Below are 55,759 nucleotides of genomic sequence, written 5' to 3'. Positions count from 1 at the left end.
CTTGATATTCGTAGTACATTTCGAACACTTTCTTCTCATCCAATTCCGTGTTCTTACCATCTGTTTTGATCTCACCTTTTGAAAATGTGTCTTCCCGAATCCATTTTCGCATATCAGCATCGTCAGACAGCATTTCAGCGATGATATCTTTGGCACCTGTCAATGCATCATCAGCAGAATGCACTTCTTTTTCTTCATTTATGTATGCCGCGGCTTCAGTTAGTGGGTCATCATTTCTTTGCTCTAACAGCCATAAAGCTAGCGGTTCGAGACCTTTTTCTTTCGCTACAGTCGCTTTCGTTCTTCTCTTTTGTTTATATGGACGATAGATATCTTCTAGATCTTGAAGCTTTTGGGCTTTTGCAATTGCTGCTGTTAATTCTTCAGTCAGTTTTCCTTGTTCTTCTATTAAACGAAGGATTTCCTCTTTACGTGCAGCTAAGTTTTGCAGATATGTCCATCGGTCCATAATGTCTTTGATCTGTACTTCATCTAAACCACCCGTTAATTCTTTTCGATAACGCGCGATAAACGGGACCGTGTTCCCTTCTTCTAAAAGAGCAATAACCTGGTTGATTTGTTTTCCTTTTACGTTCAATTCTGTTTCCATTGTTTTCAACGCTTGTTCACTAATAGGTTGTCCCAATAAGAACACTCCTTTTTCAATCAATTAGTACTATTATAAACCAAGGAAGTGGTGGCGTAAAAATTGCATTGGTTATTTCTGAGTTTGTAGACCATTTTCTTGTAAGTCGTTGATTTCCATTTCAGGTTGCTCGCTTTCTGCGGGGCAGGCGGTGAGCCACATTTGTACGTTTCACTCTTAAGTGTCTCACCTGGCTAGTTGCAGTGGCTAGCCCCTCGAGGTCAAAAGGTGAACGGTCAATAAGGCAAAATGCGCCTTCCTAGCCCATTCACCTTTTGCTTGTCGAGGCTGGACGAGCCACATCCACTTTAAGGGCAGCCCACCTTTAGAAGTTCCTTGCTCCTGCGTCTAAAAGTTAATACTCCGTAGTAAGCTTCCTCGTCGCATGCCTTGCAAGAAGTATCTCATGTGGCTGGCACGCACCTTCCATTCCAATCAACTGTCAAAGTAGACGAGGAATTAAAAGAAATAATCTTTTAGAAATTCAAAACAAAAAACACCACCCTACAAACTAATGAAGGTGATGTTTTACGAAATCAAATTTATTTGTCCGACGAGACAAGTTGCATCGTCATTGATGTCTTGAGGCAATCCACTAATATAGAGGACCGACTCTTTTGGTGATATCATTTTCGTTAACAACGAACGGCTTTGTGTATGAATATCCATACCATCGGAATAAAGCATCAGAGTTAACTCTTTCTCGAATTTAAAGTCTTGTACTTTAAACTTTTCAGGCTTTCCTGCAAGAAACCCGACTTTCGGTAAAGGGTGTATCGCTCTTTGTCTTTCAGCAGAGATCATAAAACGGATGTTACCAACTCCTGAATAAGTAGCTGTATGATTATGATAATCGACTTTAACGATGGCAATCACGGCCCCACGAGTATGTCTAAGCCCTTCATTACAAAGATGCATTAATCCCTCGACAGTTTCATGATGATTTTGATCGATAATATCAGTAGCGGCCCCAGAAGCTTCTTTCGCCATCTTACCGCTCCCTAGACCATCTGCTACTGCACAAATCAAATAATCTTCCGTTTCTTTCACATAAAAACTATCTCCGCAAAGATCATTTCCCTTTTTCGGTTTTTGATAAGAGGAAACAGATGCCTTGCTAAACTGATAGTGTTCGATCATCTAAGAGCCTCCGAAGGTGATACACGCAACGCTTCTTTTAGCTTTTCAAGTGCTCGTCGTTGAAGTCGTGACACATGCATTTGAGAGATATCTAAACGTTCTCCCGTTTCCTTTTGGCTTAAATTCTCGAAATACGTACATTGAAGAATTTCGCGTTCGCGTTCAGAAAGAACAGCAAAAGCTTTCTCCAAAAGCATCCTTTTATCAATCTGATCAAAACCAACATCATTGGAACCAACTAGATCGAGTAATGTAACCGTACTTCCTTCTTGATCAGCTTCAATAGAACTATCCACGGATAGAGCTTGATAACTTTTGCCCATCTCCATCGTCTCTAGAACTTCTTCTTCAGAAACTTCTAGGTACTCTGCAATTTCAAAGATTTTCGGTGATCTCTGTAAACGCGTAGTTAGTTCTTCCACTGCTTTCTTGATTCTTGGTCCTAGTTCCTTAATTCGACGAGGTACGTGGACACTCCATGTTTTATCACGGATAAAACGTTTGATCTCCCCAACGATTGTTGGAACAGCAAATGATTCAAATGATCTTCCGAACGTTTTGTCGTACCTTCTAAAAGCGGCAAGCAATCCAATCATACCGACTTGTACTAAATCGTCATGGATACTTTTGCCTTTAGAAAACTTCCGAGCTAGTGAATGAACTAAGTCTTGATACTGCAACACAAGGTTAGTCTGAATCTCTTCATTCTTCGGGTCTTGCTGCAGTTCATCAATCCAAGCATAGACTTGTTCTTTACTGTGAAGGCGCTGGTGAGATTCTGTCGACATGTTCCTCCACCTCATCTCTGTGAAGATACTTCGTCATCATTACAACGACACCGGCTTCACTGCTTATTTCTACCTTGTCCATTAATGTGTCTATCAGAAAGAGGCCTAAACCTCCCTCATGCAGTTGATCAACTGATTTACCATCTACAGGGCCAAGATTTTTTGAGATAGATTCGACGTCAAAGCTTTTTCCTTGGTCGACAACCGTAATTTCCATGCGGTCATCATATATATTACAGCCAATACGAACTTGGCCTTTGTCTTCATCGGTATCAGTATAGGCATGATTTACAACGTTAGTCACAGCTTCTGATACTGCAATCTTGATATCTTCAATTTCGTCAAACGCAAAACCCATGCGGTTTGCCAAGCCTGAAATCGTTAGCCTGACGACGCCCACATAATCCGGTTTTGCAGGGACCTTCATTTCAATATAGTCGGACGCTGTTCTCATAGCGCCTCCCCCTTTACTCCACTTTCAATATCCATTACTTCTGTTAATCCAGTAATTTCAAAAATGCGCTTAACGCGTTCTGTCATGCCTCTTAATTTTAAAGAGCTGCTATTTGCTTTGGAAGATTTTAAAGCTCCCACGAAAATACCTAGCCCTGTGCTGTCCATATATTCAATTCCAGAAAGATCTACAATTACGATGTTTCCTTTTGTCTCTGTTAACGGAAGCATCACTTCTTTTAACTTAGGAGCCGTATAAGCATCGACTTCTCCTGTTAGCTTTAATTCGTATGTTTCATTTATTTGATCTTGATTTATTTGCAAATTCATTTTATTTCCCCCCAAGCTTTGTATGGAACCATATAAGGTACCTTTACCCTAATCAAATACTGATTAAACCAGTCGTTTTAAAATAATTAAAGTAAAATCATCTCTGAGCTCAAAACCTTGAAGGCGATCAAGCTCCTGAAATACATTCTCAACAATCTTTTGAGAGGGCAGATTCATATATTTACGAATAAGAGAAACAACTTCTTCTCTTTCGATGAATCCTTTGCTCGTTCTGCACTCAGTCACTCCGTCTGACAGAAGGATCACCATGTCTCCCACTTCTATCATCTTTTCGTAAGGATGGTAGGTGGTTGTTCTGGATACGCCGAGTACAAGACCTTTTGCGATCAAGTCCTGAAACTCGTCTTCCTTTGCGTGATAGAAAAAGCCTGGTTCATGACCAGCACCCGCATAGTAAAACTTATGACTTTCTGGTTCATATACCCCATGAAACATGGTGATGAACATGTTGCTATGAACGTTTTGTTCCACAACACGGTTTAAGTTCTCTAAAAGCAGATGAGGCTTCATCTGTTCTTCAGGCAAACTGTCCATCGCGTATTTAATCATAGACATACACAGTGCAGCGGGTATGCCTTTACCAATGATGTCTGCTACCGCGACACTTAAACTGTTGCCGCTCTTAACAAAATTATAATAATCACCATTCATTTTTTTCGCTGGAACACTGACAACCCCTATGTCCAACTGGTCAAATCCTGGGACATCACTGAGCAGTAACGTTTGCTGCATACTTGCGGCAACTTCAATCTCTGATTCAAGCTGTTGTTGCTTATCACGTAAGCTTTGATGCTCGCGATAAGCAAATCCGTAGCCGATCATCGCTTCGAGCAGAAAGTCAAAAGAATCTCTCATTTCTTCAGACATATCCGGAAACAGCTGATCCATCACTTGAATGTGTAAACTGACAAGATCTTCTGGTGATATCTGCTGTTCTAATAACTTCCTGCTGAATTGTTGCCCTTTATAGAGGGTCGTCTCTGTTTTAGCTTTTAGATAGACCGATAATAAATCTTGGTAACGTTCCGTTAGTGCGTCTTTTGCGGTCAAGAGCTCTCCTCCTAACGAAGCCATTTAGTAGCTGATATCTCCGTTCCCACATCAACTGTGGATTCGATTGAGAATTCATCCATTAAACGCTTCACGCCTGGTAACCCAGCTCCTAATCCGCCAGAAGTGGTATATCCATCTTCCATAACTTTTCGGATCTCTCGAATTCCAGGACCATTATCTAAGGCTACGATTCGCAGTCCTTTTCTTCCTAATTGATCGATTGGTTCAATGCAAATCTTACCTCGTCCCGCATATAAGTAGATATTACGGGCGAGTTCAGATATCGCTGTTGTTATTCTTGCTTGATCAACGTTTCCGAAACCTAACTCTTTCGCCATGTTTCTTCCAAGTTGACGGGCACTTACGATGTCCCACTCGTTGCGTACTTCCACACAGGATTGGATGTCCATAGTCACCCCTCCAGTTCCAGACGCAATTTATCAAGCCCCTGTTCTAAGTCAAGTGCTGTCGAAACTTCCCTCATTGAAATTCCAAGGTCAATTAAAGTAATAGCAACTGCCGGTTGTATTCCTGTTAATACAACTTGAGCTCCCATTAATTTTGACATCCTCACTACATCTCCAAGAACCTTAGCTATAAAGGAGTCGATCATGTCTACTGACGTTAGGTCAATAACAACTCCTTTCGCACCTGTATCGTGAATTTTATTTAGTAAGTCTTCTTGAAATTGAAGAGCTGTCTGATCATCCATCTCTACTTGAATGGTGATCAGTAAATATTCGTGCAATTTTAAAATAGGAATTCTCATTTTTTTACTCTCACTCCCTATTTATTGCTAATTAACTGCTGATTTGTGATTTCCAGAGCGTTTTCCATACCCTTTTGAAGCGTACTTTTCGTCGGGAACAGACTTAGATCAATTCCTAAGCTTACGATCGTTTGTGCAATTTCAGGACGTATTCCTACTAGGATACACGTAGAACCTAATAAACGCACAGCATCTGCTGCTTGAATAATATGATGAGCAACCATCGTATCAACGACCGGTACTCCCGTAATATCGATCAATACCACTTCCGAGCGATACTTGATCACTCCGTTTAAAAGGTTTTCCATAATCAGCTTCGCACGCTCTGTATCAATCGATCCGATAAGAGGCATAACACTGATATTTTTGAATACTGGGATTAATGGAGCAGAAAGCTCTAATAATGCCGTTTTTTGAACGGATACGGTTCTCTCCCAAATCTGAGAGGAGTTTTCAACAACGCGATTTAGAATCGGATCTAACCAGCGATCGATCTCACGGTATACAGCCGACACCTTCTCTTTGTCGTTTTCCGTTTCCACTAAAAGATTTAAAACGACACGACGTGCCGCTTGAAGTCCTTGTGTTAAATAACTTAATGGTAAACCTGTATGAAGAACTTGATCAAAAAAATCATCAAGTGTTCCGTCTTTAGAAATATCGTGAAAATTAATGTGCTTAATCAACATAGCAAAAAACTGTTGGTCCGTTTCTTCACTAAACTTTAAAGTTGTTCCAATCAGTTCTTTTTCTTTAAAAAGCTTAACTTCTTTAAGCCAATTATTTTTTAGGGTTTCTTGATTTTCATTGATCATCTGTACAATCAAGTTGTCCAATTTTTCTTGCACCCCCACTACATGTAGTCTCAATTCTATTATTTCACTTCTGAATATATTGTGCAATGTTTACTCTTTTACTAGCTTTGGATATATAACCCAAGATTCAAAAAGCTAAACATGTATTTTTTTACAAAAATATTTAAATAGTATTCGTATACTTGTTCCCATTAAAAGGGGTTCATTCCTTGCTGAGTCAGAGAATGAGTAATATGAACCTTAAAACTTAAAGTTTATCTTCTTTCATTAAAATACCTGATAACACTTTAAACACCTTATGAATCCTTTTTGCATAATAGGAAAATTGTACCTAGTGTTCCAACTATCCTTTTAACTTCCGTAAAAAAATAAAAAACCGCCAGACATCCCCGTCAGACAGTTTCCTAAATGATGTTATAAGTTAAAAATCAACCAGACCAGTACTGATCTGCAATGCGTCGTCTACCCTGCGCATCATGTCTTCATCCAGTTGTGTTATTTTATCTGTTAATCTTTGCTTGTCAATCGTCCTGATCTGTTCAAGCAAAATAACTGAATCCCGTTCAAAGCCGTATTTTTTTGAATCTATTTCAACGTGTGTTGGAAGTTTAGCTTTCTGAATTTGAGCTGTGATTGCTGCAACGATAACAGTAGGGCTAAAACGGTTCCCGATATCATTCTGTATAATCAGTACAGGACGAATTCCGCCTTGTTCTGATCCAACTACCGGTGAAAGATCTGCAAAGTAAACGTCTCCGCGTTTGACTATCAAGGACTACACCCCGCTAACTAAGCGGTCCAAGGTATGATCGGCTTCCTCCTCTAACATAAATGCTTCTGAAGCAATCGTTAGATTGATCTTAGCCATTTCCATGTAACCTTGTTTCATCTCATCACGAAACTGACGCTTATTCTTCCGCTCACGAAGAAACATCTCAGTAGCTTGATGGATAAATTCGCTGCGGTCCAAATTTTCTTTTTTTATGACGCGATCTACCTCACTTAGTAATTTCTGAGGAAGACTAATCACTATTCGTTTTGTGTTCAATTCGGACACAACATACACCTCCAGCGCAAAGCTATACTACGATCAAATTCCTTTTAACCACATTTAATCTTATCACTTCAATAATCCATTTGCAAAGCGATTTCAAAGTATTTATTCTACAAAATTTTTAATAGTCCTTCTAATATTCTGCTAAAAATTTAGAATTACATTCATATTTTCTAAAATTCGACCCTTTTTTGTATAAACTCTCGGCACTCGAGCAGAAATGAGGCACGGAATTTCATAATTTATCGTATTTGCGATACGCGCGATCTCATCCATTTCTATTCTCTCTGACTGCTGATTTCCTATTAAAGTAGCAACTTCACCAACATCTAGTCTCTTTGGCAGCCTAACCATACATTGATCCATACAGATTCTGCCGATGATCGGCATTCGTTCCCCCTTTATAAGCACCGAAGCTCCTGGGGAAAATCTTCTTTGCCAGCCGTCCGCATAGCCGATTGGAAGTGTACCTACCCACTCCTCTTTTGTTGCTGTATAAGTAGCTCCATAGCTTACAGTATCCCCAGGCATCAGTTTTTTAACATGAATGAGCTGAGAGTGCAGACTGAACGCCTCTTCTAGCGGAAAAGGCAAGTCTTGTTTTAATTCGTTAGATGGCGCCAATCCATACATACTGATTCCGAGTCGAACCAGATTGAACGGCCCTTCTACTTTTCTAAGAGCCGCAGCGCTATTGGCACTGTGAATGAGAGCCGGATTCAATCCCCATGTGTTAAGCAAGTCTATATATTTAATAAAGCTCTTTCTCTGTTTCTCAAAAAGTTCTGATTCCCATTCGTCTGCTGTTGCAAAATGGGTAAAGACACCTTCTGCTTCAAACGTAGATGATTGTTTGATGAAGTGCGCTACTTCTCGCAACTCACTTTCTTCCCTAAACCCTACTCGCCCCATACCGGTGTCGATCTTTAGATGAACCTTCACACGGTGATTTGTGTCTTTAATATGTGGTTCCGCATCAATCAGCCATTCTTTTTGAAAGACGGTAAGGCTTAATTCATTTTCTGCCGCAAGATTAGCATATTCGGGTCTTACCCGGTTCATAACTAAAATCGGTGCTGAGATTCCTTGTTTACGTAAAGCTAATCCTTCATCGAGCATCGCTACAGCAAGCCACTCTGCTCCAGACCTCAAAGCTTCTTCTGCAATTTGAAAAGCGCCATGGCCATAACCATTTGCTTTTACAACAGCCATAATCTTTTGATCAGGGAGATGTTTCTTAAATGATTCTACATTTTGACTGATCTTGTCTAAGTCAATTTCCGCCCACGTGTCTCGATAATAATGATGTTTATCCATGATGTTTGCCTCCCTGTTTAGATTGCTGCCTTCTATTTTACCCTCTTAGCGTGATTTATGTAAGCATCCTAACGCTTCAATCCACAAATATGTATGTACAATCAAAAAGTTTTGAGAGTTTATCAACGAGTTTTTGTTCTCAGTCCAAAAGTTTTGCTACTTTATCCACGAGTCTACAATCCTCGACAATGTAAACACTAGCCGCTACCTCTAATACCTTACAATCAAATAAAAACAGGCTAGCATCATCGCCAGCCTGTTTTCCTATTAGTATATATAATGTAGAAATTATTTAATCGCCTCTCCGCTCACTGAGCGGGCAATCGCCATCAACTCTTCTTCACCGAGGTTATTAGAGACAAGCAAGTAATCCACACCGTTAAAATTCCATGTAATCGATTGATCTGTCATCGCGCCAACAGTAAAACCTAGATCAACAGGTTCACCACTAGACATTGTGAGACGGGAAGCTGTTTCAACAGCTGTGTTTTTCTGCTGCATCAATGTAAAAGATTTGTCTTCATCAGCATAGTTTAATACCACTTTGGAATCATCTTCGCCTTCTGCGACTTCTCTTTCATTTACGATGTTCAAGTTAGCTGTATAAGTCGGATACAGCACCTCGAACTCTTCTCCAGCACCAGAGAATGTAGGTACTTCAAATTGAGCACTACTCATGTTTGATTCCATATCAAAAGCGTTCTTATCAAATTTTGCGTTAAACTTAACTTTTGAGAAATCCAGTCTTACAAGCTCTTTTTGGTCTTGATCCATAATTCGCACTTGTTGAGGATCAAGATCTTTATTTAGTGTAATCTCCTGCTGATATAGATTTTTGTTTTGATAATTAGTTTTTGTATGGAAAACATAGCTTTTCTCTTTTGATTTAAATCCTCTGTCCGTATCGTTCAAGATGTCCGAAATAAGTGATTGGAACAAATAGACTTGGCTGTTGTTCTCTGGCCAGTCACTTTGGAATCGGAAACTTTTATTCAGAGCTGGCGTAAGAACGAAAACTCCATCTTTGTTACGCAGTATCATCTGACTTTGATCTTTTTCAGCATTCTTTAAGCTGACTCGATAAAAATCGGGCTTCTTATGCCAAATTTCTAAATCGTAAGTCAGTGGCTTCTCTCCTGTGCTCAATGTCATCTTGGCTTCAGCTTTGTAGCCTGTCATGGATTCCATTCTTTCTTCCAAGGAATCTAAAACATCGTTCTGGCTTTGTGCACCACATGCCGACAGAACCAATACGATCATGAACGCCGTCAACATCATTGACAGTGTTTTCTTCATTTTTTGCCATCCCCTTTGTCCCAAAGTAATTTCGACATTGAAGGGGGACCAACTCTCTGCACCTTGCAAAGGACTACCCCTTCTACCGCATTACAATATATGAGACAACCCTGGACAATATGCAGACTAGCTTGACGAGCTTTCTAAAACCACTTGTGCAATCGCGTATTCTTTCGTATGAGAGATAGAGAGATGGCATAAATATGGGTAAGGAGATGTAAGAAATGGCTTACCTTTTTCATCTGATTTGATTTCCATGTCCTGCCACGAAAGTTCAGCGCCGATTCCAACACCGAGCGCTTTAGCCATTGCTTCTTTTGCTGCAAATCGTCCCGCAAGATATTCAAATCTTCTGTTCCCATTTAAAGACTGAAACCTTTTTTGTTCGAACGGCGTTAACACACGCTCCGGAAAACGAGGTTGATGGGAAACCACCTGTTTGATTCGTTTTAGTTCGATCATATCGATGCCTGTTCCTACAATCATTAAATAAAAGCTCCTTTACAGCTATATCCTTCGCCCTATCTACCATCACATGGTAAACTTAAGGAAGATGAATAAATATGTTTAAATTTGGGCTGTTTTTAAAAAGTTTGTTTTTCTTGCATGAAGATGATTTCGTTTCATGTGCTTCGCGTTCTTTCTGCGGGGCAGGCTTTAACTCCACTCAACGAAAAAACAGCCTACACTTTATATAAAAAGGGTGATACTATTTCCATGTTTATAAGAGATGAAAGCTTTCAGACCTTTATTAGGCGCTATCCTATTGTTACTTTTTTAGTTGCTGCACATATTATCGTGTTTCTTCTTATTAATTTTACCCCTTTTTCTACCTCTTTGTATCATTTTATGGTTGGATCTAACTATTACATTACCGCTGGAGAGTATTGGCGTTTATTTACCCCTATTGTTACACACGAAGCTGCTGGTCATCTGATCTTCAACTCGTTCTCACTTGTTTTGTTCGGTCCTGCACTTGAAGGAATCCTTGGAAAAGCACGATTTATTATCGGGTATGTAGGTGCTGGATTAATTGCAAATATTGCTACTCTACTGCTGCTTCCACTTTCTTACGCTCATATCGGTGCATCAGGAGCTATTTTCGGTTTGTTCGGTATTTACGTATACATGCTATATAACCACCGTCAATATATTGATCAAGCCAACACACAGATTCTTCTCGTTGTATTGGGAATTAGCTTAGTTACCACGTTTATGAATGCACGAATTAACGTCATGGGTCACCTGTTCGGTTTAATAGGCGGGGCTGCTCTCGCTCCAATCATTTTCGCTTCCCTTCATCGTAAGAAAAAAAGATGGTAACACAAAAAGCACCTCATCACGTTTGAGGTGCTTTTCCTATTTGAAGATGCTCGATCAAGACATCTTTTAAAGAAGTTTCAAAATAGACAGGCCAATCCACATCCAAAGCGTTCAACTGCCTAGCATGTTTAGGCTTTACTCCAATGATTTTTACTGGTTTCCCATTCATGTACTGAAGCATGCGGAAAAGCTCGCTTAATTTTTGCACGCCACCCTCATCAATTTCTCCTGTTGCCGATAGATCGAAGAAAATCTCTTCAAATTGACCTTCGTACGCGGCTTTCAAAGCATTACCTGTTACGGTGATCATCTTGCTCTCATTCACATCACCAAACAAGGGAACAAACGCCATCTTTTCTGAGATCGGAATGAACGGTCCAGACAATTCATCAAGACGTTTCATTGCATCTTCTAACGCTTCTTTCTTTTCGAATAACTCAAAATCTGTAGAAGATAACCTGAGTCTAAGTTCTAAAAGTTTTTCTTCAAGCCCTTGGACGTGTTTCCCGATTGGAATAAAAACAATGTGCGCGAATTCGCCTTCCCAACAAATAGAGATGTCGCAAAGCAAGAACGGTTGATTTCTCGCTTTTATGTTTGCTTCAAATGTCTTTTCGCCTTCAAACGGCATCATAAACTTCATTAGCTTGTTATGACTTTCTTCATCAAAACAATCCCGAATTGTTTCAGCCTGCAAGTCCAACATTTCAATGGCTTTGGAGGATCGATCGTGAATAACTCCATGCTTATCTATCTTTACGTACGGTACAGGTAAGACACTGCTCATTTGTAGGCATTGATCCTCTCTTGGGTATATTCATCCAGCCATTTTTCTGCCTGTTTAAGGTTTTTTATAATGATTCCCTGATTATTTACATATGGTTCTAAATCGTATTTTTCTGTTAGTCGTCCGCCTACTAAGATAACAGGCTTATTCGGCAGCGCGGCTAACGACCGAACATAATTCTTTAACACAGGGAGGTTGTATACGATGGAAACGGATAAACCGATAACTTCTGGCTTCCATTGCAGTGCAGATTTCAAAGCATATTCCAACGGCAAGCTTGCTCCATAGTATTTCGTTTCCCAGCCTTTTTCTTCAAAAATACTGTTGATCATTTTAATTCCAAGATAATGCTGTTCACCTTGCAAGCACAAAAACATGGCTTTCTTTTTACCTGGTGTTTCATCTGCTGATACTTGAAATAATCTGGAAAGAACAAAATCACAGACCCCCGTCGCTAAATGTTCATCAGCGACTGAAATCTCATTGTTTTCCCAGAGGTCTCCAATCATATACATTGCAGGAGTAAATAGGTCTCGAAACAAAACCATTCGATTTTGGTCAGGCTGCTGTTTAATAAAACGTAATGCCTCAACATGATTACCTTCTAAAAACAGACGAGCCAGTTTTTCAGCTTCTGAAATAGCCATGGATGGGACCTCTCCTTTAATTTAGTGTGATTCAACTTTACTACGCAAAATATCGTTTGCTTGTTTCAAATATCCGATATAAATACCGACACGGGTATTTTCTATTCTTTGCTTTTCCTTCTCTTCTAAAAGAACTTCTATAATAAAGTCGAAATTATCCATCAAAAGCTGTGTACTCATTCCAAACTTTTGCAGAATACCATCCAGCCAGATCGCATAATCCGTAAAGAATGCACTGTTATCAAGTTCGTATGCCGTTTCTAAGTGCTTAAAGTGATGGTGATTATCTTCGATGCACTTCACTCTCCCCTTGTCACCATATCTTTCGACAAGAGAAGGATCTTTTTGGTAAATTTTTTCTGTTATTCTTTCTACCATATCATTTATGTTAAATTCCGTCATTTGGCAACCACCTTATATTGCTTAACAGTGGGAATGACAGCTGCTAATTCTTGATCGGGATACTTCTTTTCTAAATCATGAATCTTCTTAAACTCCTCACTTCTTACCCATTTTAAATAAGCTTCCTTAGACGTAAATATGAGTTGAACGGTCAGCTCACCTGCGCGCTTATCGTTCTGAAGCAACAAGAAGTCAACAAAGCCATCGGCATTATCTACTGATCTAGAACGGTTCTTATATATATTTATTACTTCGTCTGCTTTTTCGTTTGGAACATCAAACGTAGAGAAAACGGTATACATGGAAACATCACCTCTTGGATGTATTTAAACGACACAAAATGTTTATCTCATAAAAGATTCAATAAACTCTATATTTTTCCTGCTAGCTATTTTAACTAGGAACACCTTTTAAATTTGAACCACTCATATTACAGGAAATATGCAAAGAAGTCGAATTTAAGTAAAAATGCACAAGGAGAATTAGGCCCTAAAACAGTAATTATTTTTCAAACTTCTGAACATAGAAAAAAGGATAGAACCACTCGATTATGAGCTGGTTCTATCCTTTGGTTTTTTACTTTAGTAAAGATCAAACATATTTACATCGTGATTGGTCTGTTTTAAATAAGTAAACAACTGACCACGATGATGATAGCTATGAGTGACAATTTCCACCAGCCATTTTGCCTGAGTAGCACCCTTCTCAGCATAAAAGGCCTTCGTTTCTTTCTTCAAAAAATCGTCTTCGGAAAGAGATAGGAAATATGACTTCGCCAGATGATAACCTTCTTCTAATACATGAGTTAATTCAGTAACATTTTCTGCAGATAACTTCTTTTCAAGCTGCCGAATGTCTTGCTCTGATTTTTCCTGTAAAATCGCTAAATCGATATGAGGAATCTGAACCAAATGATTAGCTAATTCTAAAAAAGAGCGCATGTTATCAACAGGGCGAAAATTGTAAACAGAAGGATCTGCTTTTTTTAATAATTGATTGGTCGTTCGAACCACAACATACAATTCTTCAAGTAATGTTTCTGTTAAGGAAGCCGTTGGATTCATATCTTCTTTCCTCCTGCTATGTAAAATAACTACTCGTATTAACTTCTTCGTCTCAAGCGTTTTTTCCTCCGTTTAATCCAGAAGCTATCTCATTATGTGCGGAGTTGCTCATCAAAATATTCTCAGAGTGGTCTTCACAGATCAAAAGCATATCGTAATAAGCGCGCATAAAGACTTCCACGATAAATGGATCGTACATTTTTCCTGATTGATTCTCGATCTCTTTCTTTGCTTCCCAAGGCGTCATACCTTGACGGTACGCACGGTTACTCGTCATCGCGTCAAAAGAATCAGCAACGGCTAAGATACGAGAATAGATCGGTATATCCTTCCCTTTTAAACGGTGTGGATAGCCTAGACCATCGTATCTTTCATGATGATGAAGAATTCCTGTTAAAACACGGTCCGAGTATCCGAAAGATTTTGCTAGCATCATCCCATCAACAGGATGCTTTTTCATAATTTCGTACTCTTCTTGTGTTAATTTTCCTTTCTTCAAAAGCACGGCATCTGGCGTTGAAATCTTTCCGATATCATGAATGAGAGCTGTCAACTCAAGCTCTTGCCATTCTACATTTTTAAATTGACCATGTTTGGCAAGAATCATGGCATAAAGCGCTACTCTCTTTGAATGACCTTGAGTATAAACATCTTTCGCTTCAACAGCTAACGAGAATGCTTTTACACCTTGCTGAATCGCTTCTTTTTCTGCAACGGACTGATAAACGATTCGTTGAGCCATGAACAGAAGTGAACAAAAAATTACATAGATCGAAATAAACGCCAGATAGTCTTTCAGTGGTTCGTTCGATAACAAGAGATATGAACTCAATCCACCTATACTTGAAACATAATATAGCCTCTTATCATTTAAAAGTAGCGCAGATACAGGCAAAAAGAAGTATGCGGCCTGCACGATCGGATATGTAACGAAAAAGTAGGAAATCGAAACGACATATATACTGCACAAAATAAAAGCCAATTTTGTGTATGGTTCTTGTATGCGGTTGACTCCCCAAGCAGGAAGAAACCCGATTAAAAATAAGAATAGAAATGGATAGAAATGATCGATTGGTTCTATAAAAAAATGATGGAGAGCCTGAATGAAGGCACTCCCCACAATAAATAGCTGAGCTAGCTTAATATTACGTATCATGAATGGAACTCCAATTGTCGAATTTTGTAATTTAATGTAATTATATACTATAAAGGCTTTTTATCCTATAGTTTGTTCGTATTTTAAACATGTTTGCTTCATCATGTCTATTTTTATGCAAGCAAAAAAACCGCCAAACGACGGTTTTATTTTACGTAACTGCGAGCAACTTGTCTCATTTTTTTATGTTTATGTTTTTGGCTTCTCATTCTTAAAATAACTAGAAATGCGAGTAATAGCAGTAATCCGCTGTATAAGAAAATTCCGGTCTTTACAACAGATTGCATAAACGTTGAATCTACTTCCTCTACAGATTTGTTATCGATCGTCGCCGTAGCTTCTTTTTCTCTCTCTTTAAACAAGGTATGCGTGAGTAGAACATTTCCGTTAGAATCTTTTAGTTGAAGCTCTCCATCTGAACTCACATCCTGAACCGGTTCTTCTCCTTTTGGCAAGGTAACGGACAGGTCCTCTTTTAACGGATACGTTTCTCCGTTTAACGCTTCAATCTTTGTACCATTAGCCAGAGTTTGTCTTTCGAAGTTTGCAAATCCATAATCACCAAGCGCCATCGTATCCCAATAAGCCGCTCGACTCGTAGGAGCTTTTAGTGTAACGATGATAACGTCTAGGTTATCGCGTGAAACAGCTGTAACTAAAGTGTGCTTGGATTCATCAACATAGCCGTTCTTAACACCAATCGTACCCGGGTAATCCCATAAAAGCTGATGGTGATTCCTTAACGTGGTTTCCCAGCCTTCTCCGACCCAAGGTAATTCTTTTGTTGATACGATCTCTCGAAATTCTTCATTTTTCATTGCGTATTGCGTAATCTTCGCCATATCTTCGGCTGTTGTATAGTGTTCCTCATCAAAAAGTCCGTTTGGATTAACAAAATGAGTGTTTTCAGCTCCCACTTTTTTCGCAAACGCGTTCATTTGGTCAGCGAATGAATCGACATCCCCTGCCAAGTATTCTGCAATCGCAACAGCTGCATCATTACCCGAGTTGATCAGAAGGCCTTGAACAAGCTTTTTCAAAGGTACTTGCTCGTCTTCCATCAAATACACACGTGTCCCCTCAGCTCTCACAGCATCACTGCTCACGACAACAGAATCATCCAACTTGCCTGATTCTATAGCCAGAATCCCTGTAATGATTTTCGTAATACTTGCTGGATACATTTGTTCTGAGCTATTTTTTTGATATAAAATATCCCCTGTTTTCGCATCGATCATTACAGCGCTTTCGCTTTTAATTTCTGGTGTGTTCTCCCCCGTTGCTTGTACAAACTGCGTATTTACAAGCATAACCAGTGAAAAAACAAGAATTAGGCTAAGTTTTTTCATTTATTTCCGCTCCCGTTAGTCATTTAATCTTCATATCTCTTCGTTGTTTGTTTCGTTTCTTTTATGGTTGAAATCAAAATGAAATCTAGTAATATTCGCCATAAAAAAACAGGCGTTTTATCAATTGATACCGTTCGACAAAATCCGCCTGTTTCCTTTTATATATCGTTCATATTTTTAGTTTATTTAGTCAAAATGTTTTCTACTTTTCTTTCCTTTTAATAAATCTCCTGTCCACCCCTTCATTCTTAGCCAGATATATATGCCTAATGTGGAGACAACGATTGAAATCATAGCGTAAAGGTAACCAAATTTCCAATCAAGTTCTGGCATATTCTTGAAGTTCATACCCCAGACTGCCCCTAGAACCATTCCAGGAGTGAAAATGACGGTAAAAACAGTTAATGTTTTCATTATTTCATTTCCTCGATGAGAAGAAAGAACTTCTTCAAGGTTTAACAAAGTATCGATGTCCTGTCTGTAATGAGAAAGAAGCGAAGTTGTTCGATCGATCCTAGTTTCAATTCGCTTATACGCTCGTGTTTCTGTAATGTCATCCAGAAATGCTTCCTTAATAGCCATCTGCGTTTCATGAACCGGAAGTGTTAAGTCACTCCAGTTAATAAGCTCGATTCGTCGATCATAGATGCTGTTCAATAGATTGGTATGATTGTTTCTTTGAACATCACGTTGCAGCTCCTTGAGCTTAATTTCCAGAGCGTCAATACCGTCCAAAAAGTGATTAATTAATTCACCCAGTAATATTAAAAAACCTTCCACAGGTGTCTTTTCTTCCAGAATCATATGATCACAAGAATCACGGTGATCCCCTTGGATACTTGAAAGGTCTAAGCCCACTGTTATTAAGGATTTGGGACGTATATAAAAATGAAAAACTTTAAAATCAGATTGATTCTCCGGATCCTGTTTATACGTAAGTGATCCACGAACAATTTGATCACCGTCACTGTCTCTTTCAATCCTTAAATAGTTGACCTTATCTTCTTTAATGTTACGCAGCCAATTTTTACAGCCTTTCGTATCTGCGATCAAGTCATGAATTGTTTCTTCATGACACACATGACGATGCCACTTCCAACTATAAACACTTGTTTCTTCCATAGAATGATCCATCCTTTATATAATGATCGCTTTTAGATAACGTTATATTCTTTAGCGCCTTGTTTTCTTAACCAGTTTAGTGAGAATTGCATGATATCAGGATGACTCTGCAAATTTTTATTCTTTGAATAAATCCAGATATAACCCTTCTTTTCGGTTTCCTGTACCTTTAACAATGCAATGGCTAATATTTCATGTTCTTCTACTATCACAACGCTTGTATCATCACGATCCTCTAAATATTGAGAAAGTTTCTTCTGATATTCTGGAGCGTCACTACACCATTCCAACAAACGGTTAAGGTCTTCCTTTTCTGCGAATATCGGTTTCACTGTCATCCTCCTCCATTAGAGTTCCCTTATAAAAATGTGAACAAACACTATATTATTTCTTTAGTTGGTGCCAGATAGCTTTGTAAAAGTTCTCGGTCTTCTGGAAAGGATAAGGTAAGCGTCTCTAACTCTTTCAAGGATACCCACCTTATATCGTGTATTAAACCATCCGGATCTTGAATGACCGAAGAACCGCTCACTAGATCTGTTAAAAAATAGTGAACGTTAAAATGGATGCTTTGAGAGATTCCTTCTTTAATATGTAGCTTTCTAACAACTTTTACGACATAACCCGTTTCTTCCCACACTTCACGAATGCCGCATTCCTCAAGACTCTCGTTGCCTTCTCTACCTCCAGAAGGAACACTCCACGTCTTCTCCTCATCTGCTGCTCCTTGTAAAACCATCAATAGCTTTCCATCATTCACACAAATACAACTTGCACCTTCCCACTTCATAGCCATTCCCCCTTATACAGCTATTTTCTGGACATGAAAAAAAAGTCCTGCGCTTGAATGCCAGGACTTTTCTACAATTATATGACGTTAAATTACTAAACTATATGACTTTAGTTTGTTCAGCTACTTTTTGAGTGTTCACAATGCAACATTTGCAATGATCCCACGTGTATAGCGTCTTGCTGTTTTGTTCTAACAAAGACAGAGAATCATCCGTACATTCGACTATCTTCGAATGTGGAATATCATGCTCCTTTTGTTCACCTGTCTTCATATCGATGTATACGATTCGCTCGCTCTTTCCCGTTGCAAGATCCAATTCGTAGACTAAAAGTTGATCATCTACTTGATATAGGGCACGTGGGGAAATGGATAGCTTGTATTCTGTAACCACTTTATCTTTGTCATTCAACACCATGATCTTCTTTGGGTCCCCGTTTAGAACGGGAGCACCTGAAACGTATACAAGATCTTCATGACATAAAATATCAGTAGGTGCCATGTTACTTCCTAGATTTATACGCTTTTTCTTCCCGTTGCGGATGATGTAAAGAACCGCTTGATCTTCTTCAACAATATAGGAAGAAATGTAGAGAACATCCTGGTTCATCTCTACTTCCCACAGGAAACCATTCACTTTCCACTCTTTTACTAACTCAGGGCCATCTTTAGAAAAGATTAAGACTGAGCCTTTTGAACCATCACCTTCACAAGCGACTACAACACTTGTTTCGAATTCATAAAAGTTGGGTTGTCCTTTAATAACTTGAGATTTCAAGCAGCCGTTTTTATGGTCAAAGATGAAGAGCTTGTGGTCCCTTGACTGATCATCTATCTTCTTGGAGAACCAGTAATTCTTCTGTTTGTCCATGAATACTTCGGAGTAGGCAAAAGCGCCTTCCTCATTTCTTACTATACTTCCGGCCACTTCAGGATCACGTGAGACATACAGCGATTGATTCTTCTCTGCAGTTCGTGATGATAATTGATACATTTTAGCCATAGTACTCTCTCCCTTCAAATTTGACGCCGGCTCGGTGCTGACATAGGATTTATGTAAATCGTTCTTTTCAAAATTATCAATTTCTAGCAAAAACTTTGTATTTTCTGTTATATTTATCTTATCAGACATTCCATTTATTCTGTATTGGGAAAAATGGTAGGATAGATACTTGTTTAGTGAGGGTTCTGCATGACAATTTTCCCAAGTTCTGAAAGGGGGATTTTATGGTCGGTCAACGAATAAGATATTATAGAAAAACCAAAGGCCTAACCCAGGAAGAGCTGGCACAGGGAATTTGCTCTGTCTCATACTTGAGTAAAATTGAGAAAGGGGACGCCAAATCAAGCGAAGAAGTCATTAATCTGCTTTGCGAACGTCTAGGTATTTCGCCTGAGGAAGTAGACGAAAGTAAGATCCTTGAGATGTTGAATGAGTGGAATATGATGATGGTTAATCGGCAGTTTGAAGATGCACAATCTGCATTCAAAGAAATAAATGAAAGTATGAAAGGTATTAGCCAACCTAACCTTTTACTAAGATATGAATTATTTCAAGCTCGTTACTACTTAGTTCAAAATACCCCTAACCTTGATCTTGCTAAAGAAAAACTGAATAAGGTTAATGAGTTATTTGAACAACTACCTAATGATTTAAAATTTTATTATTACACTTTTAACGGTATGTATTTTAATTATATAAGCGATTATCAAGAGGCTCTTGAGTATTTTGAAAATGCTGATAAACAATTTAACCAAACATCTAATCTATCTGATATAGAAGCGGCTACTGTCTATTATTTTCTTGGCCTTACTCATAACTACTTACTGCATATAAGCTCAGTAGCTAACTACGCTTATAAAGCTATAGGAATTTTTGATAGAGAGTACTGTTATTCTAGAAGCGCTGATTGTCAAATACTTCTAGGTCTTAGTTACAGAAGAGCTAGGAATTATGAAAAAGCAAAGTACCATTTAAATTTAGCATTAAAATACTCTACAGTCTTTAAAGATAAGTTTACTAGTGGGGTTATATTGCATAATTTAGGTTTTGTAGCTTCATGTCAAAATCAACATTATAAAGCTATAGATTATCTTAAACAAAGTCTTGAATATAAGCAAGATAGACAAACTATTCAAAATATTGCTGGTACAATCTATTTACTTGCAACTGAATACTATACTGTAGGTGAAATAGATAAAGCACGTGAATTAATTTGTAAAGGTTTAGATATAGTAACCTCAAACCATGAAGTATATTACCATTTAAAGCAACTTGAATTTCAAGTCTCAGGTAATGATAAAGATCCTGAATTCACAAAGTTTCTAAGTAGAGATTCAATTCCATTCTTCAAAGATAAAGGTATTTTAGAATACGAGGCAACTCATTCTGAATTGTTAGCTGATATATATTTTGAACTTGGCCAATACAAAAAGGCTAGTTTATACTACAGAATTGCTAACAATGCTAGAAAAAACATATATTAATTTTTTTAGGAGGTAAGAACAGTGAAGAAAACATCAATTTTACTTACTCTTTGTTCATTAATGTTAGTTCTGTTAACTAACCTACAGAATCCGGATTTAAATAACACTATAGAGGATAATCCTCAACCTAACTCTCCAAGATTAGCAATTGAAGATAACCCCCAACCTAATTCTTTTAAAAAACAATTTGTACATGAACAAAATCCTCGTTCTAAATCATATAAGTTGGCAATCGAAGACAATCCTCAACCTAATTCTTACAAGAAAATAAGAATATAATACTAAAAAAAAACTTGCAGACATTTTTTATGTCTACAAGTTTTTTTATGCCCTAATAACCACCTTCGTCCCAATAGGTACAATCTGCGATAATTCCAAAACATGATTATTATGCATCCGCACACATCCTTTGGATACGTTTTTGCCGATGGATGATGGTGTATCTGTGCCATGTATGCCGTAGTGAGGACGTGAGAGTCCCATCCACATGACTCCATACGGTCCTCCTGGGTTAGGTGCTTTATTAATTATCGTATAGGTTCCTGTAGGTGTAGGTGTCAGGATTTTGCCCACACCTATCGGGTAGCGTTTGATTACTTTCCCATCTTTTACGAGGGCTAGTCTTTTTCTTGTTGTTGAAATATAGATCTCATAAGGCATCATCATACCTCCCGCTTTAGCTTATGCAGGACAACTATGAAATGACTCTATTTGGTTACCATGAAGCATTGCTCACTATGTGAGGCTTGTATCCTCCCTGTAGCTTCTAAAAAGCTTTCTGCCGTTGTTAAGCCAACGTGCTTGAAGGTTTTTCTCAACACTTTTTGTTTTTCTGCTGTTTCATGTGGCAATTGTTTTAAAAACTCTTCAAAACTGCCAAACTCTTTTATTAGTGCATGAACTCTCTTCGCGTTTTCAATCGTCGCTTCGATTTTTTTTCTATGCCTGACGATCCCAGCATCATTTAGTAGTGCTTCAATCTCTTTCTCCCCAAACTGCATGACCTTTTCTACCTCAAACTGCGCAAAGGCTTGCCTGAAGTTCTCTCTTTTGTGAAGAATGGTCTTCCAGCTTAAGCCAGATTGAAACAGCTCTAGTGTTAAGCATTCGAATAAGGCATTGTCTCCAACTACATACTGACCCCATTCGTTATCATGATACTGTTGCAGCATCTCGCTTTCTTCACTCCACTTGCATCGGTTCATCTCACATACTCCTTTTATAAAAATAAAAAGCGCAGCCTGGCTGCACTTTTGTTATTGGGTTGCACGCATTTCTGAAAAAGGGTAGATGACGACTTCAGAACGACCTTCGATTGCTTTCGTTTCGATCAAACCTAGCCCGTTTCGTGAATCCATACTATTAAGACGGTTGTCGCCCATTACGAAAACTTTCCCTTTTGGGACTTTCAGTGGACCAAAATCCTCCGTTAGGTACACCCCTAAGCTTTTCGCTTCAGATTTATTTTCTTGAAGATAAGACTCTTTCACTTTTTTATTATTTACATAAAGGCTGTCACTCTTCATTTGAATAACGTCACCTTCTAAACCTATCACTCGTTTTACGTACCGCTTATCGTCACCTTTAATGATAACAATATCGCCTTTTTGGGGCTCAGAAAACGCATAAACAATTTTATTAACATACAGCTTTTCTTGATCGTGAAGAGTAGGTGACATAGATGCACCTTCTACCATATATGGAGCAAAGAAATAGGCTTTTGTGATAAATACAAAGACTAAAGCAAATCCAATCGCCTTTAACCAGCTAACCCATTCACTTTTTTGCTTTGTTTCTTTTTCTTGTTCTATCATATCTTCATTCACCTCGGCGCAACGATTTCAATTTTTAATCGATCTGGATCTTCAAAGAATAAAGCATAATGATTTTCTCCACCTGCAAAAGGAAACTTGTCCTCATATAAAAAGGAAATATTTTTCTTCTTCAATTGTACACGAAGGTGCTCTATTTGCGCACGTGATTTAGCCCAAAAGGCCAGGTGATTAAGTCCTGAACGCTTTCGGTGAAAAGGTATGTCCATATACATTTCTTCTGTTTGTACAAAAACAAGATAAGACGATTCTATCTTGAAGCTAAAACCATTTTCCCATTCCTGATATAGAGAAAAACCTAACTCTGGCATCAGCCATTCATAAAACTCGCTCGTTTTCTTCAGATTCTTCACATTAATTTCGATATGATGGAAGCCTTGTGGTAGTGTCATCGTTTCTCCTATTTCTTCCTATACTTAAAAAAAGGTCCTCTATCACTTTTAATCTTTCGAGAAATAGCCTACAATGGTAAAGATTTCCGTTTCACTACAGGAGGGTTATACTTATGAATCCTAAAACAAAACACGCAGCAATCTTCCTGGCTATTTCTTTGCTTTGGTTGAAAACCTATATTGTTTATAAAGTTTCATTTACGCTGCCTATCGATCATTTCCTGCAAGAAATTTTATTATTTTTAAATCCGCTCAGTTTTCTCGTACTCTATTTTTGTTTAGCTAACCTTGCTTCACCTGGTAAAAGAAGTCGAATCATTCTATGGCTGTCCTTCATTTATAGTTTTATCTTGTATGCGAACGTCGTCTATTATCGATTCTTTACGGACTTCCTTACAATCCCGGTACTGTTTCAAACCAAGAATGTTGGAGATATCGGAAACAGTGTTTATGAACTGGTCTATGTAACAGACATCTTCTTTTTTGTTGATTTGTTTCTATTAGCATATCTTTTAAAGCAGACAAGATGGAAGGCTGATCATCTATTAAAACCTGTAGATCGCAGAAAAATATTTTTATGTGGTGTGGCTGTATTTGCCGTTCATTTGATCCTTGCAGAAATAAACCGACCACAGCTTTTAACCCGTACATTTGACAGAGAAATACTTGTGAAAAGCTTAGGAACGTTCAATTATCATCTGTACGACATCATGCTTCAATCGAAGTCTTCTATGCAAAAAGCACTAGCGAGCAACATGGATGCAGAGGAGATTCTCTCAAATGTGAAAAAAGAAACAGCTAACGACCCCGAGCTCTATGGAATTGCAAAAGGGAAAAACGTAATCATGGTATCCCTAGAATCCACCCAAAATTTTGTACTGAATTACAAAATAAACGGTAAAGAAGTTACTCCCTTTTTAAATGAACTTGCTGAATCTAGCTATTATTTTAATAACTTCTATCATCAAACAGGACAGGGAAAGACATCTGATTCTGAGTTTTTAATCGATAATTCCCTATATCCACTGCCAAGAGGTGCTGTTTTTCAAACACACCCATTGAATGAATACAACGCTATGCCTGAGATTTTAAAATCAAGTGGCTATTATTCAGCTGTTTTTCACGGCAATAATAAAAGCTTTTGGAACCGAGACGTTATCTATAAAACGATGGGCTATGACAAGTTTTATAGTGAAGAATATTATCATGTAACGGACGATAACTCGATTAACTATGGACTTAAAGATATACCTTTCTTTAAACAATCCATGCCATACTTAAAGAAGCTGCCTCAGCCCTTTTATGCCCGTTTTATTACCCTAACCAATCATCATCCATATTTAATTCATGAAAAAGAACAGTGGATCGAGCCTTATCCTGTAGATGATGGAACGGTTAGCCGCTATTTTACAACCGTACGCTACGCGGACGAAGCACTGCGTCAGTTTTTTGAAGAACTGAAGAGCTCTGGATTATATGAGAATTCAGTCGTTGTCGTATATGGAGACCATTATGGCATATCAGAACGGCATCAAGAAGCGATGGCAGATGTATTGAACAAAGCAACGCTTACCGCTTACAATCAAGTGGAGCTGCAGCAAGTACCATTATTCATTCACGTTCCAGGAAAAAAAGGCAAGCAGTTAGATACAGTTGGCGGACAGATCGACCTCAAACCAACTCTATTACACTTGCTTGGAATTGAGTCGAAGGATGACGTTCATTTTGGGACCGATCTTTTTTCAAAAGATCATCATGAACTAACCGTGCTCCGTAACGGCTCGTTCATTACAGACAACTATATTTATACAAATGAGACTTGTTATGTAAAACCATTTGGAGCACCAGTAGAAGAAGATAAGTGCAAGTCATACATTGAGCAGGCAAAAGAGGAACTTGATCAGTCAGATCGGATCATATATGGTGATCTGCTGCGATTCTTAAAATAAATATAGCCCCTTGTGAGGGTCTATATTTTTTAGTGTCTATCAAGATTCATTTAAAACCTTCTTTTACTTCTTTTGATATGCTAATTATGGAGTTAAGACCTAGGATTAAACACGAAATAAAAAATATGGTACTCCACTCACCTATGAAGATTAAGTAAAAGATGCTTAACAGAGCAGCTAAAATAATAATACAATCTAAAATAAAGGCAAACTTCACTCTCATTTTCTTAACCTCCTAAGTCTTTTTATAAGGCTGTTTTCGAAAACTTTGTTGCTTTTGGAAGTGTTGATTTCCGTTCCAGGCTGCTCGCTTTCCACGGGGCAGAAGCTGAGCCACATTCGTACGTTTCACTCTTAAGTGTCTCAGCTGTCCGCCTGTCCCGTAGGAGTCTCGCACCTTCCACTCCAATCAAATGTCAAAGGTGGAAATGAGTTAAAAATCAACAATCTTTTAGAAAAGAGCGTTTTGCAAAGAAGCAGTCTTATTTTATTATAAAAGATAATTTGTTGAAGGTGGAAATATGTTGAAACCTCTTTTTGCTTATTTTACAGATATTCACGGTAATTTAGATGCTCTTCAAGCTGTTATTGATGACGCTACAAGAATGGGAATCTCTCGTTTTATTAGTGGCGGTGACATGATTGGGATCGGTCCGTTTACAAACGAGGTGCTTGAACGGTTATATAACTTGCCATCTATTAAGATGGTTACGGGAAATCATGATGAATCGATTTTGGCGTTAAAATATGGTCTGCCTCACCCTAAGAGTCACTGGCATGCGAAGCAACATCATCAATGGATTGCCGACCAGCTAACGGATACTTATGCTCATATTTTAAGCACTCTTCCCCGAGAGCTAATATTTGAGGAAGAAGGTTTTCGTTTTCTCATCACACACTATCCTTATAAACAAGGAAAAAAGGAATCTTCAATATCTGAAGATCCCTTTATGCCGATTGTAAGTAAACCTGATTCTTTAGCGATGAAAGAGCTCTTTAAAGGCTTATTTACCTATGATTTTATAGGATTTGGTCATCATCATATCCTTCACGACTTTAAGGTAAATCAAACGCTTTTAGTGAATCCTGGTGCACTAGGATGTAATAAAGTTGCCGAAGCACGCTATGCCATCATCTATATCGAAGATGAAAAGGAACTTAAGATTGAATTTAAATCTGTAGCCTACGACCAAACAAATCTGTTTAAGACTTACAGAGAACTTGAAGTTCCAGATGGTCCGTTTTTAATTAGAGCTTTTCATGGTTAGGAGGTAGCTCTTTTTTTGCGACTCATTTATTACTGTGCTTCTTTGTAGTTGAAATCATTTATTTGGTTAGATTCCATTCATCTAATGTCATCATATTAAATTCTTCTTTGACATCCAATCTTAAAGGAGCCATTAATTCGATGCTATTTCCATCTGGATCTTTAAAATAAATGGCTGCGTGAGCTTGTGGGTTATTAGGTAATACTAAAGGTTGTTTTTCAGGTGAAAATCCAAAATTAGTAGAGACTTCTATAGCCCTTTCTTCTAACCAACTCTTTATATTTAACATATCCTCTCTATCTATTTGAAAAGCGATATGTCTTAACGATGGGTGATAGGGTGTTTTAACCTTGTCTGTTTCCCATAACCCTAACCAACTTCTTCCTTTCTCAATCCAGAAAAAAACTAAATTTTCTTGTTGATACGCGATCTCTAAATCTAGTTTCTTATAAAAGTCTATGGACGTTTTAAGATTACTTACCGGTAAATGTGCTTCGTAAAGTCCTTTAATCATTTGATTACTCCTATTATCTTTTTCTATATATTATTTTCTAATTTTCTTTGGGATGAAGTACTAGAGGGTTGGTAGTTTGTATAAATTCAATCTCTTCTCCGTCTGGACCTTCATAAAAAACAGTTCTCCAACCGTTTGGAAGGTCAAAAGGTCCTTCTGTTAGAAAGATCTCCTTAAGAGATAGTTCCTTTATTTTTTCCGTTACAGAAGTCACGCTGAATGCGATATGGCTGGATGCCGTATGACTCCCTGAATTAGGCATCAATTCAAGCTGAAATCCTTCCCCTATTAAAAAACTTAGCTCTGTATCGTTCCACATGAAACTTTCTTTCTTTTCAATGGGTAGAATCTTTTCATAGAATTCACTAGACTTTTTCATATCACTTACGTAGAGACCGATATGATGCAGCATCATGATTTTCTCACTTACAGAATTAGATTCATATCGCCAAACTCGTGCCAGAGATATCGCTTTTGAATCGCATCATTGTAAGCTTTATATAACTTGGATCGGTCTACGAATGCAGAAAGCAATTGCAGATGACTCGCCTCCGGTTCATGCATCCCTGTAATTAATCCATCACATACGGCCAGTTTCGTATTTTCAGTAATATATAGATTCGTCCATCCACTAGCTGCCTGGACCCTTCCGTTTTGTTCCGCGACTGTCTCTAGCGTTCTTACAACTGTTGTACCAACTGCTATGACGCGACCTCCATTGTTTTTGGTTTCAGAAATAAGGTCTGCCGTTTCATTCGGGATATGATAGTTTTCGAAGTTTTTATCTGGTCCTTTATGCCACTTATCATCCAGCAAATAACTCAATCCCGTATGAAGCGTAATATAAGCGATCTTAACGCCTTTTTTCTGAAGTCGAAACAGAAGCTCCCAACTGAACGCCCTTCCAGCAGAAGGCATTTCTACAGACCCTGGAATGGTCGCGAAAACCGTTTGATAGTAATCTAGATTCCAAGGCTTCTGGATGTATTCGTACCTGACGGGTTCTCCTAAGTCATAGATTTGGTTGAACAGCGAAGAGCAGCATAGATTAAAGGCTAATGATACAAAAGGTGTGTCTTCTGACTGTTCAATAATAGCAGCCGTTAATGTTGGCGAAAAACGGATGATATCACCCTTTTTTACAGTTCCGCTAACGGGAAGTGCTTCCCATATTGATTCATTCTTCCTGTGAGCCAGTCGTATCTCTATCTCAGAGCCATCTGCTTCTATCCGACTTTTTAATACCGCTGGAACTGTTCGGCTCGCGTTAAGTACGAGCAGATCACCTTTTTTCAAATAACGGTCCAGTTGGTAGAATTGTGTATGATCTGTCTTTCCTGTGTTTTTGTCGAGCACCATCATTTTCACATAATCTCTGCGTAATCCTCTTCGTTCTGGTGGTTCTATTGCATTTAGTTCATCTGGAACGTCAAACTTCATCGCTGTTTCCATTAAAACTCACTCCCCTCAAGCTGAAACATCTGTGCTTCAAATCGCTTGCCGGTAATGAGGGAAGAGGCATCTGATGCTAAGTATCCAAAAACAGCCGTCAGATCTTCAGGCTTTGCAAGCTCATAATCACAATCTGGTACAGCACGTGCATGCATGTCTGTATCCATCTCACCAGGATCAACCATGTTCACACGTACACCAGATTCACTAACTTCGTCTGCCCATGTTTCGGTCAACCCTTCAAGTGCAAATTTTGAGATGCCATATGCCCCCCAACCTGCATAACCAGTTGCTCCCGCTTCTGATGTAATATTAATGATGCTTCCCTGTTGTTTTTGCAGCATGACCGGTAACACTCTTCTTGTTACTAAAAATGGTCCGATCGTATTTACGCGAAGAACTTCTTCAAAATCCTGTTCTGGATAATCAAGTAAATAAGGAATTGGGCTAGGACCTATGATGGATGCATTGTTAATTAAAACATCTATTACTCCAAAGCGCTCTTCTGTCAGAGCTACGAATCGTTCTACATCTTTTGACTTCGACATATCTGCTTCTATCGCTAGAACGTCTGCTCCAAGCTGAATCGCTTCACTCTTCACACTTTGAAGGGCATCTTCGTTTCTTGCGCATATCGCCAAGTTATAACCTTCCCGGGCAAAATATAGAGAAAGCGCTTTACCTAAACCTTTTGAAGCTCCTGTTATCATGATTACTTTTTTCATTTCGTGTTCCTCCTGAATTTATATTTTATACTTTTTATACATTTATGTTTACTAAGTATTTTTATTATAGTGACACTTCTTTTCATTCGTCAACGATTTAATTTACAAATTTTTCGACAAATTTCCCGGAAAATAAAAAAACCTCTGCCGTAGCAAAGGTTTTACTTTAGCCGAAACGATGCTCCATCTATGATTTCAACATCGTTTCTTTCTTTTATTTCCCTCATAAGCTGAAAAAGGGCTAAATCTTTTTTCTTGGATTCAATCATACAGTCTATTTCTTCCACACTACCTTTTACTTCTTTCAAAAAATCAAAAAACATATTCACATCCACATAGTCAGCATGATTTCTAAATTGCTTCTCGCTCTTTGGACTCGAGATATGCATCTTCAATGGCAACGGTGATGTTTTCCAAGAATCTACTACGCGTGGCCAATGCTGTATCCAGTTCTCGTCATGATGGTAAGCAAGATGATGGTGATAATCGAACACGAGGGGAATCTGTAATTTTTCACATAGGTATAGTGCATCCGCCACTGTAAAAGATGTATCGTCGTTCTCAAGCATGATCATTCTTTGAATCGATAACGGAACGCTTCCCCAATTCTGCACGAAGCGCTCAAGTGCTACATCGGTTTCTTTATAGTTTCCACCTACATGCATCACACAACGATGCTCTGTATCGATTCCCATGCTTTTAAGTATTTTGTAGTGCAGCTGTAGCGTCTTTAGAGAATTTTTAAGAATCTCTTTTTTCGGAGAATTGATCAGTACAAAATGGTCCGGGTGAAAATCTAGCCTCATATTATGTTGTTTTGCATATTGTCCCATCTCATGGAGTGCATCACGTAAAGGAGTGATATAATCCCAGTCTAAGAGCTCACTATGATTGGCTAGCGGAATGATTCTAGAGGTCATTCGATAAAACCGTACATCGTTAGCCACTGCATGCTTTAACACTCGTAGCGTATTGGTTATATTGGCTAGCGATATGCGCTCAAGTTTCCTCAACCCTGCTTCTCTATTCTGCAGCTGGCTGAATTGTTTATAGGTCATCGTTTTGGACGGAGAAGCATTTTTTAACTCCATGCTCATCGCCACAAAACCAAGCTTAATTATAGTCATCTGTCACACCTCTTTTTCATCACTAACAGTATGACCCTATTGCTTTTGTTTTTATCCAATATGATGAATAGAACAAGAATGCATATAAAAAAACTGCCCTCAACATCAAGGACAGTACACGCATCTACTCAGGTAAATATCTTTTAGAACCTACATACGTTCCCTTCCAGTACTTAGCATCGAGTGACTGTATCCGTACACCTTTTGAAGTAGCTGCGATAAACTCTTTATTCCCCATATAGATGCCTACAAATGAGACGCTTTTACCATTCGTTTTGAAAAATACGAGGTCACCTAATTTTTCTTTTCCTTTTGCAACGGGTGTGCCGCCTTTATACTGATCAGCGGCCGTTCTTGGCAAACTTTTGTTCACTACTGTTGTTTTGAATATATATGTGGTAAACCCCGATGCATCAAATCCTTTTGGTGTTGTGCCACCCCATTTAAATGGAGCTCCTTTGTAGAGTTTAGCCGTTTCTGTCACTTCTTGATCATATGATGGAGATGCTTTTGCTGCAGATACACCACCTAAGATCAACAGAGCTGCGAGTCCCAATGAAACTACTGCGACGAGTAAACGTTTCATGAATAACATCCTCTCTTTAATGAACTCTTTCACTCTATTAGTCGACGGCCACAGAATTTAAGTTACTTTCTTTTCATAGAAAAAAGACTGCAAATTGCAGCCTTTTTCGACATACTTATTTATATTTGGTTCTTTTCTAAAAGATTGTTGCATTCTCTTTTTAAATTACGTCTATGACAGTTGATTGGAGTGGAAGGTGCGAGACACTTATACGTGAAACGTACGAATGTGGCTCACTGTCTGCCCCGCGGAAAGCGAAGCACCTGAAGTGGAGATCAACTACTATCGGGAAGCAACATTGTATATCATTGATAGAAGTTTGCACCGGTCACTCCTTCAATCTCTTCATCAAGCTGATAAGGGCCGATTGAATCGAGTTTCGTGTTATTAAACTTCACAGACTCAAAACCGTAGCTCTCAGCTGTTAATAGAATAGCATCGATCATCATCAGGTCTTCCGTATCATCTGCTGATAATTTTATAGAATCAGGAAATGTAACCTCTACATCATCCTTGTTAATTATTTTCACACCTAATACTGTATCTTTGGGTAACAATGGCTTAAGTCCACGCTTTTGCTCATCATCCATCATCTCGAGCGCATCTGTAAACTCTTTTGGCATTGAATTAGCGTCTACCCCCGTTGAAAACAGACTTACGATAAACGAATCTGTTGATGGTGCGTCATAACGGAAATGCGGAGCTCCTGGAACCTGAAGATCCCATTCTGAAACTGTACCATATCGCGGAAATTCATAGCCATTTTCACCGTTCATGCGAAATTCAACCTTTGCCTTCTGCCCTTCATTGGCAAAAGTCATTGAAATGAGTGCTTGTAGCAATGGTTCTTCTGCTTCGTTAATCGTATCCTTTGGGAAATCAACAATGACCGTTTCTTCTTCTTCGGTTATTTTAGCCTTTTCTAATGGACTATTTGTTAATCCAACATCGCTTGGATTAAATGCTTTAAGTTCTTTATTTACTTTATTGACGTAATAATCTGCATCAGTTAAAAAACTTACAGGTATGACAAGCTGTGCTTGTTCATCCAAGTAACCTACAGTCACCCAGTCTTTGTTTTTTGCTTTAATATTTTTATCCAGATAAGGTGCGTGATAAGCAACGGAAGGTTCAGTTTTCATGATTCCAACTGAGTTTTGATCCTTATCCGCTGAGTCATCTAAAGACTTTCCTTCCATCTTATCGTTTTCAGCGACCTTGGAGTTTTCCATCTGCACACCGTTCTTGATCAGATCTGGGGCAAAAACACCAAATATGACGAGCGCGCAAGCTGTAGCTAGAGCCGGTAGACTCCATGAAGGAAGCCGCTTTCCTTTATTGTCCTTATAATTAATATTTGCCTGAACCTTTAAGAAGAGCTCCTGCTTGGATCGGCGGTCTCTTATCGGGGGCAAATGCTTAAGGTGCTGTTCAATTTTTTCTTCGTCCCACTTAATTGGTTCCATCTTTCAATTCCTCCTCCAGGCCCGGTTGCTGATCCAGCCATTTGCGCAATTCTTTTATAGCCCGGTGCTGGGTGGTCTTCACTTTACTTTCAGTCCAACTTAATATTTGCGCAGTTTCTGAGATCGATAATGACTGAATGTACCGAAGTACAAGCACTTGCTGCTGATCGAGTGAACAACGTTTCATTATTGTATATAAATCTCTGTAAGACTCTTTTTTTGCAACTAACTCTTCTGGAAGGGGATCCTGATCACGCAATAAACTCTCACTTTCTTTTATATCAAAAAATAGGAACCGTTTGTTGCGTCTTGATTGTTTTCTAAGCCAGTCAATGGCCACGTGCCTGGCAATGGAATACAACCATGTTTTCTCTGAACTTTTGCCTTCGAAACTTTCGTAAGCGTTTAACACTCGGATATAAACCTCTTGCACAAGATCTTCTGCCGATTCACGATTTCGTACCATATAGAAGATAAATTGAAATAATGCCGTATGGTACTCATCATACAGTCGGTCAAACGTTTCTTTCACTTCGGGTGGCCCCCTATCTCTATGTATTTATGTAGTCGAATATTCTTATAAAAAGTTACATTACAAATATGTTACTTCTAAGTCTACTCTTTTTTATATCATCTCGATAGGACCATTTGGTCGATAAATCCCAACAAAAGTGGAACTCCTTAGACAAAACTAGCCAGTAAATATGCCTCCAGCAAGATAGGTGGTATTTTGGGGTGAGAAAGCGAACCAGCATCGATACGTAGCGGGGTATTTTGAATGTTTATTCAAGAAATATTTATGAAAAACCATGGAGTTTTGAATTTAATCACGCGAGTTTTTGATATATTCACGAGTCAATGTATTATGACAACATTACTAAAGCATCTCTTAACACATATAAAAAAGACACCAAAAAATATGGTGCCTTCTCTTTATTTCGTTTTCACATAGCTTAAAAACATCTCTTCAATCGTATCCCAAGCAATTCGATACTGTTCTTCTTCTCCTAAAAATGAATAATGAAGTACATTACCATCACGAACAGCCCAAAAAATTCGTGATACATTTTGCGGATCCAGCTCTTTTTTGATTTCTCCCGATTCCTGACCCTCTACTATGATTTTTACAATATAATCGATAAACCGATTGTATCGTGCTGCAAGAATAGACCGTAGATCTTCTTGTCTTGATCCATAGAGCCAGAATTCAATATATACACGCATCGTCTGCTGATCATCTTCTTTTAACTCTTGCTTTTTCCAACGTTTGAATAGATTTTCAAGCTTTCTGCTAGCACTTTTAAGAGAGGCGTTCTCTTGTTCCATATCTTCAAAAAATTCATCTGTACGCTTTTTTAACAGCTGAAGATAGATCTCTTCTTTACTCGCAAAATAGTTATAGATCGCACCTTTACTAATGTTCGAATCTTTCACTATATCGTCAATAATCGTAGCTTGATATCCCTTTTCACTGAAGCATTTTAAGGCGCTCTCAAGAATGTGGTTGCGTTTCTCTTCTTTATACTCAGCTGAAACTTTAGGCATGATGCTTCCTCCATTTATGACACGTCTTCCTTGATAAGTATAACAGAGTTTTCAGTCTATTTCGGAAAAAGTTTTCACCGCTCGATAGTCGTTCGTTTGTCTGATCCCTCGTTCCATGTGTACTTGTTCAACATACGTCGAAAACCCTGTTTTACGCAGCAGTTGGTTTACGTGATCCTCTTTTTTAGGAATATTAATCGTCATCCTTTTTACTGACCCTTCAGCGGGTGCGAATACCGATTTTACTAGTTCTCTAACTGTGTCTTCTTGTAAGGCATGCTCATCGTCAATCACACATTGATAGAGTAGGATAGCAGATAGCTCTCCCGTTTCTTTATAGATTCTTTTATAAACGGCGTATCCGAGTGGTACTTCTTCCTTTACCCCAATCACACAGATAACATCTTTTAAACTTTGAAATTGCGTCTGCCATGCGGTAGTAGATTTAAAAAAAGGCAGTTGTTGTATATCATGCATGGATACTTCCTGCACCTTTACATCTGAACATGTATCGTTCCAAGTGGTAATAACTCCTTCATGCTGAAGATATGTCAGCTCTTCGAACGTCACATAACCCATACTTTCATATAGTTTAATAGCAGCTTCATTTTCTTTGATGGCTTCGAGCCTTGCGATTTCAACTTTCTCTTCTTCATATATCTTTAGGCAGACCGATATAAGCTTCTTACCTACACCCATCCCTCTAAAAGCTGGAGCAATCGCGGTTCCACCGTTCCATACGTATCGTTTGCCGTTGATCGTTCGAAAGCTGTTCAGCACAAACCCTGCTAACTTGCCATCGTAAACAGCCACGACTGACTTTTCTAAAGAAATCCCTTCACCAGCAATCTTTAGTATGAATCGATTAAGGTCCATGGTCATATCTGAGAAATAATGCTTCCACGATTCGTTCCATAACAAAATCGCTTCATTAAAAGTTAACTCACTAAATCGTTTAATGACTAACACCACAATCACTCCTCTATTCTCTTTTAAAACGACTGGTCGTTTTATTAAATTTTATAAAATAAAGGATGCAATGGCCAACATATTCGTTCGACAAAAACAGGATTGTTTCTAAAAGCTTAGTAAAATCAATAAAAAAGCTGATATCAAGTGGTTCATTCAAGATATCAGCTTCTTATACTTTTATGATTTTTCTTCAAACAGCATCTTAAAGTGATCATAATACTCTTCTACTTTTTGATCTTCTTGCTTCAAATAATCGTTTAGTTGTTGTTCTGATGATAACTGAAGAGCCTTCTCTCCAAATTCACTCATATCATCTAACACACCAGATGTTTTTTCTCCGATTTCAACATCTTCTTTTAAAAGTTGAGCAACTTCCGTTAGCTTATTGATTTGTTCTTCATTTATGTTTTTGTTTTGATGAATTTCTTCCAACATGGAGTAAATGATCTGAGCTCTTTCTTTTGTCTGTGTTTTCATAAAACCACTCCTCTATTTAACCTTTCCCCCATCGTGTGCCTTAATAAACTGTTTTATATTTACAAGTATTGGGTAAATCAGGAGTAGTAACTTAGAGAAAGGAAGAGTGCTGTGGCGAAAAGGTCTGTACTTCGTCAGAAAAGAAAACGTTCAGTCTGGATTCGGCGAACAGCTATTGTTACATTGATTCTTTTCTTATCCAGCGTGACATTTGGAGGCGCTTTAATCTATGCATACGTGAACGGTACTCCAAATCTTACAGCGGATGACTTAAAAGATCCTCAATCATCGATGATCTATGACATGAACAATGAGTTCATCACATATGTAACAGGCTCTGAACGACGAGAATATGTCAAGATCGATAACATTCCAGAACTCATACAACAAGCATTTATTTCGACAGAAGACGTTCGCTTTAAGGATCACATGGGAATTGATGTGAAGCGAATTGCCGGAGCTGCCGTTGCAAATGTACAAGACGGATTCGGTGCTGAAGGGGCAAGCACGATCACACAGCAAGTTGTTAAAAACTCTGTCCTGTCATCAGAAAAAACTCTTGAACGAAAAGTGCAAGAAGCCTACCTTGCTATTCAGTTAGAACAAAAATACTCTAAGGATCAAATCTTAGAGATGTACCTCAATAAGATTTACTTTGGAAGCGGTGCTTATGGAGTTGCAACAGCTTCAAAGACATATTTTAATAAACCGCTGAAAGAGCTATCACCTGCTGAAGCGGCTCTTTTAGCTGGTCTGCCTCAAAGACCGAGCAGTTATGACCCCTTTCTTCACCCTAAAGTGGCAGAAGAAAGACGCAACACCGTACTGCAGCTCATGTATAAAAATGGCGCAATCACAAAAGAACAAAAAGAAGAAGCTGTTAACACATCCGTAACAGACTCCCTCTCAAAGGAAAAAGCAAAGCGATTAAAATACGATGCCTTTATTCAACAAGTGATTAAAGAATTAAAAGAAAAAGGGGTATCTGAGACAGCGATTTATGAAGGCGGATTAAAAATTTATACAACACTTGATCCAAAAGCTCAAGCTCACACCGAAAAAGTGTTATCGACTGAAGAATATGTGAACTATCCAAATGAAAAATTTAAGGCCGGTGTCGCACTGCTCGATACAAAGACAGGTGTTATTCGTGCTATAGGCGGTAACCGAACAAGTGGTGACGAAAACATTGAAAAAGGCTTTAACTACGCCACTGATATTACACGCCAGCCTGGCTCGACCATTAAGCCAATCTTAGATTATGGTCCAGCTATAGAAAAGTTTAAATGGTCTACTTATAAACAGATTAAAGATGAGGAGCTAGAGATTGACGGTTGGGAAGCCGGAAACTGGGATGATGAATTTCATGGAGATGTTTCTATGAGAGAAGCACTCGTTCATTCCTACAACATTCCTGCGATCAAAACCTTTATGGAAGTTGGCTCAGAAGATGCTGTAAGCTTTGCCAAACAGCTAGGCATTCCCATTAAAACGGCTCATCCCGCCTATGCGATTGGCGGATTTGGCAAAGGACCCTCACCTTTAGAACTAGCAGGCGCTTATACAGCATTCGGAAACCAAGGCGTCTATCATAAACCGACCACTCTTCGTAGTGTGAAGTATCCGGATGGTTATGAAACGAAGTACGAATCTAAGCCTGTTGCAGCCATGCATGATTACACGGCATATATGATTACCGATATGCTAAAAGATGTTGTTAACCGAGGAACAGGAACGCTTGCCGCTATCCCTGGGTTAGAGGTTGCAGGAAAGACGGGAACGACGAATATGCCTGATGGTCTTGATCACATTGAGAAGGGCTCTAGTGACTCCTGGTTCGCAGGTTATACAACTAACTATACTGCAGCCGTATGGACGGGATATGACAAAACAACAGCTCAGAGCTACCTAACACCTGAAGACCAAAAGATCGCCAAATACATCTTTAAATCCATTGTCTCAGAAGTTTCAAAGGATAAAAAGACTGCAGGATTTTCTAAGCCAAAGTCGGTTGAGGAAGTCTATATTAATAAAGATACCGGCTATGTAACGAAAAGTAATAGTGGTTCTAACGTCACAAAAGAATTGATCGTAAAAGGTACATCACTAAAAGAGATGACTGCTCCGGTTAAGACCAAAAAAGCAGGTAAGAAAGAACGAGCGAAGAGTAACAAGAATGATGAAGATAAAAATAAAGACGAAAAGAAAGATTCAGACAAGGTTAAGGAAGAAGAGAAAAAGAAAGAAGACGAAAAACAAACAGAGCCTCCTCCAACAAAACCAGAAGATGAGGCCGATCCGCCACCACCACAAGATGACAACCCGGATGATCCTGGAACAGATCCTGAACCTGAGGATCCACCGACAGTGCCAGATCCACCTCCAACGGAACCGCCTCCTACAACAGACCCGCCACCAACCGATCCACCACCAGCGGACGATGGTGAAGGTACGGGAACAGGTACGGGAACAGGAGCTGGTGCTGGTACAACCGGCACAACAACTACACAGTAGTAAAAAAAGTAACCCGCTACTTTTAGCGGGTTACTTTTCTATAAACTCATACAAAAAGGATTCTCCGTTACGATAAAAACGAGGATCATAGATTCCGAGTTTTTCCTCTTCTTCAACCACGACAACGAATGGAGACCAATCATAAAGTGTTTTTGCTCGTGGATTCTCTTCAAACAGCGGCTCTAGATCCGCTTCATCGCTGGAAACCAATCGATGCTCGATCTCAGGCTCAATAAAAATGCTATCTTTTATAATTTCTACTTCACTATCTTTTTTCCCGATCACTTGAAACTGAGTAGGAACAAAGCCAGCTGCTAATGCTACCTCATCATACTTTTCTTTTGCTTCGTTATAGACCACATAGCCTTGGAGAGATTGGATCGCAACATGTGCAACCATCAAAATCCATACCACGCGAAAAACTTTGAAACGATCGGATGGCTCTTTTTTTCTTGAAACGATAAAACCAGCAAGCATCAAGAACCAATATACAAAATCAACGATTGGAATCGTACCAAATGTGACTCGATAGCTTGAAAAAGGCTCTAGATACCCTGTTCCCCACGTGTTAAAGAGATCGCTCGTATTATGAATAAACACGGCCAAAAGCGCCCAGTAGAAAAGCCTTCGATCCTTCACTTTAAATAAAAGCCTGCTAAGAAGATAGATGATAATACCCCAAACAGGAACGAGGAAAAAAGAGTGTGTTAATCCTCTATGCCACATTTGCTGCATGATGCGGCCCGTTTCTGTAAGGTTTACGACCACATCTATATCAGGGATCTGACTGCCGACCACTGTCGTAAACAACAAAGCCCTCTTGTGTGACTTGTCCATATTCATTTTATTCGCAGCGCCATACAACGTTAAACCAAACAATGTGTGAGTTACTGTATCCATAGGTCCTCTTTAATTCGTTTTTCTTTTATGTTAACGAAAAAAAGAACTTCTGTCTTGATAGAAGCTCTTTTAAAGTTTACCATTATTTCCTAAGATAATTTCCGGGGAAATTCGACTTTATTTCCTACTTGTTTACACTTCTTGTTTGGATAGTTCAATCCCTTTGTTCAAAAGGAATTTTTCAATCTGCTGTTTGTGATGATTGTCGTGTTCAACCAATCCCTTGATATATTCACATAATGTAACCCATGAATGACTCATTTGGATTTTCTCTTCCCATATAGCATTCGGCACTTCTTGAAGTTTCCTAGCTAAAACGAGTCTGCATTCAATCACTTCATCAATTAAAGCATTCTTAGAGATACCCGATTTAGCTTCATGGGCAACATTTCGGTTTATTTCTTCTACATCCCCTTTTTTTGGCGGAGTGTTCGATTTCTTTAAAAAATAAGAAAGTCTTTCATCCCAAACAAAGATATCCCACGCTTTTAGATGGGCGATGATTTCACCTGTAGACCACTTAACTTCATGAATAGGCTCTAACCAATATTCTTCAGGCATTCTTCTAAGTTCCTCGAGCCAATTCACTAAACTGCTATACTGCTTAATCACTTCACTCATTAACATGTCCTCCTAGCATTTCATTAAACTTTTTCACTTTAATAGGATTTTGTCCATGTCACTCCTTCTTCTGGGACATACACTAAGATGAAAGCATAAGGCACAAGAAAGAAGGAGGACTTACAGCATGTTTGGAAAAAGACAAAAACAACAACGTAACTGGGGCTACCCAGGTTACGGATATGGTTCCTGCACTCCATGTGGTTATGGCTATGGTGGTTACGGCGGCGGAAGCGGAGTTTTCGCTTTAATTGTCGTGCTATTTATCCTTCTCATCATCATCGGTGCGACGTTGAGATAGTAATTCGTTAAAAAGGCAAGAGTCTATGCTCTTTGCCTTTTTAATTTGGAATCATGTGCTGGTTCAACCTGTCTTCTTTCGTGATAAAAATATAAATGACTTTTTTTCTACTACCAAGCTAATGTTTGGCTTTCGTTCACCCTTGCTTTTTACCTTTTTGGGGATAGGCAGCTTGTTCACTGACCGTTTGATGCCCTCTCCCATAAAATTAAATGCTAATATGACAGCGGCAAAACTGAACACTGGAAAGAACACGAGCCATGGTGCTAAACGAAGCTGATAATAATACCCTCCTATCAGCCCTGACCATTCATTGGAGTCTGATACTGGTATTTCATATTCCGTTGTAAACTCCCTCATCGTTGTTCCTCCAAAGAATACGCCTAATATTCCTAGGTGAGCTAACAAAAGGAGGACAGCAATCACTTGTTGTACATAGATCAATAACAGCTTTGGCCATAGATGGGGCAGTATGTGTTTTGATAGAATTCTTACTCTTGAACCCCCCATTAATTTAGCGCTTGTAATAAACTCTTCTTTTTCGATCAAGTTAATCTCTTCTTTTATTAAAATAGACGTGTTCGGAACAGCGATTGCTATGATAAGTAGCATCTCAAAAAATGCTTTCTCCCAGAATGTGAAGTTTTCTAGTTGTATTATCGGTCCTACAATAAAAAAGATTAACAACGCTGACGGAATGTAATAGAACGATTGAGATAATCCTTTTATAAACGGCATCACTCTTCCCGCTCTCCACAACAGAAACGATCCGATGAATGATAGACCGACCCTAAGCAAGCTGACGACTAGCGCGATACCAATCGTGTATTTGGCTCCAGATATAATCTGAGAGAACAGATCAGCTCCCATCCGGTCACTGCCAAACCAGTAAAGACTGGACGGTTCAAAAGGCGCCTTTTCTTTGGGCATTCCCTCTTCATCGTGTATATACTGTTCTTCATAAATTTCATTATCCAGCACGATTTGATGATAGAAGCTAGCGATCAAAAGGCCAAACACAAACAAGAATCCTACAATAAAGAAAGGATCTTTCCATATATTTTTTATCATTTTTCACCAACCCACTTAAACGTGATCACTCGTAACAATGTGAAAAAAAGAAACATCGGAACAAATAGCAGCAGCATGGAGATCGTAAAGACTGCCGGATTTCCACTAGTCCTGATAAGTGATGTAATGCCATAAATATTAAACAGAAATTCGATCATCAGCAGGTTGGATAGCATAAACCATAATATATTTCGTGACTGGTGAAATACACTTAGCAACGTATTTGGAAGAACATGGCGCCATAAAATTCGAAAGCGGCCCATTCCTTTACTTCTTGCCGTATCTACGTAAAGCTTTCCGTACTCTTCTTCTATGTTTAATAATAGAATCCGCAAAATAAGAAAGATCGGCAAAATGGTTAAGCATAAAATTGGAACAAAATACGTCTTCTGATCGTACAGAGATACAATCTGAAATAATAAGATGTTCGTTTTCTTAAAGAACCATACGATAAAGAACTGTATACCGATTGCGATTAATACATCTGGAATCGATTCAAAAACAAAAGAAAATACTCTTATTCTATTCTTTAAGCCCGATGGAAGCATGAATATGAATAGAGCAAACAATAATGCTACGATAATCGCTATAAAGAATGCAGCAAACAGAATGGTAACCGAGTATCCATAGATTCCCCACATGCTTGGAAAGAGCGGATAAGGACCACTTTCTGCAAAGTACATGATCTCTTCAGGGTTCAGCATGACTCTAAACATTTCAGTTATTCCATCCAAATAACCGCTAGTGTTGAATGTCATCCCATTGAACATATAGGGAACAGATCCTAATAGAATAATTCCAACGACAGAAAGAACCATTGATAGAAAACTATCTTTTAAAATATACGGCATGATAAACCCCTATTCCTGACTTTTATAGTCCGCTTTTGCTAGATTAAAATCTCTTGGACTAAATAGGGCGACTAATAGTGTAGAAACTTCTGTTGTACATCCATCTACCATCAAGTTTTGAGGGGAATCCAAAATATAGCTACATTCAATCTCACCAGTTGGCATACCGAATGTCTTGTTGTTGTTCCTGAAAATCGTTTTATCTTTATTCACATAGTGCAATTCACTCGTTGTCGATTCACCTTTTTTAGCAAAGACCGTTATCTGCAGCTTGCTTTCTTTGTCTGCTTTTACATCATCTAAAAAGGTGAACATTGGAACAAGATGCTCGGTTTTAGTCGCGCCTGTCATCAGTTCAGTTTCCTTTTCGGAAAGATTTTGAATGACCACATGATCTTTTTTGATCGCATCTTTAATCGTGAACTTCGATTCCTTTTCAGCTTCTTTTTCAGAGCACCCCGTAAGAAGAACACCTGCAATAAATAAAGCCCCCCATTTTTTCAAACTAATCCCCCTTTTTATTACAAATGTCTTTCTTTAAGAATTTAGACGTACAAAGGCCCCTCTTTTATTCAAAAGAGAGGCCTTTATTTTTATAATTCTAATGTTTGTGGTTCGTGTTCACCGTCATTCATAAGTCGGATCAAGCTTGGTTTGATTTCAAGCAATATATAGTTAGGATCATTCGGACCTTCAAAATAATGTTTCATTTGATCGTTCCAAAACTTTTCCTTTAACCCTTGATCATCTCGAATTGTAGCTGTTCCTTCGATTTCAAGGTAAGGATCGTTATATCCTTCTCCATCATAGCCGACTAGTACGTGGACATTTGGATTATCTTGAATTTCGTCCGCTTTATGTGTCTCGATACTTGTTGGCGTGTAAAATGTGAGTTCGTCGTGGAAGAAGGTCATATAGCGAGAATGTGGCTTGTTCTTCTTTACCGTTGCCAGCACACCTGTCTGTTTTTTGTCTACTACTTCAAATACTTTATTTTTCATCTGTTCTTTATCCATGTCATCCACTCCTTAAAGTTTGGCTCTATTATATCTACCTTTTAGGATGGAAAATAAAACATCATGTTATACATAGATGAATCAGAGAGTTTTTACACTATCGCATTTGTTAGGCTTTCTCTTTCAACGGTCTCCATAAAATCATGAACGACTTTATTGTTGTTTTTATCTCCAGCGATTTTTAACATCACTTTCCCTAAAAAGTTGATGCCTTTATTTGAACCTTCATAAACAAACTGAGTCGTATTTTCATCCATTTTAAGAAGAGTGAACGCTGTTTGAATCTCAAATGCTTTTGCCAAGCTAAAACCAATTTCCAGATGCTTACGATTAACTGTATCTTCGTATGCCAACGTTTCTACGATATACGTTTCTACCCTGCGTCCTTCTTTATAGGACTGCTTGTACGTAGAACCCACCACACCCTCTTTCTTCTCAATTGGTGTATGCTCTACAACGTTCGGCATGATCCTTTGAATATTCTCATCAGAAAAAAGCACCCAAACTCTTTCAATGTTTACTGGTATCGTTCTCTCTTCTTTCCACGTTAGCATTTTTCATCCTCTTCCTTTCCCCATAATAAAAATTGATCGATCTCATCTATCGTGCCGTATAGTTCATCTATCTTTTGTTGAATATTTCTCTTTTTTTCGTTTAATATGTGCTCTAGATTCTCGAAGGATTCATCTTCAATAACAGAAAGCATCTCTTGGATGGTGAAGTTAAAGGTTCTCAAACGAGCTAGGATCATTGCAATTAAGTAAGATCCGTTATCGTAGTATCGATACTTATTCTTAGGATCGACATAGACAGGCTCTAATAACTTCACTTCTGCATAATATCTAAGGGTCTCTTTGCTCAATCCCGTCATTTCTGAAAACTCACTTACTCGATACATGTATCATTCACCGCCTGCTATTTCATCATAAACCGTGTTGTGCACCACATGGTCAATTCTTTTTTATATATTCCTTTATTCTTCCTCAAGCATCTCTTTTATTCCTTTTATAGGAGTAGTACTTTCTTATCGTATATAAAAAGCCCCCTTCTCTATGTGAAAAGGGGACTCGTATGAATGGAGTAATCCACTCACCCAAATTGCGCTGCATGTAATCGGCTATAGATTCCTTTTGATGCTAACAGATCGTGGTGATTGCCTTGTTCCGCAATTCCCTCATTCGTCACGACCATGATTCGATCCGCATTTTTTATCGTTGCAAGTCTATGTGCAATAACGAGTGTCGTTCTTCCTTCTGTTAATTCTTCTAAGGCTTTTTGAATCGCAACCTCTGTTTCCGTATCTAATGCAGATGTGGCTTCGTCCAAGATCAAGATCGGCGGATTTTTCAAGAACATTCGAGCAATGGCTAGTCTCTGTTTTTGGCCGCCCGAAAGCTTGACTCCTCTTTCGCCGATCACTGCCTGGAGTCCTTCTGGCTGATCTTTAATAAAATCATCCAATCGAGCTCTCTTCGCCGCATCCATAATTTCAGCATCGGTCGCGTTTAGGTCACCGTAAGCAATATTTTCTTTGATCGTACCTGAAAAGAGAAAAACATCTTGCTGCACGATACCGATTTGCTTTCGTAACGATTGTAGCTTCATCTCTTGGATGTTGATCCCGTCTATTGTAATCGATCCATTTTGCACATCATAAAAACGAGGCAGCAAACTGCATAGCGTTGTCTTCCCTGCGCCAGATGGTCCGACAAACGCGACAGTCTCACCAGAGCGAATGGATAGATCGATGTTATTCAAAACTGATCTGTGACCTTCATAACCAAATGTCACACCCTGATAACGGATTGCCCCTTTTAAATCGACTTCTATAGCGTCTTCTGAATCTGCTATATCTGGGTCTGTATCCATGATTTCAACGAACCGCTTAAAACCGGCAATTCCTTTAGGATAGCTTTCAATCACAGCGTTTATTTTTTGAATCGGTCCGATCAAAATGTTCGATAACAAAATAAAAGCAACAAACTGTCCATACGTTAATTCACCTGAAATGACAAAGTATGTTCCAAACAATAAGGTGAAAAGGGTAACTAACCTCATTAAAACATAGTTGGACATAACGTTCTGAGCCATGATCTTATAGGATTGAAGCTTTGTAAGACGGTACTTCTTATTATTTTCTCTAAACTTTTCCTGTTCATATTTTTCGTTCGCAAAAGCCTGAACAACACGTATTCCACCGATGCTGTCCTCTACTCTTGCATTGATCTCCGCTACATCTTGAAACATCTTTCTAAACGTGATCGTCATTTTTTTATTAAAGTAAATCGCTAGAATGATCAATAAAGGGATAACGATAAAAGACAAAACAGCGAGCTTCCAATTGATCGTTAACATGAGGCCGAACGATCCAATCAATGTCATAACCGCCACAAACACATCTTCTGGCCCGTGGTGAGCAACTTCTCCGATCTCTTCCAAGTCTTTCGTAAGACGAGAAATACTATGACCGGTCTTATTGTTATCATAATAGCCGAACGAGAGTTTCTGCATATGAGTGAACAGCTGCTGACGCATATCTGTTTCAATATTGATCCCAAGCTTGTGCCCCCAGTACGTGACAACAAAATGAAGAAACGTATTTAAAAGGTAAACAAGCAACAAACCAAGACAAGCTAAAGAGATAATCTCCCAGTTTCCATCAGGAAGAAGCTTATCGATCACTTGGTTTACAGCTAACGGAAAGGCCAATTCCAAAATTCCAACAAGAATGGCACATGAAAAATCAAGTATGAACAACCACTTATAGGGTCTATAATAAGCAAAAAAGCGAGTTAACACGTATAGACCTCCTTTACTGTTTTAATTGAAATACAACTAATTGAAATCCATTCTCAATTATACAGAATAAAGGGTTTTCTTACAATTTAAAATGACTGAACCGTTGTATGATCTTTGAAAGTGGTTGCTTTCCGCTCCAGGTTGCTCGCTTTCCATGGGGCGAACGTTGAGCCTCCTGCCGCTTTGCGCCCTTAGGAGTCTCCACCTGACCGCTCGTCCCATAGGAGTCGGCAACCTTCCGTTCCAATCAACTTGCATAAGAAGTAAAAAGAAATCCCAAAGCAATCAGTTTTTTATAAAAGATTTTTTTAAGCATGAAAAAACCTCCCGTATCGCTACAGGAGGTTTTTGTGCTATTAAATGATCTATTCTACTGTTACTGACTTCGCAAGGTTACGCGGCTTATCTACATCACAGTCGCGGTGAAGCGCTGCGTAGTAAGAGATCAGCTGCATCGGAAGTACAGATACTAACGGCGTCAAGTATGGGTGAATCTTCGGAAGAACAACACGGTCGCCTTCTTCTTGCAGACCATCCATAGAGATCACGCATGTGTAAGCTCCACGTGCCGCTACTTCTTTCACGTTACCACGGATGCTTAAGTTAACATGCTCTTGAGTTGCAAGAGCGATAACTGGTGTTCCGTCTTCGATCAATGCGATCGTACCATGCTTCAATTCTCCTCCAGCAAAACCTTCTGCTTGGATGTAAGAGATTTCTTTTAATTTTAGTGCAGCTTCTAAACATACGTAGAAGTCAGCAGCACGCCCGATGAAGAATGCGTTACGAGTTACAGCTAAGAACTCGCGTGCGATCTTCTCCATCTCTTCTTTTTGGTCACAAAGAACTTCCATCGCGTTTGCAACGATCGCAAGCTCTTGTAGCGGATTGAAGTCTAACTCGATGCCTTTTGCACGAGCAGAGTCAACAGCTAGTATTGCCAGTACTGCGATTTGAGCTGTGTATGCTTTCGTTGATGCTACTGCGATCTCAGGACCAGCATACAAGTTAAGCGTGTAGTTTGCTTCACGAGAAAGTGTAGATCCTGGAACGTTCGTGATCGTTAATGCTTTGTGTCCAAGTCTCTTCACTTCAACTAACACGGCACGGCTGTCTGCAGTCTCACCGGATTGTGAGATGAAGATGAACAACGGCTTTTGTGATAAAAGCGGCATGTTGTAAACAAACTCACTCGCGATGTGTGCTTCAACAGGGATGTTAGCAATGTTTTCGATCAGCTGTTTTCCAACAAGACCAGCGTGGTAGCTCGTTCCGCAAGCGATGATATATACACGGTCCGCGTCTTTCATCGCAGCACGGATATCGTCATCTAGCTTAAGATCGCCATTTTCATTTTGGTATTGATTGATGATGTTACGCATTACGAAAGGCTGCTCATCGATTTCTTTTAACATGAAATGAGGATAAGTGCCTTTTTCGATGTCGCTTGCATCTAGTTCCGCTGTATAAGGTGCGCGCTCAACAACTGTACCGTCAAGAGTCTTGATCGTATAGCTGTCACTTGTCACGATTACGATTTCTTTATCCATTAATTCAACGTATTGATCAGTTTGAGAAAGCATTGCCATTGCGTCACTTGCAATAACGTTAAAGCCTTCACCTTTACCTACCAATAACGGGCTCTTGTTCTTACCAACATAGATGGTTTCAGGGTTTTGGTTGTCGATTAGTCCGATCGCATAAGAACCTTTTAATTCAGACAATGTACGGCGGAATGCTTCTTCCACTTCCATGCCTTCATTCACAAAGTATTCTACTAGCTGAACGATAACTTCTGTATCTGTTTCAGACAACAATTCAACACCTGAGATGTATTGTTTCTTCACCTGTTCATAGTTCTCGATTACACCGTTGTGTACAAGTGTAAAACGCTCTGTTGAACTTTGGTGTGGATGAGAGTTAACTCGGCTTGGAACTCCGTGTGTAGCCCAGCGTGTATGTCCGATTCCAACGGATGCATCTACCCCAAGATCTACGTTTTCACGCAGATTTGCAATACGTCCTTTTTCCTTAAACACATGAACTCCGTCTTCATTAAGTACAGCGATACCAGCTGAGTCATATCCGCGGTATTCTAATTTTTCTAATCCGCGTAAAAGAATTTCCTTCGCGTCATTATTCCCAATATATCCAACGATTCCACACATAAATAAACGTCCTCCTTAAAGCCATCACACTCTGCTGACGGCTTTCATAAGGGGGGCCGTGAGCGGGGCTCACAACCCCACCTATGTTCTCTATTTTTATTTTTTTCACTTGCTTTCGTCTTTGTACAGGAAGTCACCTTACCTGGTTTGAACAAAAGCTTACGGAAGTGATGTTCCGAGAGGCATCCGCCGAAATATCGATGAACCTCTTCCTCGTCAACTGCTCTTTTCCCGGTCAGCAGTTCAGGCGCTTTGGATGAATGATTAAGTGTAAACTCCTTCCTTTTATTTGAAGTAAACAAAAATAATCATACACGGGTTTTTCAAAACCGTCAATTATTATTCTTTCCCAAACTGAGAAAAAATTGAAACATAATGTTCCATAATAATAAAAATATGCATACACAGCTCTTTCTGTGAGCCGCATATGCATATGTTTCGTGCCCTTTTTTATTTTATGAGGGACAGTTTCTTTTTAATTTAAACGAGCTCAGCCTTTACTACTTCTACGATTTTATCTGCATGCTCTTGGCAGAGTTCTTCTGTTGGAGCTTCAACCATTACACGTACGAGTGGCTCCGTTCCAGAAGGACGCACTAGCACTCTGCCGTTTCCTTCAAGCTCAGTTTCAACTTTATCGATCGCGGCTTTAATCGCATCATTTCCGTTTAGTTTAGACTTATCTGCAACCTTCACATTGATAAGAAGCTGCGGGAATTTTGCCATCTCACCTGCAAGCTCTGATAATGGCTTTCCGGTTGCTTTTAGAATGGCAGCAAGCTGAATGCCAGATAGAAGTCCGTCTCCTGTTGTTGTGTAATCTAAGAAGATGATGTGACCAGACTGTTCTCCACCCAGATTAAAGTCGTTCTTACGCATCTCTTCCATTACATAACGGTCACCTACAGCTGTTTGTGCTGATTTCATCTCGTTTGCTTCTACAGCTTTATAGAAACCTAAGTTACTCATTACTGTTGAAACGACTGTATCTTGCTTCAAACGTCCTTGCTCTTTTAGGTGCTTCGCACAGATGAACATGATTTGGTCTCCATCGATAATGTTTCCTTTTTCATCGATCGCGATCAAACGGTCTCCGTCACCGTCAAATGCTAGCCCCATGTCGCATCCTTTTTCTTTTACAAGTTCAGCAAGCTTTTCAGGATGTGTACTTCCTACACCTTCATTGATGTTTAGGCCGTTTGGACTTGTGCCCATCGTTGAGATGTCTGCTTCAAGATCAGCAAACAGATGTGGTGCATGTGATGATGTAGCTCCGTGCGCGCAATCTAAAGCGATATGAAGACCAGAAAAATCTCCAAGAACCGTTTGTTTCAGATAATGCATATACTTTTGGCCGCCTTCAAAATAATCGCTGACTGAACCTAAGTCGCCGCCTACAGGACGAGGAAGTTCATCCGTTTCATTATCCAAAAGGGCTTCGATTTCTGCTTCTTGCTCATCTAATAGCTTGAAGCCATCTGCTCCAAAGAATTTAATGCCGTTATCTGCTACTGGGTTATGCGACGCTGAAATCATAACACCTGCTTGTGCGCCTAAAGCTTTTGTTAAGAAAGCAACTCCCGGAGTAGAGATTACGCCTAAACGCATTACTTCCGCACCGATGGATAGAAGTCCCGCTACAAGAGCACCCTCTAGCATCTGTCCCGAAATACGCGTATCACGCCCGATTAAGATTTTAGGTCTTTCAGTATTTTTTGTAAGAACATATCCTCCAAAGCGCCCTAATTTAAATGCTAGTTCAGGCGTAAGCTCTGTATTTGCAACTCCTCTAACTCCGTCGGTACCAAAATATTTTCCCATTATTGCTCTCTCCTTCAACTATTGACTGCTAGTTTCTGTTTGAATTTCCACACTGGCTTCCTGAACTGTACCTGTCAGTTCAACATCCCCTGGATTTTTCCAATCTATCTTCACTTTATGCGTTCCTTGATCAAGTGAGCTCACATCTACGATTCCCTGCAGATCTGACTTTTTAAGGGAATTAAGCACACTCTTTTTCCCTCTTACTGTTACATCTACAACACCATCTGCCGGATCTAGTATCGTTGCTTGTTTGTCGGCGTCCCTTCCAAGCAGCGTTAATGGAACATCACTGAACGTTTTTGTCGTCTCTTGATCGGTTTCTTGTTCTGCTTCTGTTTCTGTACCTGCTTCTGTTTCGGTTTCAGCCTCATTACCCGTTTCTTCAACGTTTACATCTACTGTCACTTCTTTTATTGAAACGTCGTCAATTCCGTCTGGTACGGGAACATCAACGGTCAGCGTCGTGTCTTTTTTGATGTCACTTAAATCTATCGTTATTCCTTTAAATGAATCGATTTTATCTAAAGAAGTTGTTGTACCTGTCAATGTGATCTCGCTCGGATCAGATGTGATCGATTGAAGGGTAAGCCCCTCCTCTAGTTCGCCTTTCGTTTCGATAGATATCGGTACCGTTTTCTTAGGCTTCTTGATCGGTACAGACACCTCCGCTACTCCAGGGTTGATCTGAACATCAATTATATCTCCTTGCTGATTGTACGCACGCAGAGGAACTTTGGTTTGGATCGCTTCATCTGCATCACTTACGTCCACAAATCCTGTGATGAATGAGATCTGTTCGATCATCCCCTCAGCACCTGTCACATTGACCGTTCTCGGCGAAAACTCAACCTCACCCGCTGTATATCCTTCAGGCAGTTTTCTCTTATTCTTCAAGTCCACGTTCACGTTCATTTCTTTTGTTACTTTTTTATGCAGGATGACATCCACATAGTCTGGATTAATCTTAGCCTTTACCCCTTCAGGGAGACCTTGAACTTGAACTTTTACCCGCTTGTTGCCAGGTTTCATATTGGTTAGATCAATATAGACTTCGAATTCTTTATCCACTTTTGTCGCTTTTGTAATCAAACGGCTAGAACCCGTTAAAGTAAGATCAACCGATGATGGCATATCAGTAAGAACATATTGATCATCATCAAAGTATGGTTTGATCTGTACGTTCTCGATCGTTTCACTCTCCGTGTACATTTTTGAGAATATCGAATTGTTTGCTGCTTCTTCCTGTGTCTCCATCGTTACGATCGTATACATCATGAGGGCAAGAAGGAAAGCAATAATTTTTACAAACCATGAACTACTAAGGAGTTTGTCCATTTTTCTTTCCCCTCCAATTCCAGCGAGTTGAGGAAGTGGACTTGTTGGCAATAATCAATTCTGCGTTTAACAAATTTCTTAATGACTCTTCGTCCAGGTTACGATAGATCTCTCCATTTTTCGTAAGTGAGATCGTACCTGTTTCCTCAGAAACAATAACCGTTACAGCATCTGTAACTTCACTAATTCCTAGTGCGGCTCTATGTCTTGTCCCAAGCTCTTTTGAAACAAACGGACTTTCCGTTAAAGGTAAGTAACAACCTGCCGCGTAGATCTGACTTTGTTTAATGATGACCGCTCCATCATGTAATGGAGTATTCGGTACAAAGATATTCGTCAGTAGTTCTGATGATAGATGCGCTTTAATCGGAATGCCAGTTTCCACATACTCACTCAATCCCGTTTCGCGCTCGATCGACATGATCGCACCTATACGTCGCTTAGACATATAGTTCGTTGACTTACAGATCGCGGCAATGGCTTTTTCCGTTTCTTCCTCTTCAGGTAATCCTGTACGAGAAAAGAACTTCCCACGACCAAGCTGTTCTAACGCCCGTCTTAACTCTGGCTGGAAAATGATAATGATAGCAAGAAGCCCGTATGTAATCACTTTATCCATCAGCCATGACATCGTTCTAAGATCGAACGAACTACTCAGGAACCATACTACAATGATTACGGTGATCCCTTTTAACAATTGAACAGCTTTTGTTCCTCTGATCAGCATGATCAGCTTATAGATCACATACGTCACTAATAAAATATCTATGATCTGTGTAATGTAATTAAATATGTTAAAATCAGCGATTGGTAACATAAATTCCCTCCCAACCCAGTTTGTCTTCCAAGTTGAAGTATTTAGTGGTGCTAAACAGGTTATTGCTATAATGAAATGCTATTTCTTCAAACACTACCAAGAAAAAATTTTTAACCCATTTATTATAGCATACCTCAATGTAAAGAAAACTTGGCATGACATTCACATGTTTTACTCATGATGGTTGGATGATGATTGCCATTTATACGATTTGCACATGAAAAAAAGCCGTATGAGAACGGCTTTCTATATGAGTATCATTCATTGCTTCATCATTTGTACTAACTAAAGATTTCAACTTATACCATACCCATTCGACCACTTGGCCGATTTCCTGACTGTGACCCGTTACTTCCCCTGCAGATGCAAGATATTGATCACCTTTTATGACCGTAACGTCACCTTCTACTCTGCCTTCTATTCGAACATCAGCATTCTCTACAACTAGATCGCCTTTAATAGTTTCTCCAGCAGGAACGACTACTACGCGTTCTGACTTTTTGATCTGCAGGTTTCCTTCACCTTTTACAACTGCTAAATCTTGCTGATTGTAACTCGTAAACACGGATGCAGCCATAAAAAACATAAAGATCGCCGCAGCTGTTAGAGCAGGATGACTCTTCATCCAGCGCATCCATTTTACCTGTTGCCTCTCTTTAGGCAATTTAGCCATCACAGCCTCTGTAAAGCCTTCTGGTGCCTTCATATGAGATTGCAGCTGCAAATCCTTCAATGTCGCAGTCAGCAGCTCAAACTCTTCCCTACAGTTCTCACAATCTTTAAGATGATTGTGAAAGTCTAATTCCTCTTCTTTTGTTGCATCACCATCAAGCACTTTATTCATTAATTCATCATATACGGAAACTTCACAATGCATTATTATCACCTCGTTTTTACAACCATTTGAAATACTTTCTTTAATGCTTCCCGCCCGCGATGTATACGAGTTTTCACTGTTGGAACAGGTATGTCCATAATCTTGCTGATCTCTTCTAACGATAGATCCTCAACGTATTTTAAAAGAATTGCGGTTCTGTATTTTTCAGGAAGCTTCATGATTTCTGACTGAAGTTCATTCCACTCTTCGTTCTCTGTAACCACTTCTTCAGGTAAAGGTTCTTCACTCGAAAGCTGGCTATACATCGTAGCGCCGTCTGTTCCAGGCACCTCTGCATCCAGATAATAATCCGGTTTCTTTTTCCTTAACCTGTCGATACAAAGGTTTGTAGCAATACGAAAAATCCAGGTTGAAAATTTGTATTCACTATTGTACTTACTTATATTACGGTAAGCTCGTAAAAAAGTTTCTTGTGCTAGATCTTCTGCTTCATGTCCATTGCCGACCATCCGGAAACAATGCCGGTATATTTTATCTTTAAAAAGGTCAACAATGCCTTCAAACGCTTCTTGGTCCCCTTTTTTAACTTGGGTCACCATATTCGCTATTAAGGCGTCCATTATTTTATCACCACTCGGATTTTATTTACGTACCAGCATTTCATAAGTTTCAAATCTTTTCATATTATTTTATTTTATCATGTTGCAGAATTTGACGAAATAAAAAGGTATTTTTTTCTAAATAATGCGTTTTAAATAAATCAGACCTGGGAATATTAATCATATAAAATATTATGCTGAGGCAGAAAGGGGTAGTTTGTATGCATAGAGATTTATTAATCGAACAGATCGAACACTCCAGACAGCAAATGAATGAACTTTCAAAACATCTTCCACTAATCGCACAAGAAGTAGTTGAACTCTCACAAGAGATTGATCACCTGCTTAACCAATACCAACGCATAAATGAAAAAGAACAGTTGCATCTATAAAGAGGCAACTGTTTTTATTTTGTCTTCGTCTATTATAGTAGCTTTTCTCCAAATAAAGAACCCATTAAAGCTACAGCCACCGTCGCTGTTTTGTTCTTTTCGTCTAAAATTGGATTAACCTCTACAAATTCCGCAGATGTTATAACTTCCGCTTCAGCTAACATCTCCATTGCCAAGTGGCTCTCTCGGTAGCTGATCCCTCCAAGTACAGGCGTTCCAACACCAGGTGCATCATGAGGATCAAGACCATCTAAATCGAGACTCAAGTGTACACCATCTGTGTGAGCTAAGTATTCAATCGTCTCTTCCATAACCTTCGCCATCCCTAGACGGTCTACTTCATGCATCGTATATACTTTGATTCCTCTTTCTTTTATCAGCTCACGTTCACCTTCATCTAAGGACCGCGCGCCAATGATTACAATATTTTCAGGTTTGATCTTTGGTGTATAGTCACTAATGTTTGTAAGTCTCTCATGACCGATACCAATGCTTACCGCAAGTGGCATCCCATGAATGTTTCCACTCGGTGAAGTATCGGCAGTATTCAGATCTCCATGCGCATCGTACCAAATAACACCTAAATTCTCGTAGTGCTTAGAAACTCCAGCTAACGTACCAATCGCAATACTATGGTCTCCTCCAAGCACGAGTGGAAACTTCTTGTTGGAGATTACATTTGATACAGTTTGTGACAGCTTTTCACTCGCATCAATAACACCTTGTAAATTTTTCAGGTTACCTTCGTTTTCAATACTTTGTTTTTCTGGACGAGCAATATCTATATCACCAAAATCTTCAACACGATAATCCAGGTTTTCAAGGCGTTCAACAACACCCGCATATCGAATCGCACTCGGTCCCATATCTACACCACGGCGCATTTGTCCTAAATCCATCGGTACTCCGATTACTGTAATATCTTTCAACATTTTTCTTCCTCCCTTATGAAAAACACATAAAACATGAAAATCTATCTCTATTGTAGCTGTAAGGGATTTCATGGTTCAACTGGACAAAATATTGCATAGATATACCAAAAAGAAAGCGCTTTCGACCTTAAGTTACATATTTATAAGGTTTCGGATAAGAAAGGACAAAAAAGAAGATGGCTTCGAGCCATCTTCTTTCCGTTTTTCTTAACTCTGTTTAACTTATCAGTACTGAAATGGGGTATATTTAGAGGTCCCGTTTCATGAGTAGAAAAACAGACCGCTTAAACAAATACCACTCGGGGTATTCGCGATGCTAATTCTAGAAATATCAGCAATAATTCTAGATATTTCGCAAATAATACGGCGAGTTTTGTTCCTATATCGGCGAATCGTCATAGTTCAACAATAAATATGAAGCACATACCCTTAACCCTATTCCATAACTGACACATGTATACTTGATCACACTATACACTAGCAGCTAAAAAGTTAATATCTCTATCAAACGAGAAGTATTTTAAAGTCTTCTAAACAACAAAAAAAACTTCAGGCATCGCCTGAAGTGATATGATTATGTATATGGTGGAGCTTAGCGGGATCGAACCGCTGACCTCCTGCGTGCAAGGCAGGCGCTCTCCCAGCTGAGCTAAAGCCCCGAAGAAATAATATGGAGCGGGTGATGAGAATCGAACTCACGACCAGAGCTTGGAAGGCTCTTGTTTTACCACTAAACTACACCCGCATATTCTATTAGTATCGTCTAACTTTTGTATCGTTAAACATAAGATGGTGGAGGGGGACGGATTCGAACCGCCGAACCCGGAGGGAGCGGATTTACAGTCCGCCGCGTTTAGCCACTTCGCTACCCCTCCACATAAAAAAAGAGAGTTACTCTTCAAGCACTTCGTTGTGCTCTGTGTCTACTATCAAAGAAAGTAAACATGGTGCCGGCTAGAGGACTTGAACCCCCAACCTACTGATTACAAGTCAGTTGCTCTACCAATTGAGCTAAACCGGCAAGCAAAAAAAAATGGTGGAGGATGACGGGTTCGAACCGCCGACCCCCTGCTTGTAAGGCAGGTGCTCTCCCAGCTGAGCTAATCCTCCAAATATTTATAAAAAATGGTGACCCGTACGGGATTCGAACCCGTGTTACCGCCGTGAAAGGGCGGTGTCTTAACCGCTTGACCAACGGGCCATAACTGTATGTTTTAAAAGTAAGTATGATATGGAGCTTCCAACCGGGCTCGAACCGGTGACCTCTTCCTTACCATGGAAGCACTCTACCTGCTGAGCTATGGAAGCAAGTAAAAATGGCTCCACAGGCAGGACTCGAACCTGCGACCGATCGGTTAACAGCCGATAGCTCTACCACTGAGCTACTGTGGAATAATGTAATGAAAATCCACAACTAAGTTGGAATTTTGAGATTTTAGCCCAGCGACGTCCTACTCTAACAGGGGGAAACCCCCAACTACCATCGGCGCTAAAGAGCTTAACTTCCGTGTTCGGTATGGGAACGGGTGTGACCTCTTTGCCATCATCACTGGACCTAGTTACTTATGTAACACTCTCAAAATCATTTATCCTGTTGGGACAAGATAAATTTTATTATATTTTAAAGCTTTTTGCAAGAGAATTTTTAATGATTTTCATCATTTTTT

66 protein-coding genes, 8 tRNA genes and 1 rRNA gene (1 of these 75 cut by a window edge) are annotated in these 55,759 nt (G+C 39.2%); 8 read left to right on the top strand and 67 right to left on the bottom strand.

Annotation, left to right across the window (positions count from 1 at the left end; all coding sequences use genetic code 11):
* The 14 genes from IHV12_RS21445 to acpS form a co-directional block, all read right to left on the bottom strand.
* On the bottom strand, positions 1-610 hold the 5' end (the start) of the coding sequence (locus IHV12_RS21445) for a Tex family protein (RefSeq protein WP_197192191.1). 1,520 nt of this gene lie to the left of the window's left edge; only the first 610 of its 2,130 coding nucleotides appear in the window; it begins with the start codon at positions 608-610; the stop codon falls past the left edge of the window.
* 564 nt (positions 611-1,174) lie between these two features.
* Entirely contained in the window at positions 1,175-1,786 is a 612-nt protein-coding gene (locus tag IHV12_RS21440) for a SpoIIE family protein phosphatase (RefSeq protein WP_197134384.1), read from the bottom strand.
* Entirely contained in the window at positions 1,783-2,574 is a 792-nt protein-coding gene (sigB, locus tag IHV12_RS21435) for an RNA polymerase sigma factor SigB (RefSeq protein ID WP_066390807.1), read from the bottom strand. Before sigB ends, IHV12_RS21440 begins: the two co-directional genes overlap by 4 nt.
* Positions 2,540-3,028: an anti-sigma B factor RsbW gene (gene rsbW, locus IHV12_RS21430; RefSeq protein ID WP_197134381.1), complete on the bottom strand. Its 489-nt coding sequence runs from the start codon at positions 3,026-3,028 to the stop codon at positions 2,540-2,542. The genes sigB and rsbW overlap by 35 nt, the downstream gene beginning before the upstream one ends.
* Positions 3,025-3,357, bottom strand: a complete 333-nt coding sequence (locus IHV12_RS21425) for an STAS domain-containing protein (RefSeq protein WP_191755225.1) — start codon at positions 3,355-3,357, stop codon at positions 3,025-3,027. Before IHV12_RS21425 ends, rsbW begins: the two co-directional genes overlap by 4 nt.
* Before the next feature lie 63 nt (positions 3,358-3,420).
* Positions 3,421-4,428, bottom strand: coding sequence for a PP2C family protein-serine/threonine phosphatase (locus IHV12_RS21420; protein ID WP_197192188.1), 1,008 nt, complete (start codon positions 4,426-4,428; stop codon positions 3,421-3,423).
* An 11-nt stretch (positions 4,429-4,439) separates the two neighbouring features.
* The gene (locus IHV12_RS21415) at positions 4,440-4,841 is read right to left on the bottom strand and encodes an anti-sigma regulatory factor (protein ID WP_066285716.1); all 402 of its coding nucleotides are present in this window, start codon (positions 4,839-4,841) and stop codon (positions 4,440-4,442) included.
* A 2-nt stretch (positions 4,842-4,843) separates the two neighbouring features.
* The gene (locus IHV12_RS21410) at positions 4,844-5,200 is read right to left on the bottom strand and encodes an STAS domain-containing protein (protein ID WP_066239455.1); all 357 of its coding nucleotides are present in this window, start codon (positions 5,198-5,200) and stop codon (positions 4,844-4,846) included.
* Positions 5,201-5,217: 17 nt separating this feature from the next.
* On the bottom strand, positions 5,218-6,036 hold the full coding sequence (locus IHV12_RS22995; RefSeq protein ID WP_305069395.1) for an STAS domain-containing protein: 819 nt from the start codon (positions 6,034-6,036) through the stop codon (positions 5,218-5,220).
* Positions 6,037-6,436: 400 nt separating this feature from the next.
* A complete protein-coding gene (locus IHV12_RS21400; protein ID WP_066239453.1) occupies positions 6,437-6,787 on the bottom strand; it encodes a type II toxin-antitoxin system PemK/MazF family toxin in 351 nt (116 codons plus the stop codon).
* Positions 6,788-6,790: 3 nt separating this feature from the next.
* The gene (locus IHV12_RS21395) at positions 6,791-7,072 is read right to left on the bottom strand and encodes a CopG family ribbon-helix-helix protein (protein WP_066390801.1); all 282 of its coding nucleotides are present in this window, start codon (positions 7,070-7,072) and stop codon (positions 6,791-6,793) included.
* A gap of 141 nt (positions 7,073-7,213) precedes the next feature.
* Positions 7,214-8,386: an alanine racemase gene (gene alr, locus IHV12_RS21390; RefSeq protein ID WP_197192187.1), complete on the bottom strand. Its 1,173-nt coding sequence runs from the start codon at positions 8,384-8,386 to the stop codon at positions 7,214-7,216.
* Between the two features lie 288 nt (positions 8,387-8,674).
* Complete coding sequence (locus IHV12_RS21385; RefSeq protein WP_197134371.1) at positions 8,675-9,682, bottom strand: LolA family protein; 1,008 nt, start codon at positions 9,680-9,682, stop codon at positions 8,675-8,677.
* Positions 9,683-9,808: 126 nt separating this feature from the next.
* On the bottom strand, positions 9,809-10,168 hold the full coding sequence (acpS, locus tag IHV12_RS21380) for a holo-ACP synthase (protein ID WP_197192186.1): 360 nt from the start codon (positions 10,166-10,168) through the stop codon (positions 9,809-9,811).
* 120 nt (positions 10,169-10,288) lie between these two features.
* Between acpS and IHV12_RS21375 the strand changes: the two genes are divergently transcribed.
* The gene (locus IHV12_RS21375) at positions 10,289-11,005 is read left to right on the top strand and encodes a rhomboid family intramembrane serine protease (protein ID WP_231620829.1); all 717 of its coding nucleotides are present in this window, start codon (positions 10,289-10,291) and stop codon (positions 11,003-11,005) included.
* 16 nt (positions 11,006-11,021) lie between these two features.
* Here IHV12_RS21375 and IHV12_RS21370 read toward each other — a convergent pair whose 3' ends face one another.
* The 11 genes from IHV12_RS21370 to IHV12_RS21320 form a co-directional block, all read right to left on the bottom strand.
* Positions 11,022-11,792 (bottom strand): STAS domain-containing protein, encoded by a 771-nt coding sequence (locus IHV12_RS21370; RefSeq protein WP_197192185.1) that lies wholly within the window; start codon positions 11,790-11,792, stop codon positions 11,022-11,024.
* The gene (locus IHV12_RS21365; protein ID WP_197192184.1) at positions 11,789-12,439 is read right to left on the bottom strand and encodes a cobalamin B12-binding domain-containing protein; all 651 of its coding nucleotides are present in this window, start codon (positions 12,437-12,439) and stop codon (positions 11,789-11,791) included. The genes IHV12_RS21370 and IHV12_RS21365 overlap by 4 nt, the downstream gene beginning before the upstream one ends.
* A gap of 21 nt (positions 12,440-12,460) precedes the next feature.
* Entirely contained in the window at positions 12,461-12,841 is a 381-nt protein-coding gene (locus IHV12_RS21360; RefSeq protein WP_197192183.1) for a hypothetical protein, read from the bottom strand.
* Positions 12,838-13,143 (bottom strand): antibiotic biosynthesis monooxygenase family protein, encoded by a 306-nt coding sequence (locus IHV12_RS21355; RefSeq protein ID WP_144704740.1) that lies wholly within the window; start codon positions 13,141-13,143, stop codon positions 12,838-12,840. Before IHV12_RS21355 ends, IHV12_RS21360 begins: the two co-directional genes overlap by 4 nt.
* A gap of 279 nt (positions 13,144-13,422) precedes the next feature.
* Positions 13,423-13,905, bottom strand: coding sequence for a DinB family protein (locus IHV12_RS21350; RefSeq protein ID WP_197192182.1), 483 nt, complete (start codon positions 13,903-13,905; stop codon positions 13,423-13,425).
* 52 nt (positions 13,906-13,957) lie between these two features.
* Positions 13,958-15,061 (bottom strand): HD-GYP domain-containing protein, encoded by a 1,104-nt coding sequence (locus IHV12_RS21345; RefSeq protein WP_197192181.1) that lies wholly within the window; start codon positions 15,059-15,061, stop codon positions 13,958-13,960.
* Positions 15,062-15,207: 146 nt separating this feature from the next.
* Entirely contained in the window at positions 15,208-16,410 is a 1,203-nt protein-coding gene (locus IHV12_RS21340; protein ID WP_197192180.1) for a D-alanyl-D-alanine carboxypeptidase family protein, read from the bottom strand.
* A gap of 186 nt (positions 16,411-16,596) precedes the next feature.
* The gene (locus tag IHV12_RS21335; RefSeq protein ID WP_197134354.1) at positions 16,597-17,532 is read right to left on the bottom strand and encodes a magnesium transporter CorA family protein; all 936 of its coding nucleotides are present in this window, start codon (positions 17,530-17,532) and stop codon (positions 16,597-16,599) included.
* A gap of 32 nt (positions 17,533-17,564) precedes the next feature.
* Entirely contained in the window at positions 17,565-17,864 is a 300-nt protein-coding gene (locus tag IHV12_RS21330) for a hypothetical protein (protein ID WP_197134352.1), read from the bottom strand.
* 47 nt (positions 17,865-17,911) lie between these two features.
* Positions 17,912-18,322 carry an NUDIX hydrolase gene (locus IHV12_RS21325; RefSeq protein ID WP_370568861.1) on the bottom strand — a complete coding sequence of 137 codons (411 nt, stop codon included), beginning with the start codon at positions 18,320-18,322 and terminating at the stop codon, positions 17,912-17,914.
* 100 nt (positions 18,323-18,422) lie between these two features.
* Positions 18,423-19,325 (bottom strand): hypothetical protein, encoded by a 903-nt coding sequence (locus tag IHV12_RS21320; protein WP_197192178.1) that lies wholly within the window; start codon positions 19,323-19,325, stop codon positions 18,423-18,425.
* A gap of 224 nt (positions 19,326-19,549) precedes the next feature.
* Here IHV12_RS21320 and IHV12_RS21315 point away from each other — a divergent pair, with 224 nt between their 5' ends.
* On the top strand, positions 19,550-20,809 hold the full coding sequence (locus IHV12_RS21315; protein WP_197192177.1) for a helix-turn-helix domain-containing protein: 1,260 nt from the start codon (positions 19,550-19,552) through the stop codon (positions 20,807-20,809).
* A 21-nt stretch (positions 20,810-20,830) separates the two neighbouring features.
* A complete protein-coding gene (locus tag IHV12_RS21310; RefSeq protein WP_197192176.1) occupies positions 20,831-21,088 on the top strand; it encodes a hypothetical protein in 258 nt (85 codons plus the stop codon).
* Between the two features lie 45 nt (positions 21,089-21,133).
* Here IHV12_RS21310 and IHV12_RS21305 read toward each other — a convergent pair whose 3' ends face one another.
* The 4 genes from IHV12_RS21305 to IHV12_RS21290 are packed head-to-tail and all read right to left on the bottom strand — an operon-like array spanning position 21,134 to position 23,033.
* Positions 21,134-21,472 carry a L,D-transpeptidase gene (locus IHV12_RS21305; protein WP_370568862.1) on the bottom strand — a complete coding sequence of 113 codons (339 nt, stop codon included), beginning with the start codon at positions 21,470-21,472 and terminating at the stop codon, positions 21,134-21,136.
* A gap of 44 nt (positions 21,473-21,516) precedes the next feature.
* A complete protein-coding gene (locus IHV12_RS21300; RefSeq protein ID WP_197192175.1) occupies positions 21,517-22,014 on the bottom strand; it encodes a DNA-3-methyladenine glycosylase I in 498 nt (165 codons plus the stop codon).
* A gap of 51 nt (positions 22,015-22,065) precedes the next feature.
* Positions 22,066-22,623: a signal peptidase I gene (gene lepB / locus IHV12_RS21295; RefSeq protein ID WP_197134340.1), complete on the bottom strand. Its 558-nt coding sequence runs from the start codon at positions 22,621-22,623 to the stop codon at positions 22,066-22,068.
* A gap of 8 nt (positions 22,624-22,631) precedes the next feature.
* The gene (locus IHV12_RS21290; RefSeq protein WP_197192174.1) at positions 22,632-23,033 is read right to left on the bottom strand and encodes a VOC family protein; all 402 of its coding nucleotides are present in this window, start codon (positions 23,031-23,033) and stop codon (positions 22,632-22,634) included.
* Between the two features lie 113 nt (positions 23,034-23,146).
* On the opposite strand from IHV12_RS21290, the gene IHV12_RS21285 reads away from it, so the two are divergent.
* Positions 23,147-24,982, top strand: coding sequence for an LTA synthase family protein (locus IHV12_RS21285; RefSeq protein WP_197192173.1), 1,836 nt, complete (start codon positions 23,147-23,149; stop codon positions 24,980-24,982).
* Positions 24,983-25,028: 46 nt separating this feature from the next.
* On the opposite strand, the gene IHV12_RS21280 is transcribed toward IHV12_RS21285, so the two are convergent.
* The gene (locus IHV12_RS21280; protein ID WP_197192172.1) at positions 25,029-25,205 is read right to left on the bottom strand and encodes a hypothetical protein; all 177 of its coding nucleotides are present in this window, start codon (positions 25,203-25,205) and stop codon (positions 25,029-25,031) included.
* 12 nt (positions 25,206-25,217) lie between these two features.
* Positions 25,218-25,391, bottom strand: coding sequence for a hypothetical protein (locus IHV12_RS21275; RefSeq protein WP_197192171.1), 174 nt, complete (start codon positions 25,389-25,391; stop codon positions 25,218-25,220).
* Positions 25,392-25,503: 112 nt separating this feature from the next.
* Between IHV12_RS21275 and IHV12_RS21270 the strand changes: the two genes are divergently transcribed.
* Positions 25,504-26,250, top strand: a complete 747-nt coding sequence (locus IHV12_RS21270; protein ID WP_197192170.1) for a metallophosphoesterase family protein — start codon at positions 25,504-25,506, stop codon at positions 26,248-26,250.
* Positions 26,251-26,308: 58 nt separating this feature from the next.
* Here IHV12_RS21270 and IHV12_RS21265 read toward each other — a convergent pair whose 3' ends face one another.
* From IHV12_RS21265 to IHV12_RS21215, 11 genes are all read right to left on the bottom strand, one after another.
* Positions 26,309-26,764, bottom strand: coding sequence for a VOC family protein (locus tag IHV12_RS21265; protein WP_197192169.1), 456 nt, complete (start codon positions 26,762-26,764; stop codon positions 26,309-26,311).
* Positions 26,765-26,801: 37 nt separating this feature from the next.
* On the bottom strand, positions 26,802-27,179 hold the full coding sequence (locus IHV12_RS21260) for a VOC family protein (RefSeq protein ID WP_197192168.1): 378 nt from the start codon (positions 27,177-27,179) through the stop codon (positions 26,802-26,804).
* 11 nt (positions 27,180-27,190) lie between these two features.
* Positions 27,191-28,216, bottom strand: a complete 1,026-nt coding sequence (locus tag IHV12_RS21255) for an S-adenosylmethionine:tRNA ribosyltransferase-isomerase (RefSeq protein WP_197192167.1) — start codon at positions 28,214-28,216, stop codon at positions 27,191-27,193.
* Positions 28,216-28,941: an SDR family NAD(P)-dependent oxidoreductase gene (locus IHV12_RS21250; protein ID WP_197192166.1), complete on the bottom strand. Its 726-nt coding sequence runs from the start codon at positions 28,939-28,941 to the stop codon at positions 28,216-28,218. The genes IHV12_RS21255 and IHV12_RS21250 overlap by 1 nt, the downstream gene beginning before the upstream one ends.
* 161 nt (positions 28,942-29,102) lie before the next feature.
* Positions 29,103-30,068 carry a UV DNA damage repair endonuclease UvsE gene (gene uvsE, locus IHV12_RS21245; RefSeq protein WP_197192165.1) on the bottom strand — a complete coding sequence of 322 codons (966 nt, stop codon included), beginning with the start codon at positions 30,066-30,068 and terminating at the stop codon, positions 29,103-29,105.
* A 124-nt stretch (positions 30,069-30,192) separates the two neighbouring features.
* A complete protein-coding gene (locus IHV12_RS21240) occupies positions 30,193-30,654 on the bottom strand; it encodes a C40 family peptidase (protein WP_197134313.1) in 462 nt (153 codons plus the stop codon).
* A 305-nt stretch (positions 30,655-30,959) separates the two neighbouring features.
* Positions 30,960-32,120: a GerMN domain-containing protein gene (locus IHV12_RS21235; RefSeq protein WP_197192164.1), complete on the bottom strand. Its 1,161-nt coding sequence runs from the start codon at positions 32,118-32,120 to the stop codon at positions 30,960-30,962.
* On the bottom strand, positions 32,107-32,652 hold the full coding sequence (locus IHV12_RS21230; RefSeq protein WP_197192163.1) for an RNA polymerase sigma factor SigX: 546 nt from the start codon (positions 32,650-32,652) through the stop codon (positions 32,107-32,109). Before IHV12_RS21230 ends, IHV12_RS21235 begins: the two co-directional genes overlap by 14 nt.
* A 401-nt stretch (positions 32,653-33,053) precedes the next feature.
* Positions 33,054-33,665 carry a TetR/AcrR family transcriptional regulator gene (locus IHV12_RS21225; RefSeq protein ID WP_197134304.1) on the bottom strand — a complete coding sequence of 204 codons (612 nt, stop codon included), beginning with the start codon at positions 33,663-33,665 and terminating at the stop codon, positions 33,054-33,056.
* Positions 33,666-33,716: 51 nt separating this feature from the next.
* Positions 33,717-34,634, bottom strand: coding sequence for a GNAT family N-acetyltransferase (locus IHV12_RS21220; protein WP_197192162.1), 918 nt, complete (start codon positions 34,632-34,634; stop codon positions 33,717-33,719).
* 180 nt (positions 34,635-34,814) lie between these two features.
* Entirely contained in the window at positions 34,815-35,114 is a 300-nt protein-coding gene (locus IHV12_RS21215) for a hypothetical protein (protein WP_197192161.1), read from the bottom strand.
* A gap of 111 nt (positions 35,115-35,225) precedes the next feature.
* On the opposite strand from IHV12_RS21215, the gene IHV12_RS21210 reads away from it, so the two are divergent.
* A complete protein-coding gene (locus tag IHV12_RS21210; RefSeq protein WP_197192160.1) occupies positions 35,226-37,628 on the top strand; it encodes a transglycosylase domain-containing protein in 2,403 nt (800 codons plus the stop codon).
* A gap of 30 nt (positions 37,629-37,658) precedes the next feature.
* Here the strand turns inward: IHV12_RS21210 and IHV12_RS21205 are convergent, their stop codons facing one another.
* On the bottom strand, positions 37,659-38,528 hold the full coding sequence (locus tag IHV12_RS21205) for a metal-dependent hydrolase (RefSeq protein WP_197134293.1): 870 nt from the start codon (positions 38,526-38,528) through the stop codon (positions 37,659-37,661).
* A 132-nt stretch (positions 38,529-38,660) separates the two neighbouring features.
* On the bottom strand, positions 38,661-39,149 hold the full coding sequence (locus tag IHV12_RS21200) for a DinB family protein (protein ID WP_197192159.1): 489 nt from the start codon (positions 39,147-39,149) through the stop codon (positions 38,661-38,663).
* Positions 39,150-39,276: 127 nt separating this feature from the next.
* Between IHV12_RS21200 and IHV12_RS21195 the strand changes: the two genes are divergently transcribed.
* The gene (locus IHV12_RS21195; protein WP_197134286.1) at positions 39,277-39,450 is read left to right on the top strand and encodes a YjcZ family sporulation protein; all 174 of its coding nucleotides are present in this window, start codon (positions 39,277-39,279) and stop codon (positions 39,448-39,450) included.
* 63 nt (positions 39,451-39,513) lie between these two features.
* On the opposite strand, the gene IHV12_RS21190 is transcribed toward IHV12_RS21195, so the two are convergent.
* The 13 genes from IHV12_RS21190 to sigW form a co-directional block, all read right to left on the bottom strand.
* Complete coding sequence (locus IHV12_RS21190) at positions 39,514-40,521, bottom strand: ABC transporter permease (protein ID WP_197192158.1); 1,008 nt, start codon at positions 40,519-40,521, stop codon at positions 39,514-39,516.
* A complete protein-coding gene (locus IHV12_RS21185; protein WP_197192157.1) occupies positions 40,518-41,372 on the bottom strand; it encodes an ABC transporter permease subunit in 855 nt (284 codons plus the stop codon). The genes IHV12_RS21190 and IHV12_RS21185 overlap by 4 nt, the downstream gene beginning before the upstream one ends.
* A gap of 9 nt (positions 41,373-41,381) precedes the next feature.
* Positions 41,382-41,876: a hypothetical protein gene (locus IHV12_RS21180; protein ID WP_197192156.1), complete on the bottom strand. Its 495-nt coding sequence runs from the start codon at positions 41,874-41,876 to the stop codon at positions 41,382-41,384.
* A gap of 89 nt (positions 41,877-41,965) precedes the next feature.
* Positions 41,966-42,388, bottom strand: a complete 423-nt coding sequence (locus tag IHV12_RS21175) for a pyridoxamine 5'-phosphate oxidase family protein (protein WP_153236608.1) — start codon at positions 42,386-42,388, stop codon at positions 41,966-41,968.
* Between the two features lie 92 nt (positions 42,389-42,480).
* Positions 42,481-42,942, bottom strand: a complete 462-nt coding sequence (locus tag IHV12_RS21170) for an SRPBCC family protein (protein ID WP_197192155.1) — start codon at positions 42,940-42,942, stop codon at positions 42,481-42,483.
* Complete coding sequence (locus IHV12_RS21165; protein WP_197134269.1) at positions 42,936-43,286, bottom strand: MerR family transcriptional regulator; 351 nt, start codon at positions 43,284-43,286, stop codon at positions 42,936-42,938. Before IHV12_RS21165 ends, IHV12_RS21170 begins: the two co-directional genes overlap by 7 nt.
* 191 nt (positions 43,287-43,477) lie before the next feature.
* Entirely contained in the window at positions 43,478-45,187 is a 1,710-nt protein-coding gene (locus tag IHV12_RS21160) for an ABC transporter ATP-binding protein (RefSeq protein WP_197192154.1), read from the bottom strand.
* Between the two features lie 365 nt (positions 45,188-45,552).
* The gene (gene glmS, locus IHV12_RS21155) at positions 45,553-47,355 is read right to left on the bottom strand and encodes a glutamine--fructose-6-phosphate transaminase (isomerizing) (RefSeq protein ID WP_191755170.1); all 1,803 of its coding nucleotides are present in this window, start codon (positions 47,353-47,355) and stop codon (positions 45,553-45,555) included.
* 480 nt (positions 47,356-47,835) lie between these two features.
* A complete protein-coding gene (gene glmM, locus IHV12_RS21150) occupies positions 47,836-49,176 on the bottom strand; it encodes a phosphoglucosamine mutase (RefSeq protein ID WP_197192153.1) in 1,341 nt (446 codons plus the stop codon).
* Positions 49,177-49,194: 18 nt separating this feature from the next.
* The gene (locus IHV12_RS21145) at positions 49,195-50,514 is read right to left on the bottom strand and encodes a CdaR family protein (protein ID WP_197192152.1); all 1,320 of its coding nucleotides are present in this window, start codon (positions 50,512-50,514) and stop codon (positions 49,195-49,197) included.
* The gene (gene cdaA, locus IHV12_RS21140; protein WP_197134253.1) at positions 50,498-51,331 is read right to left on the bottom strand and encodes a diadenylate cyclase CdaA; all 834 of its coding nucleotides are present in this window, start codon (positions 51,329-51,331) and stop codon (positions 50,498-50,500) included. The genes IHV12_RS21145 and cdaA overlap by 17 nt, the downstream gene beginning before the upstream one ends.
* A gap of 202 nt (positions 51,332-51,533) precedes the next feature.
* Positions 51,534-52,208 (bottom strand): anti-sigma factor family protein, encoded by a 675-nt coding sequence (locus IHV12_RS21135; protein ID WP_197134250.1) that lies wholly within the window; start codon positions 52,206-52,208, stop codon positions 51,534-51,536.
* A gap of 5 nt (positions 52,209-52,213) precedes the next feature.
* Entirely contained in the window at positions 52,214-52,789 is a 576-nt protein-coding gene (sigW, locus tag IHV12_RS21130; protein ID WP_197134246.1) for an RNA polymerase sigma factor SigW, read from the bottom strand.
* A 200-nt stretch (positions 52,790-52,989) separates the two neighbouring features.
* Between sigW and IHV12_RS21125 the strand changes: the two genes are divergently transcribed.
* Positions 52,990-53,160, top strand: a complete 171-nt coding sequence (locus tag IHV12_RS21125) for an aspartyl-phosphate phosphatase Spo0E family protein (protein WP_171005666.1) — start codon at positions 52,990-52,992, stop codon at positions 53,158-53,160.
* Between the two features lie 32 nt (positions 53,161-53,192).
* On the opposite strand, the gene rocF is transcribed toward IHV12_RS21125, so the two are convergent.
* The 10 genes from rocF to rrf form a co-directional block, all read right to left on the bottom strand.
* On the bottom strand, positions 53,193-54,092 hold the full coding sequence (gene rocF, locus IHV12_RS21120) for an arginase (RefSeq protein ID WP_197192151.1): 900 nt from the start codon (positions 54,090-54,092) through the stop codon (positions 53,193-53,195).
* Between the two features lie 583 nt (positions 54,093-54,675).
* Positions 54,676-54,751, bottom strand: a tRNA-Ala gene (locus tag IHV12_RS21115).
* 12 nt (positions 54,752-54,763) lie between these two features.
* Positions 54,764-54,837 (bottom strand) — tRNA-Gly (locus IHV12_RS21110).
* 45 nt (positions 54,838-54,882) lie between these two features.
* Positions 54,883-54,967 (bottom strand) — tRNA-Tyr (locus tag IHV12_RS21105).
* A 70-nt stretch (positions 54,968-55,037) separates the two neighbouring features.
* Positions 55,038-55,113: transfer RNA gene (locus tag IHV12_RS21100), tRNA-Thr, on the bottom strand.
* A 13-nt stretch (positions 55,114-55,126) separates the two neighbouring features.
* Positions 55,127-55,202 (bottom strand) — tRNA-Val (locus IHV12_RS21095).
* A gap of 16 nt (positions 55,203-55,218) precedes the next feature.
* Positions 55,219-55,293 (bottom strand) — tRNA-Glu (locus IHV12_RS21090).
* A 31-nt stretch (positions 55,294-55,324) separates the two neighbouring features.
* Positions 55,325-55,400 (bottom strand) — tRNA-Thr (locus IHV12_RS21085).
* Between the two features lie 9 nt (positions 55,401-55,409).
* Positions 55,410-55,484 (bottom strand) — tRNA-Asn (locus IHV12_RS21080).
* Positions 55,485-55,530: 46 nt separating this feature from the next.
* Positions 55,531-55,646, bottom strand: a 5S ribosomal RNA gene (gene rrf, locus IHV12_RS21075).
* Positions 55,647-55,759 lie beyond the last annotated feature (113 nt).

Origin of the sequence: Fictibacillus sp. 7GRE50 (assembly GCF_015903875.1) — a bacterium.
Lineage (GTDB): Bacteria > Bacillota > Bacilli > Bacillales > Fictibacillaceae > Fictibacillus > Fictibacillus phosphorivorans.
This window is presented reverse-complemented; position numbering and strand designations above follow the sequence as displayed.

Excerpts from the sequence above, each read along its gene's own strand:
- IHV12_RS21265 (WP_197192169.1), bottom strand. The coding sequence starts at position 26,764 with ATGATTAAAGGACTTTACGAAGCACATTTACCGGTAAGTAATCTTAAA.
- IHV12_RS21425 (WP_191755225.1), bottom strand. The coding sequence starts at position 3,357 with ATGAATTTGCAAATAAATCAAGATCAAATAAATGAAACATACGAATTA.
- cdaA (WP_197134253.1), bottom strand. The coding sequence starts at position 51,331 with ATGTTACCAATCGCTGATTTTAACATATTTAATTACATTACACAGATC.
- IHV12_RS21340 (WP_197192180.1), bottom strand. The coding sequence starts at position 16,410 with ATGAAAAAACTTAGCCTAATTCTTGTTTTTTCACTGGTTATGCTTGTA.
- IHV12_RS21190 (WP_197192158.1), bottom strand. The coding sequence starts at position 40,521 with ATGATAAAAAATATATGGAAAGATCCTTTCTTTATTGTAGGATTCTTG.
- IHV12_RS21135 (WP_197134250.1), bottom strand. The coding sequence starts at position 52,208 with ATGCATTGTGAAGTTTCCGTATATGATGAATTAATGAATAAAGTGCTT.
- IHV12_RS21300 (WP_197192175.1), bottom strand. The coding sequence starts at position 22,014 with ATGAACCGATGCAAGTGGAGTGAAGAAAGCGAGATGCTGCAACAGTAT.
- IHV12_RS21370 (WP_197192185.1), bottom strand. The coding sequence starts at position 11,792 with ATGAGCAGTGTCTTACCTGTACCGTACGTAAAGATAGATAAGCATGGA.
- IHV12_RS21145 (WP_197192152.1), bottom strand. The coding sequence starts at position 50,514 with ATGGACAAACTCCTTAGTAGTTCATGGTTTGTAAAAATTATTGCTTTC.
- IHV12_RS21305 (WP_370568862.1), bottom strand. The coding sequence starts at position 21,472 with ATGATGCCTTATGAGATCTATATTTCAACAACAAGAAAAAGACTAGCC.
- IHV12_RS21345 (WP_197192181.1), bottom strand. The coding sequence starts at position 15,061 with ATGATACGTAATATTAAGCTAGCTCAGCTATTTATTGTGGGGAGTGCC.
- sigW (WP_197134246.1), bottom strand. The coding sequence starts at position 52,789 with ATGGACGCCTTAATAGCGAATATGGTGACCCAAGTTAAAAAAGGGGAC.
- IHV12_RS21270 (WP_197192170.1), top strand. The coding sequence starts at position 25,504 with ATGTTGAAACCTCTTTTTGCTTATTTTACAGATATTCACGGTAATTTA.
- IHV12_RS21260 (WP_197192168.1), bottom strand. The coding sequence starts at position 27,179 with ATGATGCTGCATCATATCGGTCTCTACGTAAGTGATATGAAAAAGTCT.
- glmS (WP_191755170.1), bottom strand. The coding sequence starts at position 47,355 with ATGTGTGGAATCGTTGGATATATTGGGAATAATGACGCGAAGGAAATT.
- IHV12_RS21365 (WP_197192184.1), bottom strand. The coding sequence starts at position 12,439 with ATGGCTATTTCAGAAGCTGAAAAACTGGCTCGTCTGTTTTTAGAAGGT.
- IHV12_RS21165 (WP_197134269.1), bottom strand. The coding sequence starts at position 43,286 with ATGTATCGAGTAAGTGAGTTTTCAGAAATGACGGGATTGAGCAAAGAG.
- IHV12_RS21440 (WP_197134384.1), bottom strand. The coding sequence starts at position 1,786 with ATGATCGAACACTATCAGTTTAGCAAGGCATCTGTTTCCTCTTATCAA.
- IHV12_RS21375 (WP_231620829.1), top strand. The coding sequence starts at position 10,289 with ATGAAGATGATTTCGTTTCATGTGCTTCGCGTTCTTTCTGCGGGGCAG.
- IHV12_RS21360 (WP_197192183.1), bottom strand. The coding sequence starts at position 12,841 with ATGACGGAATTTAACATAAATGATATGGTAGAAAGAATAACAGAAAAA.
- IHV12_RS21195 (WP_197134286.1), top strand. The coding sequence starts at position 39,277 with ATGTTTGGAAAAAGACAAAAACAACAACGTAACTGGGGCTACCCAGGT.
- sigB (WP_066390807.1), bottom strand. The coding sequence starts at position 2,574 with ATGTCGACAGAATCTCACCAGCGCCTTCACAGTAAAGAACAAGTCTAT.
- glmM (WP_197192153.1), bottom strand. The coding sequence starts at position 49,176 with ATGGGAAAATATTTTGGTACCGACGGAGTTAGAGGAGTTGCAAATACA.
- rsbW (WP_197134381.1), bottom strand. The coding sequence starts at position 3,028 with ATGAGAACAGCGTCCGACTATATTGAAATGAAGGTCCCTGCAAAACCG.
- IHV12_RS21415 (WP_066285716.1), bottom strand. The coding sequence starts at position 4,841 with ATGGACATCCAATCCTGTGTGGAAGTACGCAACGAGTGGGACATCGTA.
- IHV12_RS21215 (WP_197192161.1), bottom strand. The coding sequence starts at position 35,114 with ATGAAAACACAGACAAAAGAAAGAGCTCAGATCATTTACTCCATGTTG.
- IHV12_RS21355 (WP_144704740.1), bottom strand. The coding sequence starts at position 13,143 with ATGTATACCGTTTTCTCTACGTTTGATGTTCCAAACGAAAAAGCAGAC.
- IHV12_RS21235 (WP_197192164.1), bottom strand. The coding sequence starts at position 32,120 with ATGGAACCAATTAAGTGGGACGAAGAAAAAATTGAACAGCACCTTAAG.
- rocF (WP_197192151.1), bottom strand. The coding sequence starts at position 54,092 with ATGTTGAAAGATATTACAGTAATCGGAGTACCGATGGATTTAGGACAA.
- IHV12_RS21350 (WP_197192182.1), bottom strand. The coding sequence starts at position 13,905 with ATGAATCCAACGGCTTCCTTAACAGAAACATTACTTGAAGAATTGTAT.
- IHV12_RS21320 (WP_197192178.1), bottom strand. The coding sequence starts at position 19,325 with ATGGCTAAAATGTATCAATTATCATCACGAACTGCAGAGAAGAATCAA.
- IHV12_RS21185 (WP_197192157.1), bottom strand. The coding sequence starts at position 41,372 with ATGCCGTATATTTTAAAAGATAGTTTTCTATCAATGGTTCTTTCTGTC.
- IHV12_RS21170 (WP_197192155.1), bottom strand. The coding sequence starts at position 42,942 with ATGCTAACGTGGAAAGAAGAGAGAACGATACCAGTAAACATTGAAAGA.
- acpS (WP_197192186.1), bottom strand. The coding sequence starts at position 10,168 with ATGATTGTAGGAACAGGCATCGATATGATCGAACTAAAACGAATCAAA.
- IHV12_RS21325 (WP_370568861.1), bottom strand. The coding sequence starts at position 18,322 with ATGAAGTGGGAAGGTGCAAGTTGTATTTGTGTGAATGATGGAAAGCTA.
- IHV12_RS21280 (WP_197192172.1), bottom strand. The coding sequence starts at position 25,205 with ATGAGAGTGAAGTTTGCCTTTATTTTAGATTGTATTATTATTTTAGCT.
- IHV12_RS21125 (WP_171005666.1), top strand. The coding sequence starts at position 52,990 with ATGCATAGAGATTTATTAATCGAACAGATCGAACACTCCAGACAGCAA.
- IHV12_RS21410 (WP_066239455.1), bottom strand. The coding sequence starts at position 5,200 with ATGAGAATTCCTATTTTAAAATTGCACGAATATTTACTGATCACCATT.
- IHV12_RS21290 (WP_197192174.1), bottom strand. The coding sequence starts at position 23,033 with ATGACACTACCACAAGGCTTCCATCATATCGAAATTAATGTGAAGAAT.
- lepB (WP_197134340.1), bottom strand. The coding sequence starts at position 22,623 with ATGATAGAACAAGAAAAAGAAACAAAGCAAAAAAGTGAATGGGTTAGC.
- IHV12_RS21225 (WP_197134304.1), bottom strand. The coding sequence starts at position 33,665 with ATGCCTAAAGTTTCAGCTGAGTATAAAGAAGAGAAACGCAACCACATT.
- alr (WP_197192187.1), bottom strand. The coding sequence starts at position 8,386 with ATGGATAAACATCATTATTATCGAGACACGTGGGCGGAAATTGACTTA.
- IHV12_RS21335 (WP_197134354.1), bottom strand. The coding sequence starts at position 17,532 with ATGGAAGAAACAAGTGTTTATAGTTGGAAGTGGCATCGTCATGTGTGT.
- IHV12_RS21200 (WP_197192159.1), bottom strand. The coding sequence starts at position 39,149 with ATGAGTGAAGTGATTAAGCAGTATAGCAGTTTAGTGAATTGGCTCGAG.
- IHV12_RS21205 (WP_197134293.1), bottom strand. The coding sequence starts at position 38,528 with ATGGATACAGTAACTCACACATTGTTTGGTTTAACGTTGTATGGCGCT.
- IHV12_RS21175 (WP_153236608.1), bottom strand. The coding sequence starts at position 42,388 with ATGGATAAAGAACAGATGAAAAATAAAGTATTTGAAGTAGTAGACAAA.
- IHV12_RS21240 (WP_197134313.1), bottom strand. The coding sequence starts at position 30,654 with ATGAAACGTTTACTCGTCGCAGTAGTTTCATTGGGACTCGCAGCTCTG.
- IHV12_RS21255 (WP_197192167.1), bottom strand. The coding sequence starts at position 28,216 with ATGGAAACAGCGATGAAGTTTGACGTTCCAGATGAACTAAATGCAATA.
- IHV12_RS21315 (WP_197192177.1), top strand. The coding sequence starts at position 19,550 with ATGGTCGGTCAACGAATAAGATATTATAGAAAAACCAAAGGCCTAACC.
- IHV12_RS21250 (WP_197192166.1), bottom strand. The coding sequence starts at position 28,941 with ATGAAAAAAGTAATCATGATAACAGGAGCTTCAAAAGGTTTAGGTAAA.
- IHV12_RS21285 (WP_197192173.1), top strand. The coding sequence starts at position 23,147 with ATGAATCCTAAAACAAAACACGCAGCAATCTTCCTGGCTATTTCTTTG.
- uvsE (WP_197192165.1), bottom strand. The coding sequence starts at position 30,068 with ATGACTATAATTAAGCTTGGTTTTGTGGCGATGAGCATGGAGTTAAAA.
- IHV12_RS21385 (WP_197134371.1), bottom strand. The coding sequence starts at position 9,682 with ATGAAGAAAACACTGTCAATGATGTTGACGGCGTTCATGATCGTATTG.